A 55,265-nucleotide genomic window follows, 5' to 3' on the forward strand; every position below is an offset into this window, starting at 1 on the left:
CGGGCGGCCGCCGGCGGCTGCGGGGCGGCGGCCTGGACCGTGCCCTGGGTGGCCGGCTGCGGCGCGGCGGGTGTGGCCGCGGCCACCGCCACCTCGGGCGCCGAGCCGAACAGGCTGACCGGCCCGGCGAAGGCCACCGCCTGCGGCAGGCGCCGCTCCAGCTCGGCCATGCGCACGAACTGGTCGGGGGTCATGGTCTCCAGCGTCAGGTGCCGCTGCGCCACCTGGCGCAGCCGCTCCGGCTCGTTCAGCATCGCCCATTCGGCGCGCAGCACCTGGGTCCGCTCCCGCGCCTGCTCGATGCGGCGGTTCAGGTCGCGCATCTCGCGGTCGAGCTGCGTCGCGGCTTCCTCGGCACGGTAGACGTGCCAGCCGACCAGGCTGAAGGCAGCGATGGCGACCACGGTCAGGGGGCGGAACATCAGGCCTCCTCCAGCTTCTCAAGGGCCCGCAGGCGGGCGGATCGGGCGCGCGGGTTGGCCGATGTCTCGGCATCCCCCGGGCGCTGGGCGTTGTTCGTGACGAGGCGGAACCCCGCGCGCGTGACAGGCGCGTGCATGGCGGCCGGCGTGTGGCGCGAGGCGCCGGGGGCGCGGCCGGCGGCGGCCTGCATGAAGCGCTTCACCAGCCGGTCCTCCAGCGAGTGGAAGGCCACCACCACCAGCCGCCCGCCGGGGGCCAGCAGCTTCGCGGCGGCGGCGAGGCCGCGCTCCACCTCGCCCAGCTCGTCATTCACCTTCAGGCGCAGCGCCTGGAAGGAGCGGGTGGCGCTGTCCATGCCGGAGGGGTCGCGCGGCATCACGGAATGGATCACCTGCACCAGCCGCCCCGTCGTCTCGATCGGCGCCTCGCGCCGGGCGGCGACGATGGCGCGGGCGATGCGGCGGGAATGCCGCTCCTCGCCCAGCTCCCACAGCACGGTGGCGAGCTCGGCCTCCGGCAGGCGGTTCACCAGGTCGGCGGCGGAGGGGCCGGCCTTCTCCATCCGCATGTCGAGCGGGCCGTCGAAGCGGAAGGAGAAGCCGCGCTCCGCCTGGTCGATCTGGAAGGAGGAGACGCCGAGGTCGAGCACCACGCCGTCGACCGCCGGCACCGAAGCCTCGGCCAGCAGCGTGCCCATGTCGCCGAAGCGGCCCTCATGCAGGTGCAGCCGGCCAGCGAAGGCATCGCGCAGCGCGGCGCCGCGGGCGATGGCATCCGGGTCGCGGTCGATGGCGTGCAGGGTGCAGGGCGCCGCCTCCAGGATGGCGCGGGCATAGCCGCCGCCGCCGAAGGTGCCATCGACATAGATCCCGCCCTCGCGCGGGGCGAGCGCGGCCAGCACCTCGGCCAGCATGACGGGGACATGGCCGCTCATGCCGCGCCCCGCGGCGTGGCGGGCAGGGTCATGCCCTTCGCGGAGGCGTTCTGCCGCGCCGCGAGATTGCGCTGCCGCCCGGCGGCGGGCTCCCACATCTGGAAGATGCGGCCCAGGCCGATGAAGGCGATGGAGTCGCTCAGCCCGGCATGGGCGATCAGCTCCTCGGGCAGCATGATGCGGCCTTCGCCATCCGGGCGCATGGGATAGGAATCGGCGAAGAGGGTGGCGGCGAGGTCGTCATGCTCGTCGGAAAACACTTCGAGCTGTTCCAGCTTGCCCGTCTCGGCCTCGAAGGCGGGCATCGGCCAGGCCTCCAGGCAGGAATGCTTGTGGGAAGGGCGCAGCACCAGCTCGTCGCTCCCCAGCCGGGTGAGCTCCGCACGAAAGGGCGCAGGCACGGAAACCCGTCCCTTGCGGTCCAGCCGATTGGTGTGTGTCCCCATGAACCGGGTCATCTGGCCGCCCTGTCCCCCTGCGGCGGTGATAAAGTCCCGGCCGGAAAGCGGCCGGCGAGGCCCCCCGACCCCGCCGGCTCACCCGACCATCCCCTTCACGACTCCCTCGCCCCCCCGAGCTACGGATCGTTCATGGGATAAGTTGGGATATCATGGGTTCAGTTTGGGCAGCAAGGGTAAAACCCCCGCCAAAGCCCATCCCGAACACAGGGAAAACATTGTCTTATCCAGCGCACCTTCGGCGCTGTGTTACGACTGTTCGGATTGTGAGTCGGATTGGGGAGTGTGCGTCAGATGGCCTGTAAGCCGGGTTCTGTCCGGGCAGGCGGCAAGCCACCTGCCCGGGGCGACCATTCCTCTGGGACATGCCTTGCGGCATGCCTCTCGCGGCCAACCCGGGTGGCGGGGCGGGAACGCCCCTGCGGCCGAGTCCCTCGCGGGACTCCCGCCGGCCACCCCTATTCGGCCTTGCTCCCGGTGGGGTTTACCGTGCCGCCCCTGTTGCCAGGGGCGCGGTGCGCTCTTACCGCACCGTTTCACCCTTACCAGCGCGGCAAGCCGGGCTGGCGGTCTGATTTCTGTGGCACTTTCCCTGAGGTCGCCCTCGCCGGCCGTTGACCGGCACCGTATTCCCGTGGAGCCCGGACTTTCCTCCAGCCCCGGAACCTGCCCGGAGCCAGCGGCCGCCCGGCCATCTGACGCGGCGGTCCTGTGCGCCGGCGGCGCCGGGAAGTCAATGCGCCGCGGGTGCCCGGCGCCGGGGCCGGCTCAGACCGGCGGATACAGCGCCGCCACGGCTTCCAGCCGCCGCAGGGTGCCGGCATCGGCCCGGCCATCGACGGTTTCCTGCCGCCAGCGGCGCTGGAAGGCGGCCAGCGCCAGCTCCGGCCGGGCCGGGTCCACGGGGTAGCCGATGCGGGCCAGCAGCGGCAGCGCCCGCGCCACGCCGCCCGGCGCCGGTGCCGTTTCCGCCCCGGTGATGCCGCGCGGCCACAGGCCGACGCCGTTGGCGGCCAGCCCTTCCCAGTCGAACAACTCGCCCGGGTCCTGCTTCCGGTCGGGCGCGATGTCGCTGTGGCCGACCACGTTGCAGGGCGGAATCGGGTGGCGCGCCAGGATGTCGAGGCAAAGCTCGGCCACCGCCGCCATCTGCAGCGCGGGGAAGGGGCGGTAGCCCCATTCATGGCCGGGATTGGCGATCTCGATGCCGATGCTGCGGCCGTTCAGCGTGTCATGGCCCCGCCAGAAGGAGATGCCGGCATGCCAGGCGCGCCGCCCCTCCGGCACCAGCCGCCAGATCAGCCCGTCCTCCTCCACGAGATAGTGGCAGGAGACGCGGGGCAGCGGCGGCGGCGGGGCGGGGTCGCAGAGCCGGTCGAGCGCGGCGGCGGCGCTGGCCATGCCGGTGTAGTGCAGCACCAGCATGTCCACCGGCACGCCCTCGGGGCGCGAGTCGTGGTTGGGGCTGGCGCGGTCCCGGCAGGGCAGGGCGGTATCCAGGGAGGCTCCCGGGAGGGTCTGCCCGGCCGCTGCCGCCCCCCTCAAAGATTGCGCTCCCGCTTGATGCGGTCCCAGGCGGCGTTGATCTCGGCCACCTTGTCGGAGGCGCGGCGCACCTGCTCGGGCGGCACGCCGCGCGCGGCCAGGCTGTCCGGGTGGTATTCGCGCATCAGCTTGCGCCAGGCCTGGCGCACCTGGTCGTCCGTGGCGGCCGGCGGCACGCCGAGCACGGCATAGGGGTCCGGCCCGCGCGGCCGCACCAGGGCCGACTGCCCGGCCTGGGCACGCGCCTCGCTGGCATCGTCCAGCCGGAAGCTCTGCCGCACCTTCGCCAGGAACACCGCCTCGCTGCGCGTCATTGGCCCGTCGGCGCGGGCGATGTGGTGCAGCGCGGTCAGCACCTCCTCCAGCATCACCCTGTTGTCGGCGAAGGCCTCGCCCATGCGGTTGGCGAAGGGCTCGTAGCCGCCCGGCTCCTCGCGCGCCTTGTCGAACAGCAGCCCTACCTCCCGCTGGCTCTCGGGCGGGATGCGGAAGGCGCGCTTGAAGGCGTCGATCTCCTCGCGCTTCACCGCGCCATCCACCTTGGCCAGCTTGGCCGACAGCACGATGACGCCGATCGAGAAGAGCTGATCGCGGTTGGTGATGCGGGCGATGGCCTCGGGCCGGGTGTCCAGCTCCGGCAGGCGCGTCGCCCCCTCGTCGGCCGCATGGCCGAGCGCCGCCCCGACCACCGCGCCGAACGGCCCGCCCATGGCGAAGCCCGTCACGCCGCCGAGGATCTTGCCCCACAAACTCAAGGCCCGCCAGCCTCCCGCCTTTGTGCTGTCAGCCTCTCCCTACCATGCCCGGGGGCAGCCTGCCATTGCCTCCGGTGGCGTCTCGGCCCTTGCATGGCGCGCCGCCGGGCGCCACACGGAGGCGGCGAGAATCGGAGAGCACGGGATGACCGCAGCGGGCTGGCAGTTCTGGGTCGATCGGGGCGGCACCTTCACCGATATCGTGGCACGCGATCCTGCAGGGGCGCTGTCCACGCGGAAGTTGCTGTCCGAGAATCCGGGCCGCTACCGCGACGCGGCCGTGGCCGGCATCCGCGCCTGCCTCGGCCTGCCCGAAGGCGCGCCGATTCCGCCCGGCACCATCGAGGCGGTGAAGATGGGCACCACGGTGGCCACCAACGCCCTGCTGGAGCGCAAGGGCGAGCGGGTGCTGCTGCTGGTCAACCGCGGCTTCGCCGACGCGCTGCGGATCGGCAACCAGGCCCGGCCGCGGCTGTTCGACCTCGACATCCGCCTGCCCGAGCTGCTGCACGAGCGCGCCGTGGAGATCGGCGGCCGCATCGCCGCCGACGGCACCGAGATCGAGCCGCTCGACGAGGGCGCCGCCCGCGCCGCGCTGGAGGCCGGCTTCGCCGACGGCATCCGCGCCGTGGCCATCGTGCTGATGCATGCCTGGCTGGCGCCGGAGCATGAGCGGCGGCTCGGCGCCATCGCGCGGGCGGTGGGCTACACCCAGGTCAGCCTCAGCCACGAGGCCTCGCCCCTGCCGCGCATCGTGCCGCGCGGGGACACCACGGTGGTGGACGCCTACCTCTCCCCCATCCTGCGCCGCTATGTGGAGCAGGTGGCGGAGCAGCTCCCCGGCGTGCCGCTCTACTTCATGCAGTCCTCCGGCGGGCTGACGCTCGCGGAAAAATTCCAGGGCAAGGACGCCATCCTGTCCGGCCCGGCCGGCGGCATCGTCGGCGCCGCCCGCACCGCCGGCATGGCGGGCTTCGAGAAGATCATCGGCTTCGACATGGGCGGCACCTCGACCGACGTGGCGCTCTATGCCGGCCAGTTCGAGCGCGCCTTCGAGACGGTGGTGGCGGGCGTGCGGATGCGCGCGCCGATGATGGCCATCAACACCGTGGCGGCGGGCGGCGGCTCCATCCTCTCCTTCGACGGCGCCCGCTTCCGCGTGGGGCCGGAGAGCGCCGGCGCCGTGCCCGGCCCCGCCTGCTACCGGCGCGGCGGCCCGCTGACGGTGACGGACGCCAACGTCATGGCGGGCAAGATCCAGCCCGCCCACTTCCCGCCGATTTTCGGCCCGAACGGGGACGAGCCGCTGGATGCCGCGGTGGTGCGCGAGAAGTTCGCGGCCATGGCCGCCGAGATCGCCGCCGCCACCGGCCAGCCGCGGCAGGACCCGCGCGCCGTGGCCGAAGGGTTCCTCCGCATCGCCATCGCCAACATGGCGCAGGCCATCAAGCAGGTCTCCATCCAGAAGGGGCACGACCCCGCCGGCCACGCCCTGCAATGCTTCGGCGGCGCCGGCGGGCAGCATGCCTGCCTGGTGGCGGACGAGCTGGGCATGGAGACGGTGTTCATCCACCCCTTCGCCGGCGTGCTCTCCGCCTATGGCATGGGGCTGGCCGACCAGGGGGTGATCCAGGAGGCCGCCATCGAGGCGCCGCTCTCGCCCGAGGGGATGGAAGCGCTGGCGGAGCGCATCGCCGGGCTGGAGGCCGAGGGCCGCGCCGCCTTGGAAGCCCAGGGCGCCGAGCCCGCCCGGCTGCGCGCCGAGCCGCGCCTGCACCTGCGCTACGCCGGCACGGACAGCTTCCTGCCGGTGCCCTTCGGCGACCACGCGGCCGTGCTTGAAGCCTTCACCGAGGCGCATCGCCGCCGTTTCGGCTTCGCCACGCCCGAGCGGCCGGTGCTGGTGGAGGCCTGCGTGGTGGAGGTCATCGCCCCCGGCGAGGCGGTGGAGGAGCCCCGCCTGCCGCCCCGCGCTGCGGGCGAGGCGCCGGCGGCGGTGGACACCGTGCCGCTTTTCACCGGCGGCACCGAGCACGCGGCCCCGGTGCTGGACCGCGAGGCGCTCCGCGCGGGCGACCGCATCGCCGGCCCGGCGCTGATCCGCGAGCGCACCGCGACCACCGTGGTCGAGCCCGGCTGGACCGCCGAGGTGACGCCGCTCGACCACATGATCCTCCGCCGCACCACGCCGCGGCCGAAGGCGGAGACGGCCGAGGCCGGGGCGGGCGCCGCCGCGCGGCCGGACCCGGTGCTGCTGGAGCTGTTCAACAACCTGTTCATGAGCATCGCCGAGCAGACCGGCACGGTGCTGCAGAACACCTCGCTCAGCGTGAACATCAAGGAGCGGCTGGACTTCTCCTGCGCCATCTTCGACGCCGAGGGGCGCCTCGTGGCCAACGCGCCGCACGTGCCGGTGCATCTCGGCGCCATGGGGCAGAGCGTCCGCACCGTCATCGACAGCCGCGGCGCCACGCTGAAGCCCGGCGACGTGGTGGCGCTGAACAACCCCTACAATGGCGGCACCCACCTGCCGGACATCACCGTCATCACCCCAGTCTTCGACGAGGCGGGGAGGGAGATCCTGTTCTTCGTCGGCAGCCGTGGCCACCACGCCGATATCGGCGGCCTCACCCCCGGCTCCACGCCCCCCGATTCCCGCACGCTGGAGGAGGAGGGGGTGGTCATCGACGACTTCCTGCTCGTCGATGGCGGCGCCTTCCAGGAGGCGCCCTTCCGCGCCCTGCTTGCGGGCGCGAAGTACCCGGCGCGCAGCCCGGACGTGAACGTGGCCGACATCAAGGCCCAGGTGGCGGCCAACGAGACGGGCGTGCAGGAGCTGCGCCGGGCGGTCTCGCAATTCGGCCTGCCCACCGTGCGCGCCTATATGCGCCACGTGATGGACAATGCCGAGGAGGCGGTGCGGCAGGTGCTGGACCGGCTGCAGGACGGCGAATTCGCCTACACCATGGACGATGGCGCGCCGCTGCGTGTCGCCGTGCGGGTGGACCGCGCCGCGCGCCGCGCCACCATCGACTTCACCGGCACCGCGCCGCAGCGCCCCGGCAACTTCAACGCCCCCGAGGCGGTGACGCGCGCCGTGGTGCTCTACTGCTTCCGCTGCCTGGTGGGCGAGGACATCCCGCTCAACGATGGCTGCCTGGTGCCGCTGGAGATCGTGGTGCCGCGCGGCTCCTTCCTCTCGCCCGAGCCGGGTGCCGCGGTGGTGGCCGGCAACACGGAGGTCAGCCAGAACACCGCCAACGCGCTGCTCGCCGCGCTCGACGCCTGCGCCTGCGCCCAGGCGACGATGAACAACCTGCTCTTCGGCGACGACCGCTACCAGTACTACGAGACGGTGTGCGGCGGCACCGGCGCGGGGGAGGGGTTCGACGGCGCCTCGGCCGTGCAGACCCACATGACCAACACCCGCATGACCGACCCCGAGATCCTGGAGCTGCGCTACCCGGTGCGGCTGGAGGAGTTCGCCATCCGCCGCGGCTCGGGCGGGCGGGGGCGCTGGCGCGGCGGCGATGGCGCGCGGCGGCGCATCCGCTTCCTGCGGCCGATGCAGGCCATCATCGTCGCCAGCCGGCGCGAGGTGCCGCCGCACGGGCTGCATGGCGGCGCCGACGGCGCGCCCGGCCGGCAATGGGTGGAGCGGCTGGACGGCACGGTGCAGCCCCTCGGCGGGCGGGACCGCGCCGAGCTCGCCGAGGGCGAGGTGCTGGGGCTGGAGACGCCCGGCGGCGGCGGCTGGGGCGCGGCGGGGGAGGCCCGGTCCGGCTGATGCCACGGCCCGCGCCATCCGCCCCGCCCGGGCGCGGCCGCTGGCTGGCCCTGGGCGCGCTGGCGCTGCTGCCGCTGCTGGTGCTGGCCGGCCTGTGGTTCGGCCCGCGCCTGACGGACTGGAACGAGCACCGCGACCGGCTGGCCATCCTCGCCGCCGGCCGGCTCGGCCAGCCGGTGACGCTGGCCGGCCCGGTGCGGCTGGCGCTGCTGCCGCAGCCCATGCTGGAGGCGGGCGGCGTCACCATCGGCGGGCCGGATGGCGAGATCTCGATCGAGGCGCGGGCGCTGCGGCTGCGGCTGGATTGGGCCGCCCTGCTGCGGCTGGAGCTGGAGCCGCGCGAGGTGGCGGTGGTCGGCGCCGAGATCCGCCTGCCCTGGCCGCCGGCGCCCGGCCAGCCCTTCCGCCCGCCACCCTGGCTCACCGGGTTGCAGGGCCGCATCCAGGATTCCCGCATCATCCTTGGCCAGGTGGCGCTGGAGCAGGTGGAGGCCGATCTCGCCGCCGGCGGCCCGGCCGATGCGCTGCGCATCGACGGCCAGTTCCGCTGGCGGCAGACCGAGGTGGCCTTCGAGACCACGCTCGGCCGCCCGGGCTGGGATGGCATCGCGCCGCTGGCGCTGACGCTGAGCGGCGCCCGCGCCTCCGTCTCCGCCAGCGGCGTGCTGCTGCCGGAGGGTGGCTTCGAGGGCAGCCTGCAGGGCGGCGGCAGCGACCTCGCGGCGCTGCTGCCGGCGCCGCCGGGCAGCTTCCGGCTGCGCGGCCGGCTCAGCGTCACGGCCGAGCTGCTGGCGGCGGAGGATCTGAGCCTCGACATCGCCGGCAGCCCGGCGCGCGGCGCCGCCACGCTGCGCGTCAGCCCCGTGCCGCGCCTCGACATCGCGCTGCAGACCGGCCGGGTGGAACTGGACCCGTGGGTGGCGGCGCTGCGCGGCGCCGGCGGGCCGCCCCTGCCATTCGGCCTGGACCTGACGGCGGAGGCCGCCCAGCTGCGCGGCGTGACGCTGCGCCGGCTGCGCGGCGCCCTCTCCCTGGATGGCGAGCGCCTGACGCTGACCAATATCGGCGCCCTGCTGCCGGGCGACACCGAGATCGAGCTGGACGGCGCCACCACCGGCCGGCCCGGCGCCGGCCGGCTGGAGGCGGCGCTGCGCTTCCGGGGCGAGGGGCTGCGCGCCACCCTCGCCGCCCTCGGCCTGCCGCTGGAGGGCACCGATCCCTCCCACCTGCGCCGTGGCGAGGGCAGGCTGCGCCTGACGCTGGACGAGAACCAGGCGGCCATTCCTGAATTCACCGCCACGCTGGACGGCAACCGGGTCTCCGGCGCCGGGGTGCTGCGCTTCGGCCCGCGGCCGGCGCTGGGACTCGGGCTGAATTTCGAGAAGCTGGCGCTGGATGGCTGGCTGCCATCCGGCATCGGCTGGCCTGCCATCCAGGCGCGCCTGGCCGGCATCGACGCCAATCTGCGCCTCTCCGCCGAGCAGGCCGAATGGCGCGGCCTGACCTTCCAGGGCCTCTCCGCCGACGCCGCGCTGGAGAATGGCCGCCTCACCGCGCGCCGCCTCGCCGCCCGCCTGGCGGAGAGCGAGCTGGCCCTCTCCGGCGTTGCGCAGCTCGGCCCGGCACCGCGGCTGACCGACCTGGCGCTGGAAGTGAGCGCTCCCGTCGCGGCGCCGCTGCTGGCGCTGCTGCCCGGCGGCTGGCCGGACCACATGCCGATCGCGGGGGCGCCACTCTCACTGCGGCTCTCCGGCAGCGGCCCCGCCGGCGCGCTGGCGCTGCGCGGCGGGCTGGAGCTGGGCGACCTGCGGGCGGAGCTGAACGGCACGCTGGACCTCGCCCTGCCGCGCTACGCCGGCGCGCTGACGCTGCGCCACCCGGGCGCGCCCCGCCTGCTGGCGGAGCTGGCCAGCCTCGCCCTGCCTGGCTGGCTGGATGAGGGCTCGCTCTCGCTCATCGCCAATGTCGCGCTCTCGCCGCAGGAGCTGACGGCGGAGAATTTCGACCTGGTCGCCGCCGGGCTGCGGCTGAGCGGGCAGCTCAGCCTGGCGCAGGGCGCGCGCCAGCCACGCCTGACCGGGCGCGTCTCGGCCGAGCGGCTGCTGCTGCCGGGCCTCGACTGGCGCTCGCGCGAGCCGATGGTGCTGGAAGGGCTCCAGCTGCTGGATGCCGAGCTGGCGCTGGCGGCGCAGCGCGTGGAGCCGGTGGGGCTGCCGGTGCTGGAGCAGGCTTCCGCCACGCTGCGCCTGCAGGATGGCACCCTCGCGCTGGAGGGCCTCCGTGGCCAGCTTGCCGGCGGGCGCCTCTCCGGCGCGCTGCGGCTGGACGGTGCCGCCAGCCCGCCCACCCTGGCCGTGCAGGGCAATGTCTCGGGTGTCGCCCTGACCGGCCCGCTCACCGGCCTGCCGCTCGACCTCTCGGCCGGGCGGGTGGAGGGGGAGGTGCGGCTGCGCGCCACGGGCCACAGCCCCGCCGCCCTGCTCGCCACGCTGGAAGGCCAAGCGCGGTTCTCGGTGCGCGACGGCATCCTCGCCGGCGCCGACCTGCGCGGGGCCCTGGCCGCCGCCGAGCGTGCCGATTCCGGCACCGCCGAGGCCGGGCTGCGGGCCGCGCTGGGCGATGGCGCGACCGCCTTCGAGGCGTTCGACCTCGCCGCGCGCATCCAGTCCGGGCGCGCGGTGCTGGAGCAGGGGCGCATGGCGATGGCCGAGACGGCTGGCGCCACCCTGGCCGGCGAGGTGGACCTGGCACGGGCCGGCATGGACCTGATGCTGGCGCTGCGCGACGCGGAGGGGCCGGAATTCGGCCTGCGCCTGACCGGGCCGCTGCCCCTGCCGCGCCGTGTTCCGGAGCTGGCGCCCTGGCTGCGCTGGCGGGCGGAGCGCTGAGCGCCCCGGCTCAGCCGGGCGCGTCGATGCGGCGGTAGCGCGCCTCCGCGAACTCGAAGGCGCCGAAGGCGGCCAGGCCCAGCGCCACCACCCCGAACAGCACGCGGCCGAAGGGCTGCGCCTGCAGGGCCAGCAGGGCGCTGCCCAGGCCGCGCACCTCCTGCGGGTCGGACTGCCAGGCGGCCACCACCAGGAACAGCCCGATGATGAGGAACACCACCCCGCGCGCCGCGAAGCCGAGCCGGCCGAGCGGCACCACCCAGCGGGAGGCCTCGGCCGGGCAGCGCAGATGGCGGGTGAAGGAGGCGCGCCAGCCGCGCGCCAGCATCGCCACGCCCACCCCCATGACGATCAGCCCGATCGCCGCCACCAGCACCTCGCCCGCCGGCTTGGCCAGCAGCCAGCGCGTCCAGTCCTGCGCCGACTGGTCGTCGCCGCCGCCGCCGCCGCCGCGGCCGAGCAGGAGGCCGAAGGCGGAGATGCCGAGGCCGGTATAGGCGACCGCCGAGATCAGGGCGCCGCCGCGGATGGCCAGCGCCTTGGCGCCGTGGCCATGGTTGTCGGCATCGAGCAGCCCCTGCAGGGCCCGCCACAGGGCGAAGCCGAACAGGCCGAGCCCCACCACGCCCAGCAGGACGCCGCCGAAGGGGTGCAGCAGCAGCTCCCGCAGCGCCCCCTTCGAGCCTGTGGCCTGGCCGCCGGGCCCGACGGCCGCCAGCAGCGCCAGCGAGCCGATAATCAGGCTGACCGCGCCGCGCGCGGCGTAGCCGAGCCGCGCGAACATCTCGAGCGCATGGCGATGGGATGGCACGGGCAGGGCCTCCGGTGCGAGTGCGGGACCTCTGTAACGCCGCGACTCAGCTTTCCGATGCAGGCAGCGCCGAACTCTCTTCCGGCGGGTGTCGCCGCGCCGGCGGCAGACGTGCCAGCAGGAACAGCATGACCCCCATGGCGGGCAGCGCCGCGAAGGTGGTGAGCAGGAAGAAATCCGCCCAGCCCAGCCATTCGGCGAGGGAGCCGGAACTGGCGCCCAGCGTGCGCAGCGGCACCGCCGCCAGGGAGGAGAGCAGCGCGTATTGCGTGGCGGTGAAGGCGCGGCTGGTGAGGCTGGAGAGGTAGGTGACGAAGGCGGCGTCGGCCAGGCCGTCGGTGAAGTTCTCGACGCCCACCTGGGCCCAGAGCATGGGCATGTCGTGCCCGGCATGGGCGAGCGCCACGTACATCAGGTTGGAGAGCATCTGCGTCAGGCCGGTCAGCACCAGGGCGCGGGCGGTGCCGATGCGCACCACCAGCCAGCCCCCCGCCAGCGCGCCGAGCAGCGTGGCGAACAGGCCGAACACGCTGGAGACCGCCGCCACCTCGGTGCGGGAGAAGCCGAGGTCGCGGTAGAAGGGCGCCGTCATCACCCCCGCCAGCGCCTCGCCCAGCTTGAACAGGGCGATGAACAGCAGGATCCAGAGCCAGTAGGGGCGGCGGACGAAATCGGCGAAGGGGTCCGCCACCGCGGCGCGCAGCCGCGCCGACCAGCCCAGCGCCGAGGCGGGCGGCGCCGCCGGCTCCGGCCCGCGCCACACCGCGACGAAGCCGATGCCCACCAGCGCCGCGCAATAGGCGAAGGCCGCCGTCCAGCCGGCGAACTCGGCCACCGTCAGCGCGCCGGCGTTGGAGGCCAGCAGCGCGCCGCGATAGCCCCAGACATAGTAGGCGAGGCCAAGGCCCTGCTGCCGCTCCTCCAGGAACTCGATGCGGTAGGCATCCACCACGATGTCCTGGCTGGCGGAGAGGAAGGCCACCAGCACCGCGACCGCCACCGTGATCTCCGGCGCCACGGCCGGGTTGGTGAAGCCGAGCGCCAGGATGGCAAGCGCCAGCACCGGCTGGATGCTGGCCAGCCAGCCGCGCCGCCGGCCCCAGCGGCGGAAGAAGGGCGGCGCCGCATGGTCGATCAGCGGCGCCCAGAGGAATTTCAGCGAGTAGGAGAGGCCGATCAGCGCCGTCAGCCCGATGGCGGTGAGCGGAATGTTGGCTTCCGACATCCACTGCCGCAGCACGAAGGCGGTGAGCGGCAGCGGAACCCCGGCGGAGAAGCCAAGGGCCAGCATGATGAGGAATCGGCGGTCGCTGGCGATCGCGGGGAGGGGAAGGCGCATGGGCGCCCACCCTGCCATGCGCGGGGCGGCTTTTGAACCGCCGCCGCGCCGCCTCAGGCGGTGCCCGGCTCCGGGCGATGGCGCAGGGCACGGCGCAGCGCCTCGGCCAGGGCGCCGCGCGCATAGGGCTTGCGCAGCACCGCCGTGGCCGCCGCGGCATGGACGGACAGCTCGGCGTCGCTGCCATAGCCGGTGATGAAGATGATGGGCACCTGCCGCGCCCGCAGCACCTCGGCGAGCGGGAAGACCACCTCGCCGGCCAGGTTCACGTCCAGCAACGCGGCGCTCAGCCGCGGCGTGCCGGCTGCCAGGGCCAGCGCCTCCTGCAGGGTGTGCGCCGGGCCTACCGGCGTGCAGCCCATCTCCTGCAGCAGCACCGCCGCCTCCAGTGCCAGCATCGACTCATCCTCCACCACCAGCACGCTGGGCGGAGAGGAGGGGTCGTCGATCAGCGGCAGCAGCGCCGTGGCGGCCTCGGCCGGGGTGGCCAGGATCGGCGCGGCGGTGCGCCAGGCGGGGCCGTCCGGCGCGCTGACATGCCGGGCCGGCAGGGTGAGGGAGGCGCGCAGCCCATCCTCGCCCCAGACCAGGCGCAGCAGGCCGCCCAGCTGCCGCTCGGCCAGTTGCCGCACCAGCCGGAGCCCGAAGCCGGGGCGCGGTGGCGGCAGGTCGGGCGGCGCGGTGTCGGCCTGCGGCACGCCGCTCTCCTCCCACAACAGGCGCAGCCCGCCATCCTGGCCGGTGAAGGCCCAGCTCAGCGAGAGGCGTCCCTCCGGGTGGCTCAGCGCGCCATGCCGCACCGCATTGGCGGACATCTCATGCAGCAGCATGGACAGCGGCTGCACGGCGATCGCGGCGATGCGGGCCGGCGGGCCGTCGATGCGGACGGCGCCCTGGTGCGCGGCCAGCTCGCCCTCCGCCACCGCGCGCAGCTCGGCCCCCAGCCAGGCATGGCTGGCCAGCAGCGCGTGCGCCCGCGCCATGGCGGCGACACGCCCCTCCACCGAGGTGGCGAAGCGCTCCGGCGGCACGTCGCGCGGTGCCAGCCGCACCAGGGAAAGGGCCACGGCCAGCGCGTTCTTGGCGCGGTGGTCCACCTCGCGCACCAGCAGCGCCTGGTTGGCCTCGGCCTCCCGCTTGGCACGGGCGCGCAGGCGCAGCGCCTCGCCGGCGCGGATCAGGCTGGCCCGCGCCATGGCCACCTCCCGCACCGTGGCGGAGGCACGGGCCGGGGGCGGTGCCTCCGCCAGGGCGACGGCGGCGGCGTCGATGCCCAGCCCCTCGATCTCCCGCCCCAGTATGCGGCCGAGCCACAGCGCGGCCAGCGCGGCCAGGAGGGCGGCGCACAGCCCGCCCACGCTGGCGAGGCCGAGCGCCCGCCAGAGCGGGCCGTCCACCTGCAGGCGCGGCGCCGCGTAGACCACCATCCAGGGCATGGTGCCGGTGCGGCGGACCGCGGCGTAGACCGGCACCTTGTCGTAGGAATGGGTGCGGACCAGCCCGCCCCGGCCCTGGCCGGCCTGCAGGAAGGCGCGGATCTCCGGCGTGGCGGGCTGCGCGAGCCACACCTCCTGCTCCAGCGAGCGCGCGACGACGATGCCGGAGCGGTCCACCACGGAGGCGATCCAGCCCGGCGGCGGCGACTGGTCCTGCAGGATGCGGGCGATGCCCTCGGGGCGGAGATTGGCCGCCAGCACGGCGATGGTGCGCCCCTCCCGCCGCACCGGCAGGGCCACGGCCACCACCCAGTTGCGCGCCAGGGCCGGCCAGTAGAGGTCCGAGACATAGGGCTCGTCCCCCTGCAGCACGGCGCGCATGAAGGCGGGGGCCTCCTGCCCGGCGGCCTCCGGGCGGGGCGGGAAGCGCATCGGCCGGCCGGCCGGCAGCACAGCGCCGGGGACCACCAGCGTGTTCAGCACCTGGCGGGCTGTCCCGACCGAGTAGAGGCTGACATTCAGCAGCGCCGCCGTGCGGCGCGCCACCAGCGCCGAGGCCTGGGCGTGGAACGAGGCCAGCGCCTGCTCCGCCGCCTCCTGCTGCAGGGCGCGGTCGAGGTCGGGCGAGGTGGAAAGCACCTCCAGCGCCGCGATGGTGACGCGCAGCTCGCGGTCGACCGCGAGCTGCAACGCGTTGGCGGTGTCTGCCATGGCGCGCAGCATGTCGCCGCGCTGCTCCTGCGCCGTCCACACCGCGAGGCCGGCCGAGAGTGCCACCAGCGGCAGCGCCGTGGCGAGCACCAGCCGCAGGATGTGGACGCGGAAGCGGGCAGGTCTTCGGGGTTTCGGCGCGGTCCTGTCCTGCAGCTTTCCAGTGCTCATGCCATGCCAATCTCTGAGGCTGCCTGCCCCCAGATGACCGCGCAGGACAATTCAGGCAGGCGTGACCGGCCTAGCCGAAACCCCTGCGGCGCGCGAAGCACATTGCGTTGTTCAGGCCACGCCCCCCGCAGTATCGCCCGCTTCGTGACGAAAACTTACGAAGCGGGCGATGTCGGCAAACGGCCTCAGGCCATGTTCACCATGATGGTCTTCTTGTGCGTGAAGTGCTCGAGCATGGATTCGAGGCTCGCCTCCTTGCCGAGGCCCGAGGCCTTCACGCCGCCATAGGAAAGGTTCGGCTGCACGACGAGGTTCTGGTTCACCTGCACCAGCCCCGCCTCGATGCGGTGGGCGAAGCCGAGCGCGATCTTGAGGTTGTTGGTCCAGACGCTCGCGGCGAGGCCGAACTCGGTGTCGTTGGCCGCCTCCAGCACCGCCTCCGCGTCGTCGAAGGGAAACACGACGGTGACGGGGCCGAAGATCTCCTCGCGCACCAGGCGGCTCTCCTTGTCGAGCCCGGTGAAGATGTGCGGCTGGATGAACAGCCCCTTCTTCAGCGCGGGATCGGCGGGCATCGCCGAGCAGGCGCGGCCCTCGGCGCCGGCGGTGGCCTTCCCCTCCTCGATGAAGCCCTGCACCTTCTCGAACTGGCCGGGCGAGATGATGGTGCCGATGTCGGTCTTCTCGTCCAGCGGGTCGCCCATCACCATGGCATCGACGCGCTTGGCCATCTCGGCCACGAACTTCTCGTAGATCGGGCGCTCGACGAAGATGCGGCTGGCCGCCGTGCAGCTCTGCCCCTGGCGGGTGAAGCGCATGGAGGTCAGCGCGCCCTGCACGGTCTTTTCGAAATCGCAATCGGCGAAGACGATCATCGGCGACTTGCCGCCGAGTTCGAGCGTGACGGGGATGAGCTTCTCCGCCGCCGCGCGGTAGATGATCTTGCCGGTCTCGACCGAGCCGGTGAAGGTCACCTTCTTCACGAGCTTATGTTCGACGAGCGGCGCGCCGCATTCCGGCCCCTGGCCGCTCAGGATGTTGAACACGCCCGCCGGCAGCACGCGGTTCATCAGCTCGACGATGCGCAGCACCGCGAGCGGCGCCTCCTCCGCCGACTTGACGACGATGCTGTTGCCGGCGACCAGCGCGGGCGCCGCCTTCAGCGCCATCAGCATCATCGGGATGTTCCACGGGATGATGGCGCCCACCACGCCGAGCGGCTCGCGCACCGTGATGTTCAGCACCTCCGGCGCGAAGGGCACCGTCTCGCCCTTGATCTCGCCGCCGAGGCCGCCGAAGAACTCGAAGATGTCGGCCACGTTGTTGGCCTCGACGCGGCTCTCCGTGCGCAGCGCCTTGCCGGTCTCGAGCGCCACCAGCCGCGACAGCTCCTCGACATGCTCGCGGATCAGCTGCGCCGCCTTGTGCACCAGCGCGCCGCGCTTGCGGGCGGGCACCTTGGCCCATTCCTTCTGCGCGCGCGCCGCCTCGGCCACCGCGGCCTCGACATCCGCGGCATCCCCGTCCGCCGCCTCGGCCACCGTCCCGCCGGTGGCGGGGTTCACCACCGCGAAGGTGCGGCCCGAGCGGGCCGGGGTGTAGCGGCCGCCGATGAAATGCACGCCCGAGAGCGCCTTCGCCAGGGCGAAGGGGTCCAGGCAGGGGGCCTCCGGGGCGGGGTTCGGGCGGTCGAGCATGGCTTTCCTCCTGGTTCGGCCGGAACGGCCCGGCCGCGGAAACGGTTTGGCCGCGGACGATGCGCCGGGCCACGCGCCAGGGCAACCCATGCCGGCAACCCACCCCGGCAACCCATCCCGGCAACCCGTCAAGTTGACCCGGCGCCCTGCCTCGTGGTGTGCGTCTTGTGGCGGGCGCGGGGCGGGGGCAGCATCCGCCCCCATGAGCCTTGCATCGCCCACCCTGGCCGAGACCATCCGCCTGCGCCTGGCCGACGACATCACCGCCGGCCGCCTGCCGCCCGGCAGCGAGATCGACGAGGGCGCGCTGGCCGGGCGCTTCGGCGCCTCCCGCACCCCGGTGCGCGAGGCGCTGCGCGAGCTGGCGGCGCAGGGCATGGTGGAGATCACGCCGCGCCGGGGCGCCCGGGTGGCGCGGGTCTCGCTGGAGCGGCTGGGCGAACTGTTCGAGCTGCTGGCCGAGACGGAGGCGATGTGCGCCCGCTTCGCCACCTGGCGGATGACGGCCACCGAGCGCTTCGCCCTCCAGGCGCTCCAGGCCGGCTTCCACCCCTGCCCGGAGGAGCGGCCCGGGGCGCTGGCGGCCTATGATGCCTACAACCAGGGCTTCCACGAGCTGATCTACCGCGGCACCCACAACGGCGTGCTGGCCGAGCACGCGGCGGGGCTGCGGCAGCGCCTGGCCCCCTATCGCCGCGCCCAGTACCGGGGCGACCGGCGCATCGAGCAATCCTATGCCGAGCACCAGGCGGTGCTGGAGCGTATGCTGCGCGGGGCAGGGGACGAGGCGGCGCAGCTGATGCGGGCGCACATGCTTTCCGCCAGCGCCGCGCTGGCGCGCTTCATGCAGGGTGATCTCCGGGAAATTGTGGGCGAAGCGAACTGATCCGCGGAGTTTTGCATACAAAAGTTCATGCGGAACGGGGCGCCGCATAATTTCCGGTTCCCGTGCCGCCTGGCCTGCGCTCTACTGGCTGGCCTGGGGCTGCGGGTAGCACGCCCCGCTATGCGGGAGGAAGTTCCATGGCGCTGTCCATCACCCTTGGCGCGCGCACCTGGATCGAGCGGCTCTGGTCCGGGATCGCTGATCGCGGCCGGCCCTATGCCGACGTGCCCGGCGCCGCCACCCCGCCGCTGGACCGCGCGCGGCTGCTGGCCATGGCGCTGCTCTCCGAGCGGGGCGAGGCCTCCGGCGCGGCCGTGGCGCGCGAGCTGCTGCAGGTGCTGGGCACGCTGGAGGCGGGCGACCGCGCCGCCTTCCGCCATTTCCTCGCCGGCAACTTCCTGCCCGACCAGGAGAGCCTGCGCGCCGCCGCTGAGGCCTACCTGGCCGAGCCCTCGGCCGAGCGGGCCATGGCGCTGTTCGAATGCGCCGAGCCGCCCCGCCAGGAGCTGCTGCGGCGGATGAACATGGCGCCCGGCGGCACCGCCGCGCTGGTGGCGCTGCGCACCGAGCTGCTGGCCGGGCTGAAGCGCGAGCCGGCGCTGAAGCCGCTGGATTCCGACCTGCGCCACCTCTTCACCTCCTGGTTCAACCGCGGCTTCCTGGAGCTGCGCCGGATCGACTGGGACACCCCCGCCGCCATCCTGGAGAAGCTGATCCGCTACGAGGCGGTGCACGAGATCCAGGGCTGGGAGGACCTCCGCCGCCGCCTCGCGCCGGACCGGCGCTGCTTCGGCTTCTTCCACCGCGCCCTGCCGGGCGAGCCGCTGATCTTCGTCGAGGTGGCGCTGGTGAAGGGGCTGGCCGGCGCCATCCAGCCGCTGCTGGCGCTCAGCCGCGACCCGGCGCCGCAGCCGCCCGCCGGGTTCGACACCGCCATCTTCTACTCCATCTCCAACTGCCAGGAGGGGCTGCGCGGCATCTCCTTCGGCAACTTCCTGATCAAGCAGGTGGTGGAGGAGCTGAAGGCCGACCTGCCGGGGCTGAAGCACTTCTCCACCCTCTCGCCCGTGCCGGGCTTCCGCCGCTGGCTGAAGCGCCGGCTGGACCGCGATGGCCAGGCCCTCACCCCGGAGGAGCGGGGCGCGCTGGCCGCCCTGCTGCCGCCCGCGCAGGAGGAGAGCGTGGCCGAGGCCGGGCCCCTCTCCACCGCCGCGCTGCTGGAGCAGGTGGCCGAGGGCGAGTGGTGGCGCGACCCGGCGCGCGAGGCGGCGCTGCGCGGCCCGCTGATGCGGCTGGCCGCCGAGTACCTGACCCGCCCCAACACCGGCATGGGCAACATCGACCCGGTGGCGCGCTTCCACCTCGGCAATGGCGCGCGGCTGGAGCGCATCAACTGGCTGGGCAACACCGCGCCGCGTGGCCTGGAGGAATCGCACGGGGTGATGGTGAACTACCTCTACGACCCCGACAGCATCGAGGCCAACCACGAGGCCTTCACCCGCTCCGGCACGGTGGCGCGCTCGGCGGCGGTGGAGGCCATGCTGGCCCAGCCGCGCCTGCCGGCGCCGGCAACCGGCGGCGCCCGCGCCCGGCTGCCGCGCGTGCTGGGCGGCAGCGGCCGGGCGCCGGAGCGCGGCGCGCCCGCCCCGCCCCCGCGCGAGAACGCCGCCTCCTGACCCGCGGGGCCATGGCCCCGGCGGGCGGGACAGGCGGCGGGGGAGGGTTCCACCGCCCGCCCGTTCTGCCCTAAAGCCCCGGGCCAGGCGGCAGCGCGGCGCCGGGGGCACCGAACAGGAAGGCGGCCCCGCGCCGCGCCGCCTTTCCGCAACGCACAGGCGCCAAGAAGCCACCGGCAGCCCATCGGCCCCGTCCAGCCGCAGGAACGATCCAAGACCATGTCACCCGCTCTCGCCTCCACGATGGGGCTTGTCGTGATGTTCATCCTGGGCACGGCGCTGCCCATCAACATGGGCGCGCTGGCCTTCGCCCTGGCCTTCCTCATCGGTGTCTTCGCGGTCGGCATGACGGCCAGCCAGATCCTGGCCGGCTTCCCGGGCGACCTGTTCGTCACCCTGGTGGGCATTACCTACCTCTTCGCCATCGCGCAGAAGAACGGCACCATCGACCTGCTGGTGCACTGGGCGGTGCGGGCGGTGGGCGGGCGCATCGCCGCCATTCCCTGGGTGATGTTCGGCGTCGCCGCCATCCTCACCGCCATCGGCGCGGTCAGTCCGGCGGCGGTGGCGATCATCGCGCCCATCGCGCTCCGCTTCGCCCGCCACTACAACATCGACCCGCTGATGATGGGCCTGCTGGTGGTGCATGGCGCGCAGGGCGGCGGCTTCTCACCCATCTCGATCTATGGCGGCATCACCAACCAGATCGTCGAGCGCGCCGGGCTGCCGGGCGACGAGATGGTGCTGTTCCTGGCCAGCCTGCTGTTCAACCTGGCGGTCGCCGTGGCGGTGTACTTCGTCTTCGGCGGTGCCCGGCTGATCGGCCGGCGCGACGGCGTGGCGCATGACGAGTTCGAGGAAGGCGGCCGCCCCTCGCTGCCGGTGCGTGGCCATGGCGGCACCCCCGCCGCGCCGAAGGGCGGGGAGCCGCACGCCGTGCCCGCCCTCGACGCCCAGCGCGGCCTGACGCTGCTGGGGCTGCTCGTGCTCGGCGTCGGCTCGCTCGCCTTCGGGCTGAACGTCGGCCTGATGGCCATCACCGTGGCCGTGGCGCTGGCCCTGGTGGCGCCCGAATCCCAGAAGGGCACGGTGGACAAGGTGAGCTGGTCCACCGTGCTGCTGATCGCCGGCGTCATCACCTATGTCGGCGTGCTGCAGAAATCGGGCGCGGTCGATCTGGTGAGCGGCAGCGTCGTGGCCCTCGGCGCGCCGCTGCTGGGGGCGCTGCTGCTCTGCTACATCGGCGGCGTGGTCTCGGCCTTCGCCTCCTCCACCGGCGTGCTGGGGGCCATCATCCCGCTCGCCGTGCCCTTCCTGGCGGGGGGCGAGGTCGGGGCGGTCGGCATGATCGCCGCGCTGGCCATCTCGGCCACCATTGTCGATGTCAGCCCCTTCTCGACCAATGGCGCGCTGGTGCTGGCCAACGCGCCGGAGGGCGAGCGGGAGAAGCTGTTCCGCCGCTTCCTCGTCTACAGCGGCCTCGTCGTGGTGGCGGGGCCGCTGCTGGCCTGGGCGGTGCTGATCGTGCCCGGCTGGCTGTGAGAGGCATGCCGGAAGCGGCTTGGGTGGGCTGGCCCTCCGCCGCCGCTTCTGGCTTGATGGGGCGTGGCCGGAAAGCCGGCCGACGCCGCCCGACCCGTGGTAAGTGTTGACAGCAAACGGAAGACAGAAGCGATGACTGAGCCGACCGGCCCGCTGAAGGGCCTGCGCGTGGTGGACCTGACCCGGGTGCTGGCGGGCCCCACCTGCACGCAGATGCTGGGCGACCTGGGTGCCGAGGTGATCAAGATCGAGCGCCCCGAGGCGGGCGACGACACCCGCGGCTTCGCCCCGCCCTATGTGCCGAACACGCGGGAGAGCGCCTATTTCGTCGGCGTCAACCGCAACAAGCAGTCGGTGACGGTGGACATCGCCCGCCCCGAGGGCCAGGCCATCGTCCACAAGCTGCTGGAGACGGCCGACATCCTGGTCGAGAACTTCAAGGTCGGCGCGCTCGCCAAGTACGGCCTCGGCTGGGAGCAGCTGAAGGAAAAGTATCCGGGGCTGATCTACTGCTCGATCACGGGCTTCGGCCAGACCGGCCCCTATGCGCCGCGCCCGGGCTACGACGCGCTGATCCAGGCGATGGGCGGCGTCATGTCGCTCACCGGCGAGCCGGAGGGCGAGCCGCAGAAGGTGGGCATCCCGGTGGCCGACCTGTTCGCCGGCCTCTACGGCACCATCGGCGTGCTCGCGGCGCTGCGCCACAAGCAGGCGACAGGGCAGGGCCAGCAGATCGACATCGGCATGCTGGACACGCATGTGGCCTGGCTCGCCAACCAGGGCATGAACTACCTGGCCACCGGCGAGAACCCGCCGCGCCTCGGCAACCAGCACCCCAACATCGTGCCCTACCAGGTCTTCCCCACCGCCGATGGCTACATGGTGCTCTCCATCGGCAACGACCCGACCTTCGAGCGCTTCTGCAAGAACTTCGCGCTGGAGCACCTGCTGGCCGACGAGCGCTACGCCACCAACGCCGCCCGCGTCGGCAACCGCGCGCTGGTGACCGAGACGCTGACGGCGGTGACGAAGACCCGCCCCACCAAGGAGTGGATCGAGAAGCTGGAGGCGCTGAAGATCGGCTGCGGCCCGATCAACACGCTGAAGGATGTCTTCGCCGACCCGCATGTGGTGGCGCGCAACATGGTGGTGGAGATGCCGCACGCCTCGGGCGAGAGCGTGAAGGTCATCGCCAACCCGGTGAAGCTCTCGGCCACCCCGCCCGACTACCGCTCCGCCGCGCCGGTGCTGGGGCAGCACACGGAGAGCGTGCTCTCCGGCCTCGGCTACTCGGAGGCGGAGATCGCGGCGATGCGCCAGGGAGGCATCGTCTGAGCTTTATCGTCTGAACAGGCGGGGCGGGGGAGGGCGGCGGCGCCTCCTCCCGCTCCGGGCCGCAAGCGGGAGCCGGGCAACCAAAAGCGCCGGCCTGACGTTCCGCCCTCGCAAGGCCGCCCGCCGACACGCGGGCGGCTCCCGAGGAGATACCGATGACGATGATGTCCCGCCGCGCCAGCCTGCTGCTGCCGATGGGCCTGGCCGGTCTGGTGGCCGCCTGCGCCACCGAGCCGATGCCGCTGCCCCCCGCCGACCCGACCGGCAAGGCCGATCCGCAGATGCGTGCGCTGCTGGAGAGCCTGCAGGCGCTGAATCCCAAGCCGATCGAGACGCTGAGCGCCGAGGAAGCGCGCCGCCAGCCCGGCATGGCCGACGCGGTGAAGCACCGGCTGCGCGCCCAGGGCCTGCCCGTCGCGCCGCGCCCGCTGCCGGTGGTGCGCGACCTGGAGATCCCGGGCAATGCCGGGCCGCTCATGGCCCGCCTCTACAGCCCCGTGGAGCCGCCGCGCGCCGGCCAGCCGCCGCGCGCCCTGCTGCCGCTGATCGTCTACTACCATGGCGGCGGCTTCGTCATCGCCGACCTCGACACCTACGACGCTTCGGCCCGCGCCCTGGCGGCCGAGGCGCAGGCCGTGGTGCTCTCGGTGCACTACCGCCAGGCGCCGGAGAACAAGTTCCCCTCCGCGCATGACGACGCCTACACCTCCTACATCTGGGCGGTGCAGAACGCGGCGCAGCTTGGCGCCGACCTCTCCCGCGTGGCCGTGGTGGGCGAGAGCGCCGGCGGCAACCTGGCGATCACCACCGCCATGTCGGCCCGCGAGGCGCGCGCGCCGCTGCCGGTGGCGATGGGCCTGATCTACCCGGTGGCCGGCACCGACATGACCACGCCCTCCTACCGCGAGAACGCCATGGCCAAGCCGCTGAACGCGGCGATGATGCGCTGGTTCGTCGAGAAGTACACCAGCGGCCCGGCCGAGCTGCAGGACCCGCGGCTGAATGTCTATGGCCGGGCCGAGCTGCGCGGCCTGCCCAAGGCCGTCATCGTCACCGCCGAGATCGACCCGCTGCGCAGCGACGGCATGATGCTGGCCGACAAGCTGCGCGCGGCGGGCGTGCAGGTGGTGGCGCAGGACTACCCGGGCGTGACGCACGAGTTCTTCGGCGCCGACCCGCAGCTGCTGGCCCGTGCCGGCGAGGCGCAGCGCTTCATGGCGGGCGAGCTGCGCTCCGCCTTCGCCCTGCCGGCACCCACCATCGTGCCGCCGCAGCCGCCGCGCCGCCCCGTGCCGCGCGGCTGAGGCACGGCGCCTGACCTGGCTGCGGAGGGCGGCTCCCGGCCAGGGGGCCGCCCTCCGCGCATCCGGCGCTTCCCATCCGGCCGGAAGCGCCAATACTGACCGGCTGACAGGAAGGAGATTCCGCCATGGAACTGCGCGAACTCGGCCGCTCCGGCCTGCGCGTCTCGCCCCTCTGCCTCGGCGGCAACGTCTTCGGCTGGACGGCGAACGAGGCGGACAGCTTCCGCCTGCTCGACCGCTTCGTGGAAGCGGGCGGCAATTTCATCGACACCGCCGATGTCTATTCCGTCTGGGCGCCAGGCCACCAGGGCGGCGAGTCGGAGAGGGTGATCGGCAACTGGCTGGCCCAGGGCGGCGGGCGGCGGGAGAAGGTGGTGATCGCCACCAAGGTGGGCATGGAGCTGGCGCCGGACCGCAAGGGGCTGGCCGCCGCCTATATCCGCCGCGCCGTGGAGGATTCGCTGCGCCGCCTGCGCGTCGAGCGGATCGACCTCTACCAGGCGCACAAGGACGACCCGGAGACGCCGCTGGAGGAGACGCTCGGCGCCTTCGCGGAACTGATCCGGGAGGGCAAGGTGCGCGCCATCGGCGCCTCCAACCACGAGGCGCCGCGGCTGCGGGAGGCGCTGGAGACCAGCGCCCGCCTCGGCCTGCCGCGCTACGAGAGCCTGCAGCCGCACTACAACCTCGCCGAGCGGATGCGCTACGAGGCGGCGCTGGAGGCGGTCTGCCAGGAGGAAGGGCTGGGGGTGATTCCCTATTTCTCCCTCGCGGCCGGCTTCCTCACCGGCAAGTACCGCTCGGAGGCCGATCTCGGGCAGAGCCCGCGCGGCCAGGGTGTCGCCAAGTATCTGGACGAGCGCGGCCTCGGCATCCTGGCGGCGCTGGACGCGGTGGCGGCGCGGCACGGCGCCACGCCCGCGCGGGTGGCGCTGGCCTGGATGATGGCGCGCCCCGGCATCACCGCGCCGATCGCCAGCGCGACGAAGCCGGAACAACTGGAGGAGCTGCTGGCGGCGACGGCGCTCCGGCTCGACCAGGAGGACATGGAGCACCTGGACCGCGCCTCCGTGGGCTGAGGCCGCCCTTGCCTTGCTGACAGAAAGAAGATGAGGGGGCCCGGGGGAGAATTCCTTCTCCCCCGGCCTTTCAGCGCTCGCGCAGCCTGCGCGCGGCATCCACCGCGAAATAGGTCAGCACGCCATCGGCGCCGGCGCGCCTGAAGGCCAGGAGGCTCTCCAGCATCGCCTTCTCGTGGTCCAGCCAGCCATTGCGCACGGCGGCCATGATCATCGCGTACTCGCCGCTCACCTGATAGGCGTAGGTCGGCACGGCGAAGCGGTCCTTCACCCGGCGGACGATGTCGAGATAGGGCATGCCGGGCTTGACCATCACCATGTCCGCGCCCTCGGCCAGGTCGAGCGCCACCTCGCGCAGCGCCTCGTCGGAATTGGCGGGGTCCATCTGGTAGGTCTTCTTGTCGCCCTTCAGCGCGCCGCCCGAGCCCACCGCGTCGCGGAACGGGCCGTAGAAGGCGGAGGCGTACTTGGCGGCGTAGGACATGATGCGGGTGTGGATCAGCCCGCGCCCGTCGAGCGCGGCGCGGATGGCGCCGACGCGGCCATCCATCATGTCGGAGGGCGCGATGACGTCGATGCCCGCCTCCGCCTGGTTCACCGCCTGGGCGGCGAGGATGGCGAGGGATTCGTCATTGGCCACGTAGCCGTCGCGGATCACGCCGTCATGGCCATGGTCGGTGTAGGGGTCGAGCGCCACGTCGCCCACCAGGCCGAGATCAGGGAACTCCCGCTTCAGCAGGCGGGAGGCGCGGCACATCAGGTTTTCGGGGTTGGTGGCCTCGGTGCCCTCGGCGTCCTTCCGCTCCGGCGGCGTCATCGGAAAGAGGGCGATGGCGGGGATGCCGAGCTCCACCGCCGGTGCCACGTGCTGCGCCAGCCGGTCGATCGTCACCCGCTGCACGCCGGGCATGGAGCCCACATCGGAGATGCCGCCGCTGCCCTCCATGACGAAGATCGGCCAGATCAGGTCGTCCACCGAGAGGCGGTGCTCGGCCACCAGCCGGCGGGTCCAGGCATCGTGCCGGTTGCGGCGGGGGCGGATGGCGGGGAAGGCCCCCAGGGGAGAGGTCATGCTGTTGCTCCGGCGGCGGCCAGGGCCTGGCCGAGATCGGCCAGGATGTCGTCGATATGCTCGATGCCGATCGAGAGGCGCACATAGCCGGGCGTGACGCCGGCCGCCGCCTGCTCCTCGGCCGAGAGCTGGCTGTGCGTGGTGGTGGCGGGGTGGATGGCGAGGCTGCGCGCGTCGCCGATATTCGCCACGTGGTAGAACATCCGCAGCGCCTCGATGAAGCGGCGGCCCGCCTCGGCGCCGCCCTTCAGCTCGAAGCCGAGCAGGCTGCCGAGGCCGCCCTTCAGATGCGCCGCCGCCCGCTGCCGCGCCGCGCCGCCGGCCACGGAGGGATGGATCACCTTCGCCACCGCCGGGTGCGCGGCGAGGAAGGCCGCCACGCGCAGCGCGTTGGCGCAGTGCCGCTCCATCCGCAGCGGCAGCGTCTCGAGCCCCTGGAGGAAGAGGAAGGCGTTCATCGGCGCCATCGCCGCGCCGATGTCGCGCAGCAGGCAGGTGCGCATCCGCAGGATGTAGGCGACGGGGCCCATCGGCTTCGCGGCCTCGGTCCAGACGGCGCCGTGGTAGCTGGGGTCGGGCTGGTTCAGGGTGGGGAAGCGCGCCGGGTGGGCCGCCCAGTCGAAATTGCCGCCATCGACGACGATGCCGCCGATGCTGCTGCCATGCCCGCCGATCCACTTGGTGGTGGAGTGCATGACGATGGCCGCGCCATGCTCCAGCGGCCGGCAGAGGATCGGCGCCGCCGTGTTGTCCATGATCAGCGGGATGCCCATGCCCCGCCCGAGCGCCGCCACCTCGGCGATGGGGAAGACCTCCAGCTTCGGGTTGGGCAGCGTCTCGGCGTACCAGGCGCGGGTGCGGTCGTCGGAGGCGGCGGCGAAGGCCTGCGGGTCGGCCGGGTCGACGAAGCGGACCTCGATGCCGAACTGCTTCAGCGTGTTGGCGAAGAGGTTCCAGGTGCCGCCATAGATGGCGGTGGAGGAGACGATGTTGTCCCCCGCCGCGCAGAGGTTCATCACGCAGAAGCTGCTGGCCGCCTGGCCCGAGCCCAGCGCCAGCGCCGCCACGCCCCCCTCCAGCGCCGCCATGCGCCGCTCCAGCACGTCGAGCGTCGGGTTCATGATGCGGCTGTAGATGTTGCCGCCCTCCTCCAGCGCGAAGAGCCGGGCGGCGTGGCCGGTGTCCTGGAACTGGAAGCTGGTGGTCTGGTGGATCGGCACCGCCACGGAGCCGGTGCTGGGGTCCGCCCGCCAGCCGGCATGCAGGGCGAGGGTCTCGGGGTTACTGGTGCTGGCCATACTGCGCCTCCCGCTTTTCGTGGGGGCTGTGGTGCCACGGGGCGGGGGCGGGGGGGAAGGGGCGATGCGCGCGGCCCTGGCCCGCCGGCCGCATGGCCACCCGCGCCTTGCGCCGATTTCATGCCCGGCGGCGGCGCGGTGGTGGCAGCCTCGGCCGCATGCGCCGCCTGTTCCTCTCCCTGTTGCTGCCGCTCCTCGCCCTGGCACCGCCCGCCGCCCGGGCCGTGGAGCTGCGGCCCGTCACGCTGCCCGGGCCGGAGGGCACCCCGCTGCGCGCCCTGCTGGCCCTGCCGCCGGCCGGCGCCCCGCTCGGCGTTCCGGTCGTGGCGCTGCATGGCTGCGGCGGTATCGGCGCCGCCGGGGCGGCCCTGCGCGCGCCGGCGCGGGAGCGGGACTGGGCGGCGCGGCTGGTGGAAGCCGGCCACCCCGTTCTGTTCCCCGACAGCTTCGGCAGCCGCGGCCTCGGCCCGGCCTGCGGCCGGCCGGAGCACCCGGCGCGGCCGGACCCGGTGCGCGCGGCCGATGCCCTGGCCGCCGCCGCCTGGGCGCAGGCCCAGAGCTGGGCGGCGCCCGGTGGGGTGCTGCTGCTCGGCTGGTCGCATGGCGGCAGCACGGTGCTGGCGGCGGTCGGGCGGGAGGAGCCGGGGCTGGTGCGGGCGGCGGTGGCCTTCTACCCCGGCTGCCTCGCCGCCCGCCGTGCCGGCACCATGGCCGCCATTCCCCTCCTGCTGCTGCTGGGCGAGGCGGATGACTGGACGCCCGCGCGCTTCTGCCAGGGCTGGGCCGCGGCGCAGCCGCCGGGCCGGGTGGAGGCGGTGCTCTACCCCGGCGCCGGCCATGGCTTCGACGCACCGGGCGAGGCGCCGCCGCGCGCCCTGGAACTGCCCGACGGCCGGCGGGTGACGGCCGGCGCCCACCCCGCTGCGCGGTCGCTCGCCATGCCAAGAGCGCTGGCCTTCCTCGCCGCACATGCCGGCCCTGCATCCAGGCCCTAGGGCTTTGCATTTCCCGCCGCCGCGAGGCGTGGTAACGGGGGCGCCATGAATCCGGCCGACACCCCCATCGCCCTCGGCGCCGACCATGCCGGCGTCGCCCTGAAGGACAGCCTGCGGGCCGCGCTGGAGGCGGCCGGCCACCCCGTGCTCGACTTCGGCACCCATGGCAGCGAGAGCTGCGACTACGCCGATTTCGCCCATCCCGTCTCCGAGGCGGTGGCGGGCGGCCAGGCGCGCTTCGGCGTGCTGGTCTGCGGCACCGGCATCGGCATGGCGATCGCCGCCAACCGCCACCCCGCCATCCGCGCCGTGGTGGTGCACAACACCACCGAGGCGCGGCTGACCCGCGCCCACAACGATGCCAACATCGCCTGCTTCGGCGCCCGCACCGTGGGGCCGGAGGTGGTGCTGGACGCGCTCTCCGCCTTCCTGACCACCCCCTATGAAGGGGGCCGTCACGACCGTCGCATCGCCAAGATCACGCCGCGCATCCTCGCCGCCGGCACCGCCCAGGAGGCCTGAACCGATGAACGAGCTGTCCCCCGCGCACCTCGCCGGCCGCTTCTTCGGCGCCCCGCTGGCCGAGGCCGATGCCGACATCGCCGCGCTGATCGGCCGTGAGCTGACCCGCCAGCAGGACGGCATCGAGCTGATCGCCTCCGAGAACATCGTCTCCCGCGCCGTGCTGGAGGCCCAGGGCTCGATCCTGACCAACAAGTACGCCGAGGGCCTGCCCGGCAAGCGCTACTACGGTGGCTGCGAGGTGGTGGACGAGATCGAGACCATCGCCATCGAGCGCGCCAAGCAGCTCTTCGGCTGCGGCTTCGCCAACGTCCAGCCGCACAGCGGCGCCCAGGCCAACCAGGCGGTGTTCTTCGCCCTGATGCAGCCGGGCGACACCTTCATGGGCCTCGACCTCGCCGCCGGCGGGCACCTGACGCATGGCTCGCCCGCCAACCAGTCCGGCAAGTGGTTCAAGGTGGCGCCCTACACGGTGGAGCGCGAGAGCGGCCGCATCGACATGGAGGAGGTGGCGCGCATCGCGCGCGAGAGCCGCCCCAAGGTGATCGTCGCCGGCGGCTCCGCCTATTCCCGCGCCTGGGATTTCGCCCGCTTCCGCGCCATCGCCGACGAGGTGGGCGCCACCTTCATGGTGGACATGGCGCATTTCGCGGGCCTCGTGGCCGGCGGCGCGCATGACAGCCCGTTCCCGCACGCCCATGTGGTGACCACCACCACCCACAAGACGCTGCGCGGCCCGCGTGGCGGCATGATCCTGACCAATGACGAGGCGCTGGCCAAGAAGTTCAACAGCGCCGTCTTCCCCGGCCTGCAGGGCGGCCCGCTGGAGCATGTGATCGCCGCCAAGGCCGTGGCCTTCGGCGAGGCGCTGCGCCCCGAGTTCCGCGCCTATGCCAGGGCCGTCGTCGCCAACGCGAAGGCGCTGGCGGATGAGCTGGTGGCCCAGGGCGCCGGCATCGTCACCGGCGGCACGGACAACCACCTGATGCTGGTCGACCTCCGCCCGCTGAACCTGACCGGCAAGGCGGCCGAGGCGGCGCTGGGCCGCGCCCACCTGACCTGCAACAAGAACGCCATCCCCTTCGACCCGGCCAAGCCCTTCGTCACCTCGGGCATCCGCCTCGGCACGCCGGCCGGCACCACGCGTGGCCTGGGCGAGGCGGAGTTCCGCGAGATCGGGCGGATGATCGGCCGCGTGCTGCTCGGCCTCTCCCGCGCCAACGACCCGGAAGGCAATGCCGCGGTCGAGGCCGAAATCGGTGCCGAGGTGCTGGCGCTCTGCCAGCGCTTCCCGATCTACCGCTGAGCGGCCGGGGCAGGGGGGCGGGAGATGCGCTGTCCGTTCTGCGGCAGCGAGGACACGCAGGTGAAGGACAGCCGCCCCGCCGATGACGGGGCGGCGATCCGCCGCCGGCGGTCCTGCCCGTCCTGCGGCGCCCGCTTCACCACCTTCGAGCGGGTGACCCTGCGCGAGCTGACGGTGGTGAAGTCCGACCAGCGCCGCGTGCCCTTCGACCGCGACAAGCTCGCCCGCTCCATCCGCATCGCGCTGCGCAAGCGGCCGGTGGACGAGGACCGGGTGGAGCGCATCGTCAACGGCATCCAGCGCCGGCTGGAGGCCGAGGGCGAGAGCGAGATCAGCTCCCGCGCCATCGGCGAGATGGTGATGGAAACGCTCAAGGAACTCGACCAGGTGGCCTATGTGCGCTTCGCCTCGGTCTATCGCAATTTCGGCGAGGCCGCGGATTTCCAGGCCTTTCTCGGCTCGCTCGACCGCAACGGCTGACAGACCCATGGTGATCCTCTTCCATCCCGCGGCCCGTGCCGCCGGGAACGCCGCCGCCGTTCTGGCCACGCTGCGCGAGGCCCTGCCGGGCGACCGGGCGGCGCTGGCGGTGATGGCCGCCGCCGCCTTCGCCCAGGGGCCGGCGGCGCTGATGCCGGCCCGGCTGCGCGCCCGCGCCGATGCCGGCCGCTTCGCGGCCCTCTTCGCCGCCCATGGCCCGCTGCTGCTGGCCGAGGCGGAGGGCCGCCCGCTCGGCTGCATCCTGGCCGAGCCGGCGCAGCCCGGCGAGCCGGCGCGCATCACCGGGCTGTGGGTGGCGCCCGGGGCGGCCGGCCAGGGCATCGGCTCCGCCCTGCTCGCCGCCATGGAGCGGCATCTGGCCGCGGCCGGGGCGGAGAGCCTGCGGGTGCGGGTGCCGAGCGGGCATCTGCGCGCCCTCGGCCTGTTCCGCCGCCGCGGCTACGCCATGCAGGCGGCCGGGCAGCGCACCGAGCCGGTGCTGCAGGTGCCGCTGCCGCACACCGTGCTGGCCAAGCCCCTGGCCGGCGCCACGGCGGGCGGCGCGCTGCCCTGCGCCGCGGCATGAGCACGGGCGCCGGCCAGGACCCGGGCCAGGCGGCGGAGGCGGCCGACGAGGCGCATCTGCGCGAGGCGCTGGCGCTGGCCGCCCGTGGCCTCGGCAACACCTGGCCCAACCCGGCGGTGGGCTGCGTCATCGTGCGCGATGGCGCCGTGGTCGGGCGCGGCTGGACCGCTCCCGGCGGCCCCGCGCAGGCCGAGACGGAGGCGCTGAAGCGCGCCAGGGCGGCGGCGCGCGGCGCCACCGCCTATGTCACGCTGGAGCCCTGCTGCCACTGGGGCCGCACGCCGCCCTGCGCCGATGCGCTGGTGGCCGCCGGCGTGGCCCGCGTGGTGGTGGCCATGCGCGACCCCGACCCGCGGGTGGACGGCGCCGGGCTGGCGCGGCTGCGCGCCGCCGGCATCGCCGTCTCGGTGGGGCTGCTGGAGGCGGAGGCGCGGGCGCTGAACGCCGGCTTCCTCAAGCGCCTGACGCGGAACCTGCCGCTGGTCACGCTGAAGCTGGCCACCACGCTGGATGGCCGCATCGCCACCCGCACCGGCGAGAGCCAGTGGATCACCGGCCCCGAGGCGCGGCGCATGGCGCACGCCCTGCGCGGCCGGCACGACGCCGTGCTGGTGGGCAGCGGCACCGCCCTGGCCGACGACCCGGATCTCTCCTGCCGCATCCCCGGCTATGCCGCCGTGCCGACGGTGCGCGTGGTGGCCGATGCCCGGCTGCGCCTGCCGCCCACGGCGCGCATGCTGCGGGAGGGGCAGGGGCCGGTCTGGGTCGCCACCCGCCCCGGCCACCCGGATGCGCTGCTGGAGCCGCTGCGCGCCGCCGGCGCCGAGATCGTCGAGGTGCCGGAGGCCGAGGGCGCGCACGGGGTTCCCCTGGGGCTCGACCCCGCCGCGCTGCTGCGGGCGCTCGCCGCGCGGGGCCTGACGCGGGTGCTGGCCGAGGGCGGCGCGGCGCTCGGCGCCGGGCTGCTGCGCGCCGGGCTGGTAGACCGGCTGGCCTGGTTCCATGCCCCTGGCATCATCGGCGCCGATGGCAGGGCCGCGCTGGACGCTTTGCCGCTGGAGGTTTTGTCGGCCATGCCCAGATATCGCCGCACCGCCCTGGCGCTGCCGGGGGCGGACCTGCTCAGCGAGTATGCCAGCGAGACCCATTCCAGCCAGATCGGGGCCGACTGAATGTTCACCGGGATCATCACCGCCCAGGGCCAGGTGGCCGAGGTCACGCCGATCGGCGGGGGGCAGGACATGCGCCTCGTCATCGCCGCGCCCGAGGGCTGGCTGGAGGGGGCCGCGCTCGGCGCCTCCATCGCCTGCTCCGGCTGCTGCCTCACCGTCATCGCGCGCGACGAGCGGCGCTTCACCGTCGAGGTCTCGGCCGAGACGCTGGGCAAGACCACGCTCGGCCAGTGGCGGCAGGGCGGCACCATCAACCTGGAGCGCGCCCTGAAGATGGGCGACGAGATGGGCGGCCATGTCGTCTCCGGCCATGTGGACGGGGTGGGGGAGGTGGTTTCCGCCACGCCCGAGAACGGCTCGCTGCGCCTGGTGGTGAAGCTGCCCGAGGCTCTGGCCCGCTTCGTGGCGCCGAAGGGCTCGGTCACCATCGAGGGCGTCTCGCTCACCGTGAACGACGTCGAGGGCAGCCGCTTCGGCGTGAACCTGATCCCGCACACGGCGCAGGTGACGACGCTCGGCGGCTTGCGGCCCGGCGCGCCGGTGAATATCGAGATCGACATGCTGGCGCGCTATGTCGCCCGCCTGCGTGAGTTCGAGGCGGGCGATGCCCGGCGGGGGGAGACCAAGGCATGAATATTCTGACCCAGCGCACCTCCTTCTCGGAGTTCCTCAGCCCCACCGAGGAGCTGCTGGAGGAGGCCCGGCGCGGCCGCATGTTCATCCTCGTCGATGACGAGGACCGCGAGAACGAGGGCGACCTCGTCATCCCCGCCCAGTTCGCCACGCCGGACGCCATCAACTTCATGGCCCGCCACGCGCGCGGGCTGATCTGCCTGGCCATGACCAAGGCGCGGGTGGAGCAGCTCGGCCTGCCGCTGATGGCGCAGAGCAACGGCACCCGCCACCAGACCGCCTTCACCGTCTCGATCGAGGCGCGGGACGGCGTGACCACCGGCATCTCGGCGGCCGACCGTGCGCGCACCGTGGCGGTGGCCATCAACCCCGAGGCACGGCGGGAGGAGATCGTCACCCCCGGCCATGTCTTCCCGCTGGTGGCGCGCGAGGGCGGCACGCTGGTGCGCGCCGGCCACACCGAGGCGGCGGTCGACTTCGCCCGCCTCGCCGGGCTGAACCCCGCCGGCGTGATCTGCGAGATCATGAACGAGGACGGCACCATGGCCCGGATGCCGGACTTGGTGGCCTTCGCCCAGCACCACGGGCTGAAGCTCGGCACCATCGCCGACCTGATCGGCCACCGCCGCCGCACGGAGCGGCTGGTGCGCCGCGTCGAGGAAGGCCGCCATGCCGGGGCGCCGGGCGGCGAGTGGCGCTCCGTCGTCTATGCCAACACGCTGGAATACGGCGAGCATGTCGCGCTGGTGAAGGGCGACCTGGCCCGGCCCGGCCCGGTGCCGGTGCGGATGCATGCGGTGAACCTTTTTGCCGACATCGTCGGCACCAACGGCGCGGCCGAGCTGCACCACGCCATGGAGGCCATCGCGCGCGAGGGCCGCGGCGTCGTCGTGCTGATCCGCGACGTGAAGCCCACCGCCCTCTCCGAGCGGGTCCGCGCCGGGCGCGACCGCAGCGAGCAGCCGGAGCTGCGCGACTACGGCATCGGCGCGCAGATCCTGGCCGATCTCGGCGTGCGCGAGATGATCCTGCTGACCAACCACCCCAAGGCGATCGTCGGGCTGGAGGGCTACGGCCTGACCGTGGCCGAGACCCGGCCGATCGAGCACCAGTGAGCACCTGAATACATGAGCACCATCGACGCGCCGGAGCGCGCCACCCCCGCCATCCCTGGCCCGCCGCCGCGCATCCTGCTGATCCAGGCGCCGTATTACGAGGCCGTGGTCTCCGGCATGCGGCACGGCGCCGAGCGCGTGCTGGCCGAGGCGGGGGCGACGCTGGAGGTGGTGGACGTGGCCGGCGCCTTCGAGCTGCCCGCCGCGCTGCGCCTGGCGCTGAAGGCGGCGCCGCAGGGCGGGGCCGGTAGCGGGGCCAGGGGCGGTGACGGGGGCTGGGACGGCTTCCTTCTGCATGGCTGCGTGGTGAAGGGCGAGACCGACCACTACCAGTTCATCTGCGAGGCGGTCTGCCAGGGCGTCATGGACATCAGCGGCGAGACCGGCGTGCCGCTGGGCTTCGGCCTGCTGACGGTGGAGACCCTGTCCCAGGCCGTGGCCCGTTCCTCCAACGACCGCCACAACAAGGGTGCCGAGGCGGCGCATGCGCTGCTGGCGCAGGTGGCGCTCGCGCGCCGCTGGAACGTGAAGTGGGGCGCGAAGTGAGCGGCTCCGGCAAGGGTGCCCCCAAGGGCGGCCCGCAGGGCAAGCGCCCGGCGCCGCCGCAGGGCCGCCCGCGCACCGGCTCGCGCGTCGCCGCCATCCAGGCGCTGTTCCAGAGCGAGCAGACCGGCGAGGCGGCCGAGACGGTGCTCGACCAGTTCGTCCGCCACCGCATCGGCCCCGATGCCGGCGGCTTCGAGGATGGCCGCGTGCCGCTGGCGGACGTTCCGCTCTTCGCCGAGCTGGTGCGCGGCGTGGCGCGCCAGGGCGATTTGCTGGACGAGATCGTCGGCGGTCATCTGGCGGGCGACTGGACGGTGGTGCGGCTCGACCCGGTGCTGCGCGCCCTGCTGCGCGCCGCGGCCTTCGAGCTGTCCTCCGGCACGCAGCCGCCGGCCCGCGTGGTGATCAACGAATACATGGACATCGCGCACGGCTTCTTCAGCGGCGAGGAGCCGCGCTTCGCCAATGGCGTGCTGGACGCCATGGCCCGCTCGCTGCGCGCCCCCGAGTTCCAGCGCTGAGCCGGGCGGGGGAGGCGCCGCCTCCCCGCCGGGGCGGAGAGCCTTCCCCATGACCCTGTTCCCATGACCCTGCCGCCGGAATTCTCGCTGATCGCCCGGCATTTCCGCCCGCTCGCCGGCCCCGGCGCGCTGGAGCTGGAGGACGACGCCGCGCTGCTGGCGCCGCCCGCGGGTCGGGAGCTGGTGCTGGCGGCGGACGCCATGGTGGCGGGCGTCCACTTCCTGCCGGACGACCCGCCGGAGACCATCGGCCGCAAGCTGCTGCGCACCAACCTCTCCGACCTCGCCGCCATGGGCGCGGCGCCGCTCGGCTACCTGATGACCACCGGCCTGCCGCGCGGCCTGCCGGAGGGCTGGCTCGGCGCCTTCGCCGCCGGGCTGGCGGCGGACCAGCGCGAATTCGGCCTCTCCCTGCTGGGGGGCGACACCGTCTCCACCCCCGGCCCGATCCATCTCTCCCTCACCATCCTCGGCCATGTGGCGCCCGGCGCGGCGCTGCGCCGGGCGGGGGCGCGGCCGGGCGACGAGATCTGGGTCTCGGGCAGCATCGGCGACGGCACGCTGGGCCTCGGCGTGCTGCAGGGCGAGTTCCCGGCCGATGCGGCGGGCTTCCTGGCCGAGCGCTACCGGCTGCCGCGCCCGCGCCTGGGGCTGGGGCAGGCGCTGGCGGGCCTCGCCCGCGCGGCGATGGATGTGTCGGACGGGCTGGCGCAGGATCTCGGCCATCTCTGCCGCGCCGGCGGCTGCGGCGCCGTGCTGCGCGCGGCGGATGTGCCGCTCTCGCCGGCGGCGCGGGCGCTGCTGCGCGGGGCGCCGGCGCTGCTCCCGCGCATCCTGACCGGCGGCGACGATTACGAGCTGCTCTTCGCCGCGGCACCCGGGGATGCGGAGGCGATCCGCGCCCAGGCCGCCGCCTGCGGCGTGGCTGTGTCGCGCATCGGGCATTTCGCGCCGGGCGAGGCCGTGGTTACGGTGGTGGATGGAGCCGGGGCGCGCCTTGACCTCGGCCAGGGGGGATGGAGCCACTTCTGATGGCAGGAACGGAACCGGCGGACGCCGTGGGGAACGCCCGGGCGGACGCCGAGATGCGCAGGACGGTCTGGCTGATGTTCGCCTGCCAGGCGCTGATGAACGCCTCCGTGGTGGGGCAGGTGGCGATGTCGGCGCTGATCGGCCACAGCCTGGCCAGCGACAAGGCGCTGGCCACCCTGCCCATGGCGTTGCAGATGGCCTCCACCATGGCCGCCTCCATCCCGGCGGGGCTGGTCTTCGCCCGGCTGGGGCGGAAGGCGGGCTTCGTGCTGGGGGCCCTCGGCGCCTGCCTCGGCAGCCTGACCTTCGCGCTCGGCGTCTGGCAGGGCGATTTCCTGCTCTACTGCCTCGGCGCCATCCCGGCGGGCCTCGGCTTCGGCATCTCGCAGCACTACCGCTTCGCCGCAGCCGAGGTGGCGACGCCCGCCTACCGCCCGCGCGCCATCTCGCTGGTGATGGCGGGCGGCGTGCTCTCCGCCATCTTCGGGCCGGAGCTGGTGAAGCACAGCCGCGACATGCTGGCGCCCTTCCTGTTCCTCGGCACCTACCTGATCCTGGCGCTGCTGCCGCTGGTCTGCCTGGCGCTGCTCTCCCGCGCGAAGCTGCCGCCGGCCCCGCCGCGGCCCAAGGTGGCGACGCCGATCGGCGAGATCCTGGCCCGCCCGGCCTTCCTCACCGCCGCCATCACCGGCGCCGTGGCCTATGGCACGATGAACCTGGTGATGACCTCGACGCCGCTGGAGATGATGCTCTGCGGCTTCGGCGTCGGTGCCAGCGCCACGGTCATCCAGCTGCACGCCGTCTCGATGTTCGCGCCCGGATTCGTCACGGGGCGGCTGATCGCCCGCTTCGGCGTGCGGCGGATCATCGCGGCGGGGGCGCTGCTGAACCTGTTCTGCGTCGCCGTGGCGCTGTCGGGGCGGGAGTTCGGCCATTTCAGCGTGGCGCTGATGCTGCTGGGGCTGGGCTGGAACTTCATGTTCGTCGGCGCCACCAGCCTGCTGGCCGAGGCGCACCGGCCGGAGGAGCGGGTGCGTGCCCAGGCGGCCAACGACTTCATCGTCTTCGGCACGGTGGCGTGCACCGCCTTCGCCTCCGGCGCCATCCATGCCCAGGCGGGCTGGATGGTGCTGAACCTGGCGCTGCTGCCCGCCGTCGGCCTGGCGCTGCTGCTGGTGCTGCTGCAGGCCCGCCGCCCGAGCGCCGCCTGAGCAGGGCGGCCGGCGGCGCAAAAAAAGCCCGGGAGGCTTCCCGGGCTTTTTTCATGCCATGGCGGCGGGGAAGGGGGAGGGCCTAGAGCAGATCGCGAGCAGGCTGCTTCGCCTGACCGCGTGAAGATGCTCGCGAAAACAATGAGCTAGAGCCTTTTCCGTGAGCCAGTACGAACGGAAAAGGCTCTAGCGCCCCGGCCCGCCGCCCGGCGCCGTCTCCGAGCCGAGGCCACCGGCGCCGACGCGCCCGATATTGCCGAACAGCGCCTGCAGCACCGTGCGCTCCGTGCCCGGCACGGGGGTGGTGCGGCCCACCATGTCCACGCTGCGCATGTCGTCCTGGCCCACCTCGCGGATGTCGCGCAGCGTGCCGCCCTCGTCGAAGCGCATGGCGATGACGCGGCGGTCCTCGACGGTGAAGTGGCTGGCCGGGCGCATCCGCGTCACCGAGCTGATGTAGTACCACATGTTCCGGTCGAAGGTGCCGGTGGCGGTGGGGGAGCCGAGCAGGGCCTGCACATCGGCCTGGGTCTGCACGCCCGGGGTGAGCTGCGCCAGCAGCTCCGGGTCGGCGCGGTTGCCGCGCTGCACCGGCGGCGCCTCGAAGACCGAGCAGCCGGCGGCGGGCAGGGCCAGGATGAGCGCGAGCAGCGCGGCGCGGGCCTTGCCGGCCGGCCGCGGGCGGAACATGCTGCGGGTGGTGTCGCTGCTGGTCACGTCGCTGTTCACGGGGCGCCCCAATTCCTCTCGGCCTTCGCCCCGCGCGGCACCCGCCGGCGGGCCGGTCGGATTGACCAATGCGGGGTTGCGGTCCATCTGCACGGTCGATTGCCACCGCCCCGCATCGGGGTCAACCGGCCTGTGCCGCCCGGGGAACCGACCCGGGGTTTCGCCCAGGGTTTCGAAGGAGCCTGTCCCGACCATGGCCTTGTTCGGCCTGTTCCGCCGCAAGCCGCATGAGCGGCAGGGATTCGAGCTGTACGGCGCCGCCGTGCGGGCGGCGCGCCACCCCGTCTTCTTCGCGCATTATGGCGTGCCGGACACGCTGGATGGCCGGTTCGACCTGATCGGCCTGCAGGTGGCGCTGCTGATCCGCCGCCTGCACCGCGACGCCGACCGGCGCGGCGCCGTGCTGGCCCAGGCGGTGTTCGACGCCATGTTCGCCGACATGGACTTCAACCTGCGCGAGATGGGGGTGGGCGACATGTCCATCGCCAAGCGGGTGAAGAACATGTGGGAGGCCTTCCACGGCCGCGCCCGCGCCTATGAGGCGCCGCTGGAGGCGCGCGACACGGCGGCGCTGGCCGCCGCCCTGGCGCGCAATGTGTGGCGCGGCGTGGTGGCGGAGGACGCGCCGGCGCCGCGCGCGCTGGCCGCCCTGGCCCTGGCCACCGACGACGCCCTGGCCGCGCAGGGGCTGGATGCCCTGCTGCGGGGCCAGGTCACCTTCCCCCCGCCCCGGGACGAGATCCCGCAGTGAACGCAGGAGGCCGCATGACCGACCAGCCCCTGGAATTCTCCCGCACCCTGCCCTGGGTCGCGGTCGGCCCCGAAGGGCGCCGCCAGACGGTGCGTGCCACCGAGGCGGAGTGCGCCGCGCTGGCGCGCCGCTTCGGCATCCCCGCCGTCAATGCCCTGGGCGCCGAGCTGGAGCTGCGGGTGGAGGGTGGTGGCGCCATCCGCGCGCGGGGGCGGCTGCGGGCCTCCGTGGTGCAATCCTGCGTCGTCACGCTGGAGCCGGTGACGCAGGCGCTGGATGAGGCGGTGGATTTGCGCTTCCTGCCCTCCGGCAAGGAGCCGTCGGACGAGGACCCGGACGGGCCGGACGAGATTCCCACCGAGCGCGGCGTGATGGAACTGGGCGAGGCGCTGGCGGAGCAGCTCTCCCTGGCGCTCGACCCCTATCCGCGTGCCCCGGGCGCCACCCTGCCGGCCCTGGATGCGGCGGAGGAGGCGGACGAGCCGGCGCCGAAGCGGCCCAACCCCTTCGCCGTGCTCAAGGGCGGCAAGCCTTGAGCGTGGCGCGAGAGGGTTGCGTTTCAACCCTCTCAAAGCCTGCGTAACAACGGCGTATCAAGACTGGCGGCGGCATTGGCCCGCCTGTATGGAGAGCTCCATGCGCCGGAGAGACCTGCCCGCCTTGCTGCTCGCCGCGGCAATGCCCCTGCCTGCCTTGTCCTCGCCCGCCCTGGCGGCCGCCCCCGCCGCCCGCCCCCGTGCCGAGGCGGAGGCGATGCTGCGGCTCGCGGCCCGGCTGCGGCTGCTGTCGGTCGATGGCCTCTCGCCCCGGCTCTACGACATCCCGCCCGATGCCCGCCTCGGCGCCGACCCGCAGGGCCATGCCGCCGCCCTCTATGCCGCCGCCGGCGCGGCGCTGGCCGACCTGGTGCAGGGCCGCGTGACCGAGCAGCCCGGGCGGCCGGATCTCCGCCGAGACCTTTCCCCGGCCCGGCTGGCGCAGTGGCAGGCGCAGCTGCTGCGCAGCCCGGAGCCGGCCGAGGTGATCGAGCAGGCGGCGCTGAGCCACCCCGACATGCCGGCGCTGCGCCTGGCCCTGCAAGCCGTCCGCGCGCGCGTCGAGGCCGGCGGCTGGCCGCTGGTGCCGCCCGGCGGAACGCTGGACCCCGGCATGGCCGACCCGGTGCGAATCCCCGCCCTGCGCGCCCGCCTCGCCGCCGACGACACCACCTTGGCCGCCGCCCCGGATGCCGGCGAGCTGTTCGACACGGCGCTCGAGGAGGCGGTGCGCCGCTGGCAGGCCGCGCATGGGCTGGACGTGGATGGCCGCGTCGGCCCCGCCACGCTGCGGCTGATGAATCGCCCGGCCGAGGCCTGGCTCGGCCAGGTGCGGGTGGCGATGGACATGCGCCGCGGCGCCGCCGCCCCGCCCGCCGGCCGGCGCATCGAGGTGAACATCCCCGAATTCCGCCTCTGGGTGATGGAGGGGGCGCGCACCCTGCTGGAGATGCCGGTCATCGTCGGCAAGGCGGCGCGGGCCACGCCGCCGCTGGCGGTGAAGATGACGGCGGTGCAGTTCAACCCGCCCTGGGGCGTGCCCGAGCGCAACGCGCGCGAGGATTTGCTGCCGCGCTTCCGCCGCGACCCGCGCGCCATGATGGAGAAGGGCTTCCGCCTGTTCACCGTGGTCGGCGGCGAGCGGGTGGAGGTGGACCCGATGACGGTGGACTGGGCGAGCGTGAACCCGCAGCGCTTCCCCTACATCGTGCGGCAGGATGCGAGCGATGTGAGCGCGCTCGGCCGGCTGAAATTCGTCATGCCCAATGGCGACGACATCTACCTGCACGACACGCCGGACCGCCACCTGTTCAGCCGCGGCGACCGCGCCCTCTCCTCGGGCTGCATCCGCCTCAGCCAGCCCATGGAGCTGCTGGCGCTGGTGCTGGAGAACGCCCCCGGCTGGAACCGCGAGCGCGCCCAGGCGGCGCTCGACAGCCGGCAGACCAGCTTCGTCGGCCTCGCCCGCACCCTGCCGGTGCGGCTGGCCTACACAACGGTGACGGTGGAGGACGGGCTGGTGCGCGTCCGCCCCGACATCTACGGGCTGGATGCCGCCTATCTGCGGCTGCTGGACCAGCGCCGCCCGGCGCCCGGCGCGGCACCCGGCGCGGCCCCCGTGCCGCTGGCCCAGAACACGGCTTCCAGCACGGCCGGAGCGCCCTCCGCCATCCCCGCTCCGGCGCGCCCGGCGCCGGAACAGCCCCGCCCCGCCCGCGCCGAGGCCCCTGGCCCCGCCGAGGCGACAAAGGTTGCGAGCCCCTGATGCTGTTCGGACGACACAAGCCGCAAAGCTGCCCCTGCTGCGACCCCGCCCTGGCCGGGCGGCGCGAGGTGATCACCGCCGGCCTCGGCCTGCTGGCCTGCGCGGCGCTGCCACGCGCCGCGCGGGCCGCCCCGCCGCTCGCCCCGGTGCGCAGCCTGCGGGTGGAGCGCAGCTACACGGAGGACCGCTTCGAGGGCGTGTACTTCCGCGATGGCCGCTACGACCGCGAGGCGCTGCACAAGCTGGACTGGGTGTTCCGCGACCTCTCCGCCGCCGAGGTGACGCCGATGGACCCAAGGCTGTTCGACGTGCTGCACGCCGTGGCCGAGCAGCTCGAGGCCTCGGAGGCCTTCGTCATCTCCAGCGGCTACCGCACGCCGGAGCGCAACGGCCAGCTCCGCACCCGCCGCGTCTCGACGGTGAGCCTGCACATGTCCGGCATGGCGGCCGATTTCCGCCTGCCGGGGCGCGACGCCTATGGCGTGGCGCGCGCCGCCGCGCAGATGCAGGTGGGCGGCGTCGGCCTCTACCGCCGCGAAGGCTTCGTCCACCTCGATTGCGGCCCGCCGCGCCGCTGGTAGCGGCGCCCCCGGCTCAGCTGCGCCCGGCTCAGGCGCGCCAAGCTCAGATATTCCCGGCTCAGGCGCCGGCCAGCTCCACCAGCGCCGCCGCCAGCACCCGTGTTCCCCGGGCGAGCTGCTCCGGCGAGGAATACTCCGACGGGTGATGGCTCACGCCATCCCGGCAGGGCACGAAGATCATCCCCGAGGGGCAGAGCGGCACCAGGAACTGCGCGTCGTGGAAGGCGCCGGAGGGCATGCGCAGGGATTTCAGCCCCTGCGCCGCCGCCGCGCGCTCCACCGCCTCCGGCACCTCGGGCCGGAAGGTGACGGGCAGGGCGTGGAAGGTCTCGGTGACGGTGGCGGTGCAGCCGCGCAGCGCGGCCTGGATGACGCCGGGAATGGCATCGCCCCGCTTCAGCAGCACATCCTTGTCCGGGTGGCGCAGGTCGATGCTGAAGCGCGCCAGGTTCGCCACCGTGTTGGAGGCGTTGGGGAACACCTCCACCCGGCCCACGGTGAAGCGCAGCACATCCGCCGGGTCGTGCGTCAGCGCGTTCAGGGCGGCGATGGCGCGCAGCATGTCCTGCACCGCATCCTTCCGCTGGCCGAGGGGCGTGGTGCCGGCATGGTCGGTGCGGCCATGGATCTCCACGGTGAACCAGCGGCTGCCCTGGATGCCGGTGACGATGCCAATGTCCAGCCCACCCGCCTCCAGCCGCGGCCCCTGCTCGATATGCGCCTCCACATAGGCGTGCGGGCGCGGCGTGCCGAAGGGGCGGCGGGGCAGGTCGGCCTCGGCCGCCAGATGCTCCTCCAGCGCGGCGCGGAAGGTGGTGCCCGCCGCGTCGGTCACCGAATCCCAGCTGTCGGCGGGGCGGAAGCCGCTCCAGGCCATGCTGCCCATGCAGCCGGGGGCGAAGCGGCCGCCCTCCTCGTTGGTCCAGGCCACCACCTCGATCGGCCGGCGGGTGGCGATGCCGGCCTCGCGGATGGCCTGCACCGCCTCCAGCCCCGCCAGCACGCCCCAGATGCCGTCGAACCGCCCGCCATTGGGCTGGCTGTCCATGTGGCTGCCGGTCAGCACGGGGGCGGCCTCCGGGTCGGTGCCCTCGTGGCGGAGGAACAGGTTGGCCAGCCCGTCGGTCGCCACGGTCAGGCCAAGCTCGCGTGCCCAGCCGATCAGCAGCCGGCGCGCCTCGCGGTCGAGCGGCGAGAGGCAGGGGCGGTTCACCCCGTCGCCGGGGATGGCGCCGAGCTGCGCCATGCGCATCAGGCGGTCCCATTGCCGCGCCTCGTCCACCGCCGCGATCAGGTTGGGGGGTGCGGCCATTGTGCTGTGCTCCTGAGAACCAGCCGTCATGGATAGGGGAAAGGCCGGGGAGGGGGAATTCCCCCCCGGCCTCCCTCCTGCCGCCGTCAGCCGACCAGCTTGAGGCCGATGATGCCGCCCGCGATCAGGGCGATGCAGAGCAGGCGCGCGGCCGTGGCGGGCTCGCCGAACAGGGCGATGCCGAGCAGCGCCGTGCCCACCGTGCCGATGCCGGTCCAGACCGCGTAGGCGGTGCCGAGCGGCAGGCCGCGCAGGGCGAGGCCGAGCAGGCCCAGGCTGGCGGCCATGCTCGTCACCGTCAGCACGGTGGGCACCAGCCGCGTGAAGCCGTGGGTGTATTTCAGCCCCACCGCCCAGCCGATTTCCAGAAGGCCCGCCAGGGCAAGGTAGATCCAGGACATGAGGGAACGCCCCCCTTTCCAAGGTGGCGGGGTCGTCCCTGCCGTGGTCGATGCGAGGGGAGGTCGTCCTCCCGCCCCTCATCTAGGCGATCCCGGCCGGTCTTGCACCGGCCGGGCGCCGGCTCACCCGGCCGTGTTGTTCCCGCCGGGCGCCGCGGCCGCCGGGGAGGATGGCTCGGCGCGCAGGAAGTCGAGGTCGCAGCCCTCGTCGGCCTGCAGCACCTGCTCCGTGTAGAGCCGCGCATAGCCGCGCTTCGCCGTGGCGGCGGTAGCGGGCTGGGTGGCGCGGCGGCGCTCCAGCTCGGCCGCGTCCACCAGCAGGTCGATCCGCCGCTCCTTCACCGAGAGGCGGATGCGGTCGCCATCCCGCACCAGCCCGAGCGGCCCGCCCGAGGCGGCGTCCGGCGAGACGTGCAGCACGATGGTGCCATAGGCGGTGCCGGACATGCGGGCATCGGAGATGCGCACCATGTCCTTCACCCCGGCCCGCGCCAGCTTGGACGGGATGGGCAGGTAGCCCGCCTCCGGCATGCCGGAGGGCGAGAGCGGGCCGGCATTCTGCAGCACCAGGAAGTCGTCCGCCGCCACGTCGAGATCGGGGCTGTCGATGCGCGCGGCGAGGTCCTCCAGCGAGGTGAAGACGACGGCGCGGCCCTCTTGCTCGAACAGCGCCGGGTCGGCCGCCGCCCGCTTGAGGATGGCGCCGCGCGGCGCCAGGCTGCCGAACAGCGCGACCAGCCCGCCCTGCGGCTGCAGCGGCTCCTCCCGCGCGCGCACCACGGTGCGGTCCACATAGCCCGGCTCGGCATCCAGCCGCTCGCCCAGCGTCTGGCCGGTGACGGTCATCACGTCGAGATGCAGCATCGGCCGCAGCTCGCGCAGCACGGCGCCGATGCCGCCCGCCGCGTAGAGATCCTCCATGTAGAAGGGGCCGGTGGGCTTGAGGTCCACCAGCACCGGCGTCTCGTCGGACAGCACGTTGAGCCGGTTGAGGTCCACCTTGATGCCGGCGCGGCCGGCGATGGCGGCGAGGTGGATGATGGCGTTGGTCGAGCCGCCGATCGCCAGCAGCACGCGCAGCGCGTTCTCCACCGACTTCTCGGTGACGATCGCCGAGGGGCGCAGCTTGCGGGTGGCCAGCATCATCGCGGCGGTGCCGGAGGCCTCGGCGGCGCGGATGCGGTCGGCGTGCACGGCGGGGATGGCGGCGGTGCCGGGCAGCATCATGCCCAGCGCCTCGGCCAGCGACGCCATGGTGGAGGCGGTGCCCATCACCGCGCAGGTGCCGGCGGTGGTGGCCAGGTTGCCCTCGATCTCCTCCACCGTCTCCTGGTCGATCTCGCCGGCGCGGAACTTGGCCCAGAAGCGGCGGCAATCGGTGCAGGCGCCGAGCCGCTCGCCGCGCCAGCGGCCGGTGGACATCGGCCCCGTCACCACCTGGATCGCCGGCACATCGGCCGAGATGGCGCCCATCAGCTGCGCCGGCACGGTCTTGTCGCAGCCGCCCACCAGCACCACCGCGTCCATCGGCTGGCCGCTCACCATCTCCTCCGTGTCCATCGCCATCAGGTTGCGGAAGACGAGGGCGGTCGGGTTCAGGAAGGGCTCGCCGAGCGAGATGGTCGGGAACTCGCGCGGCAGGCCGCCGGCGGCCAGCACGCCGCGCTTCACCGCCTCCACAAGCTCCGGCACGCCGCGGTGGCAGTTGTTGAACTCCGAATAGGTGGCGGCGATGCCCACCACCGGCTTCTTCAGCAGGCTGGAGGACAGGCCCATGGAGCGGGCCATGGACAGGCGCAGATAGCGCGCGAAATCCATGTCGCCATAGTTGGTCAGGCCACGGGTCAGGCCGACGGGCTCGGGCTTCTCGGTCATGGGCAGGGGTTTCCTCCGGAGATCTTCGGTGTTCAGGCCAGCAGCGTGGGGTGCTGGCCGAGATAGGCTTCGCGCGCCGGGCGGAAATGCGCGACGCAGAGCGCCAGCAGCGCCGCGCGGTCGCCGGCGCGCAGGGCGCCGAGCATGGCGGCGTGCTCGTCGCGCGCCCATTCCATGCTCGCCTGGCTGCGCAGGTTGGCGTAGCGGATCACCTGCGCCCGCTGGCCCAGCTCCTCGATGGTCTCGGCCAGGAACAGGTTGCCGCAATGGGCGTAGAGCGCGCGGTGGAAGGCGAGATCGGCGCGGAACACGGCGCGCGTGTCGCCCTCGGCGACGGCGGCGGCATGCTGCTGCTGCAGGGCATGCAGCGGCGCCAGCGCGTCTCCGGCCAGCGGCAGCGGGATCAATGCGGCGGCCTGGGTCTCCAGCATCTCGCGCAGGGCATAGAGCTGCCGCACCTCCTCCGGGCTGTAGGCCTTCACCAGCGCGCCGCGATGCGGGATGCGCTCGATCAGCCGCATCCGCTCCAGCTCGGCCAGGGCCTGGCGCACCGTGTGGCGCGTGGCGCGGAAGCGCTCGGCCAGCTCCTCCTCGATCAGCCGCTCGCGCGGGTGGAGGCGGCCGAAGACGATATCCTCCTCCAGCGCCGCGGCGATGGCGGCGGGCAGGGGCAGGGCGGCATCGTCTCGGGCGGCATCGGCCATGGCGCGGCTTCCGTGGAGCGGGGCGAGGACAGCTTAATCGGCGACGGGATTGTCGACAATGCCGTTGACTCATCTGTCGCCGCCGGGAAGAGTGCGGCGCAGAAGAAAACCCCCTGGAGGACGTTCCATGCGCAAATCCGCTTCGCAGGGCGGCTTGCCGCGCCGTGGCCTCGGCGCCATGGCCCTGGCCGCCACCGCCCTGGCCGCCGGCTTCCGCCCCGCCCACGCCGCCGCCTATCCGGACCGCGCCATCTCGGTCGTGGTGCCCTTCGCGCCGGGCGGCGCCACCGACCTCGCCGGCCGCCTGCTGGCCGACCGCATCGGCCCGCTGCTGGGCGGGGATGGCCGCGCCCTGGTGGAGAACCGGCCCGGCGCCGGCTCCAGCCTGGGCGCCGACTATGTCCGCCGCGCCAAGCCCGATGGCTACACGCTGCTGGTCGGCTCCGCCTCCACCCTGGCGGTGGCGCCGGCGGCGCAGCCCAACATCGCCAAGTACCATCCGGTGGAGGATTTCACGCCGATCGCCATCATCGGCACCAGCGCCATGGGGCTGGTGGTGCCCGCCGCCTCGGGCATCAAGAGCGTGCCGCAGCTGATCGCGCGGCTGAAGGAGAAGCAGGGCGCGGACGGCTTCGCCAGCTCCGGCGTCGGCGGCGTGTCGCACCTGGCGTCGGAGCTGTTCGTCAAGCTGGCCTCGGCGCCCGCCAACCACATCCCCTATCGCGGCGGCAGCTCGGTGGCCGAGGCGCTGCTCAAGCAGGAGGTGATCTTCGCCATCGACCAGATCGCCTCCATCGTCGGCCAGATCCGCGACGGCGCGCTGACCCTGCTGGCGGTGACCACCGAGACGCGCGACGCCAACTTCCCCGATGTGCCGACCCTGGCCGAGGCGGGGGTGCCGGGCTACGCGCTCTCCACCTGGACGGCGATGGTGGGGCCGAAGGGCCTGCCGCCGGAGGTGGCGGCGGCGCTGAACAAGGCGGTGAACGCGGCGCTGAGCGAGCCCGCGCTGCGCGAGCGCCTCTCCAGCAGCGGCACCGACCCGCGCAACGACAGCACGCTGGAAAGCGCGGCCGCCTTCCTGGGGCAGGAGTTCAACCGCTTCAAGGCGGTGGTGGAGCGCACCGGCCTGAAGCTGGACTGACGGCGGCTGGTCTGACGGCGGCTGGTCCGACGGCGCGGCGCGGCCCTTCCCGCCGGAAGGGCCGCACGGGCGGCATGGCTCAGGCCGGCACCGCCGCCTCGGCTTCGCTCTCCGCCGGGGCGGGCGGCAGGGCGGCGAGGGCGGTGCGCATCGCCTGTTCCGCGTCCGGCCAGCCGGTCTCGATGTCGTCGCCGGCCAGGGTCAGGCTTTCCGGCGAGAGCAGGGCGCGCAGATGCTGCTCCCGCCAAGCCTTGGGCTGGTCGCGCTTGGCCAGGCCATAGGCCAGGGCGCGCACCACCCGCATCACCATGGCGCGCTCCGAGATGGTCTGGGCGGCGCTGGTGGCGGCCTCGGACTCCACCGTCGCGGGGGCCAGGGCCAGCAGGCGCTCCGCCAGCGCCGGCACGGCGGGGTAGGCGAGGTTGATGTGGAGCTGGTGCGTTTCGGCATAATAGGCCGCTGCGCGGTGGGTCAGCTCGCGGTCCGCCAGCTCGGCCGGGTCGCGCAGCAGGAACAGCGCCGGCGGCGTCTCCAGCACCGGCGCGGGCGGCAGCGCCTCGCGCGCCGCGCCGGCGGGCGTCGCCGGCGGCTGCGCGCCGGGCAGGCCGGGCTTCGGCGGCGGCCGGCGGCGCTGCACCTCCATCTGCTCCAGCATGGTGCGCATCATCTCGCGCACCTCGTCGAGGTAGAGGGCGTCCGGCGAGGCATCGGCCAGCAGCCTCGACAGCCATTCCGGAATGTGGCGCGAGACGAGGCCCGCATAGTCCATCAGCCGCACCTGCGCCTGGGTGGCGGTGCGGTAGCGCAGGAATTCGCGATAGGCCTCCGGCTGCACCGGGTAGTCGGCCGGCAGCTCGACCAGGACGATGACGCTGCGCGCCGCGAAGGGAATGCCGAAGCTGGGCGCCTCGCGCCGCCAGGCATTGCCGCGGGCCACGGCATACATCTCGTTCTGGTGCACGACGGCGCCGAGGCTCTCGTGCAGCATCACGCCTTCCTTGCGCGGCAGGTCCGCATCGTAGGCGTAGTGCAGCACGATGCCGTCCGGACCCTTCACGGCCTCGTAGTGCTCGAGCTGCGCCAGCCGCTCGGCCAGGCTCACCACCCGCAGCGGCTGCGTCAGCCGGGCGATGCCGGGCTTGATGATGACCTCGGTGCCGGCGGGAAAGCGGAAGAAACGGTGGCCGATGGTCTCGATCAGCCAGTGGGCCGGGCTGCGCGGGTGGCCGTTGTAGGGGTCGAGCGCCGTGTTCTGCTCCGGCGCGTTGCCGAATAGCACGACCTCCGTCCATTCCTGGTCGAGCGGGCGGCCCTCGGCGGCGGCGCTTTCGGTGACGTGGATGACCTCGCGCATCTGCCCGTCCGTCCCCGGGCGCAGCAGGCGGCCATAGACGCCGCCGAACTTGCCGATCATCACTTCCTGCACCACGCCCTTGCGGGCCGAGCGGTAGCGCATGCCGTTCTGGTTGGAGGGCAGGGAGGCCACCTTGGCACCCATGCCGAAATTGCGGTCGAGCCCGGTTTCCTTGCGGATCGAGGCGGCGATGTCGCACATCCGGTAGAGTTCCGGGCCGGTGAGGCCGGTGCCGCTGTTCCACACCGCCAGCTTCGGCGTGCCCTCGACCGGCACCGTGGAGAACTCGACACGCCGCTCGCCCTCGGGGGCAGAGCCCGCGGCCTCCAGCGCATTCTGGAGCAGCTCGCGGATCATCATGCTCTTCGGGCAGCGCTCGATCATCGAGGCCACAAGGAAGTCTTCGTCCTTGACGCGCAGCTTCGTGACGGTGGTGCTCATCGTGGCAGTCTCCCCTGCAGCGGCTCGCTGGTGGCATGGCCCAGGCCAGGTTCCGCGCTTGCCTCCTGGCGGGACCACACGGCATGTTGTGCATAGCAGCAGACGGCGCAGCCTCGCCAGGGACAGTTCAAAGCATGCCGGCCGCACTCGCGAGACTAGAACGGGACATCCGGCAGCAATTATCGCTGGTGGACTACCCCGCCCGCCCCTGGATGCGGCCTGCCGCGGCGGATGTGCTCGACGTCGCCATCATCGGCGCCGGACAGACCGGATTGGCAACGGCCTTCGGGCTGCGCCGCCAGAAGGTGGACAAGCTGGTCCTGTTCGACCGTGCACCGCCAGGCGGCACCGGTGTCTGGATCACATTTGCGCGAATGCGCACCCTGCGCACGCCCAAGCACGTCACGGGCCCCGATCTCGGCCTGCCGGCACTGACCCCGCGCGCCTATTTCACCGCCCGCGACGGCGAGGCCGCCTGGGACAGCCTGCACAAGATCGGCCGCGAGGACTGGCAGGACTATCTCGACTGGTACGCCCGCGTGCTGGAACTGCCGGTGCGGCACGAGCACACGCTGCTGGAGATCGGCCAGGAGGCGGAGACGGGGCTGCTGACGCTGCGCTTCGCCACGCCCGGGGGCGAGGTGGTGCGGCGTGCCCGCAAGCTGGTGCTGGCCACCGGCATGGATGGCGCGGGGGCCTGGCAGATCCCGCCGCCCTTCGGCGCCCTGCCGCCGGGGCGGGTGCTGCACACCGCCCAGGCGATCGACTTCGCGGCGCTGGCCGGCAAGCAGCTGCTGGTGATCGGCGCCGGCGCCTCCGCCTTCGACAACCTGGCCACGGCCCTGGAGGCCGGCGCGGCCGAGGCCACCATGCTGGTGCGCCGCCCGCGCATGCCGCGCGTCAACCCGTTCCGCTGGATGGAGCAGGCCGGCTATCTCGGCCAGTACCATGCGCTGCCGGACCTGCTGAAATGGCGCTTCACCCGGCACATCTTCAAGCTGAACCAGCCGCCGCCGCAGGAGAGCTGGGACCGCGTGGCCGCCGACCCGCGCTTCCGGCTGGTCATGGGCGCGCCGGTCGAGTCTGCCCGCATGGAGGGCGGTGCTGTGGTGCTGGAGACGCCGCGCGGCGCCTTCGGCGCCGACGCGGTCATCCTCGGCACCGGCTTCACCTTCGATCTCGGGCTGCGGCCGGAGCTGGCGCCCTTCGCGCGCCACATCCGCCTCTGGCGCGACGCCTTCACCCCGCCAGCGGGCGAGGAGAGCGCCCTCTGCGGTGCCTCCCCCTACCTCTCGCCGGATTTCGCCTTCCAGGAAAAGCAGCCCGGCGCCGCGCCGCTGCTGCGCCATATCCACTGCATGACCTATGCGGCGACCCTCTCCATGGGTCTCTCGGGCGCCAGCATCAGCGGCATGAAGTATGGCGTGCCGCGGCTGGTGGACGGGCTCTGCCGCGCGCTCTGGCTGGAGGATGCCGAGGCGCATCTCGCCGCCCTGCGCGCCTTCGACCTGCCGGAGCTGACCGCCCCCATCCCGCAGGAACACGAAAATCCGGAGGAGCGCCGGGCCGGCGCCGCGGAGTGAGCATGAGCAGATCCAGCGCCCTCTCCACCCACATCCTCGACACCGCCTCCGGCCGCCCGGCCGAGGGGGTGCGGGTGCAGCTCTGGCGGATGCAGCCCGTGCCCGCGCTCCTGGCGGAGGAGCGCACCGATGCCGATGGCCGCGCCGGCGGTGCCCTGCTGCAGGCGGAGCGCTTCCGGCCCGGCCGCTACGAGTTGCGCTTCTTCGTGGGCGACTACTTCGCCGCGCGCGGCATGGCTGGCGGGCCGGAGGAGCGCTACCTCGACGTGGTGGCGGTCAGCGTCGGGCTGCGCGAGGGGCAGGGGCACTACCATGTGCCGCTGCTCTGCACGCCCTGGTCCTACACCACCTATCGCGGCTCGTAGGGCGAGGGATCGTCCAGCTCGGGCGGCGGCTGCGCCTCCGGGTCGCGGGCGATCAGCCCGGCATCGTTCTCCGCGAAGCGGCCGACGCGCGCCGGCACCGGCCAGCAGGCGAGGTCCCCGGCCGGGCTGGGGCGCAGCAGGGCCAGCGGGTCGCCCTCCGCCTCGCCCAGCCAGGCGGGCCAGTCGGCGCGCGGCAGGATCACCGGCATGCGGTGGTGCACCAGCGCCTGCTTGGCATTCGCCGCCGTGGTGATGATGCTGAAGGTGCGCAGCCATGTGCCGTCCGGCTGCTGCCACCCCTCCCACAGCCCGGCCAGCGCCATCGGCTCGCCGCTCGCCAGTGCCACGGCGTAGGGCTGCTTGCGCGTGCCCTCCTGCCGCCACTCGTAGAAGCCGTCGGCGGGCACGAGGCAGCGGCGGCGGGCGAAGGCCTCACGGAAGGAGGGCTTTTCCGTGATGCCTTCGCTGCGGGCGTTCATCAGCTTCGCGGCGCCGGAGGCGTCCTTGGCCCAGCGCGGCACCAGCCCCCAGCGCAGCGGGCCTAGATGCCGCGCGCCGCTCTCCGGGTGGCGGCGCACGACCAGCGAATCCTGCGTCGGCGCCACGTTCCAGGAAGGAGGGTGGTTGGGGAGCGGCGGCGCCGTCTCGAAATACTCCGCCAGGCGCTGTGGCTCGCGCTGCAGGAAGTAGCGGCCGCACATGATGGGTCTCCCTTCGGCCATCCAGCATAGCGGCCCGGGCGGCCGGCCGCGAGGTGGCGGCCGCGCCGCGCCGAGACAGGGCGGGGCTCACGGCAAGGTAATTTCGAAAACAAATCGATGTTCGGTAGAGCCAGGGCCCGGCCCGAAAAAAAAACACAGGCCGGATCCGCTCAAGCTGGGAGCCGGTCAGGAACTCCCCGATGCGGATCAAGGAAGGGAGTTCCGCCTATGAGCTTCGGCAGATTCTTCACCTCGGACTGGATGCACTACACCCGGCCCGCGCTGGACTGGTTCAATTCGAAGCTGGTCTATGGCACCCGCGGCGACGACACCATCGGCCGCGACGGCAACGGCCTGCTCGTCTTCGGCCTGGCCGGGGATGACCAGATCACGGTGGATGGCCGCGCCAACCCGGATGGCGCCGGCAACAAGGTGCTGGGCGGCTCCGGCCGGGACAGCATCATCGCCTCGGGCAACAAGAACCTGCTGCTGGGCGAGACGGGCAACGACAGCATCACCGCCACCGGCAACGACAACACGGCCTTCGGCGGGGCGGGCGACGACGTCATCGCCATGACCGGCCAGAACGCCAGCGGCAACGCCGCCCATGGCGGCAGCGGCAACGACACGCTCTCCGCCTTCGGCTACGACAACCGGCTGTACGGCGGCGCAGGCGAGGACGTGCTGAGCAGCCGCAGCTTCAGCGTCGGGCAGGGCATCCAGGTGGGCGACGGCACGGTGATGAGCGGCGGCTCCGGCGCCGACCGCTTCGTGCTGAACAACACCAGCGCGCTCTCCGTGCTGGACAATGGCGACGACGTCGTCTCCGCCGGCGACACCTTCCGCGGCGTGATCGACGTGATCACCGACTACCGGGCCGGCGAGGTGATCGAGACCGGCGCCACCACGCGCGTGAGCGGCCCGGTGGCGCTGGACGAACTGCAGACCATTCCGCCCGGCAATTTGGGCGCCGTGCTGGCGGCCGGCGAATACGCCCTGTTCCATGGCGCGCTGACCGAGGCCGGCGTGTTCTCCGTGGCGGCGGCGGGGCCGGACCTGCTGATGATCTACGAAACCGCCAACAGCGCCGACCCCACCGCCAGCGGCGCGGTGGTGCTGCGCGACTATGCCTCCGATAGCGTGCTGATCGCCTGAAGGGCCGGCGTGCCGGGCGGGCCTGCGCGGCCCGCCCGGGTCAGGATCAGTCCACGATGAACAGCGTGGCGCCCGTCTCGGTGACGGAGCGGTGCGCCGCGTCGCCGAAATCGGACACCATGTAGCTCATGCCGGCCTTCAGCTCCGTGCGCCGGCCGTCCTTCAGCTCGCTGACCAGGGTGCCCGCGACCACGTGGATGATATGGCCACGGTCGCACCAGTGGTCGGCCACGTAGCCGGGCGAATACTCCACCAGCCGCACGCGGATGTCGCCGAGGGTGAAGGTGCGCCACAGCGCGTGGCCGGATTCGCCCGCGTGCCGGGTCGGCTCCACCGCCGACCAGTCGATGGCGGTGAAGGGCAGGGGCGGGATCTTCACGGGTGCCGCCTTCAGCCGCGCGGCAGCAGCTGCTCGGCCAGCGCCGCGAAGAAGCTGGCGCCGACCGGCAGGACCGCGTCGTTGAAGTCGTATTTCGGGTGGTGCAGCCCGGCATCGCCGGCCGAGCGGCCGCCGCCCAGCATCAGGTAGGAGCCGGACTTGGCGTTCAGCATGAAGGCGAAGTCCTCGCCGCCCATGGTCGGCTTGGGCAGCTCATGCGTGTTGGCCTCGCCCACCACGGCAGCGGCGGCGCGGGCGGCGAGCTGCGTCGCCTCGGCCTCGTTGATGGTGGAGGGGTACATGCGGAAGAAGCGCACCTCCGCCTGCGCGCCGAAGGCGGTGGCGATGCCGGAGGCGATCTCCGTCACCTTCTTCTCCAGGATGTCGCCCACCTCGGGGCGGAACCAGCGGGCGGTGCCGCGCAGGCTCACCGTCTCGGGGATGACGTTGAAGGCGTTGCCGCCCTCGATCTTGCCGATGGTGACGACGCCCGCCTCCACCGGCTCCACGTTGCGCGCCACGACGGATTGCAGCGCGGTGACGATCTGCGCCGCGATCACCACCGGGTCGTTGCCCATGTGCGGCATGGCGCCATGCGCGCCCTTGCCGGTGATGGTGATCTCGATATCGGCCACCGCCGCCATCACCGGGCCGGTGCGCCAGTGCATCTCGCCCGCCGGCAGGTTCGGCCAGTTGTGGATGGCGAAGACGCGGTCCATCGGGAAGCGCTCGAACAGCCCTTCCTTCACCATCACCTCGGCGCCGCCGCCCATCTCCTCGGCGGGCTGGAAGATGACATAGACGGTGCCGGCGAAGTTGCGCGTCTCGGCCAGGTACTTCGCCGCGCCGAGCAGCATGGTGGTGTGGCCGTCATGGCCGCAGGCGTGCATCTTGCCCGGCACGGTGGAGGTGTAGGGGACGCCGCTCTCCTCCAGGATCGGCAGCGCGTCCATGTCGGCGCGCAGGCCGATGGCGCCGCCCGGCGCATTGCCGCGGATGACGCCGACCACGCCCGTCTTGGCGATGCCGGTGATCACCTCGTCCACGCCGAACTCCCGCAGCTTCTCCGCCACGATGCCGCTGGTGCGCACCTCCTCGAAGGCCAGCTCCGGGTGGCGGTGGAAATCCTGCCGCCAGGCGGTCATCTCGTCGTGGAAGTCGGCGATGCGGTTGATCACGGGCATGGGGCGGGTTCCGTCCGGTCGGTGTGGTCGCGAAGGCGTGCAGCTTTGCGGCGAGTGCCGCCGCCCCGCAAGGGGAGGGGGGTTCCCCGGAGCGCCGGCGGGACCATCTGAGGGCGGATGCTCCGCCGGGTCGTGATCCTCCTGCTGCTGCTGTCGCTGCTGGCGCCGGCGGGCCTCTATGTCTCGGGCCTGTGGCGCCCGCCGCCGCGCTGGGACCCCTGGGCCGTGCTCGACATCCGCGACACCCCCAATTTCGTGACGCCCTGGAAGCTGGCCCGGCTGGAGCGCGAGCCCGCGGCCTGCTTCGCCGCGCTGGAGCAGTCGGGGCTGGCGATGGCGCGCCTGCCGGACCGTGCCTCGGACTCAGGCTGCCCGCTGGAGAACACGGTGCGGCTGGAGGGCGGCCGTGCCGCGCTCAGCCCGGCGGGGCCGGTGGTGACCTGCCCGCTGGCGGTGGCCTGGGCGATGTTCGAGCGGCACGCGCTGCAGCCGGCGGCGCGGGCGCATTTCGGCCAGGGCGTGCGCGCCGTGCGGCAGCTCGGCACCTACAATTGCCGCAACGTCTATCACCGCGCCGAAGGCCGCCGCAGCCAGCACGCCACGGCCAACGCCATCGACATCGCCGGCTTCACCCTGGCCGATGGCCGCGCCATCACCCTGCTGCGCGACTGGGAGGGGGCGGGGCCGGAGGCCGCCTTCCTGCGGGATGCGCGGGACGGCGCCTGCCGCTTCTTCAAGGCGGTGCTGGGGCCGGACTACAACGCGCCGCACCGCGACCATTTCCACCTCGACCGGGGGCGGTGGTCGCGCTGCTCCTGAGGCCCGAACGGCTACGGTATCATGATACCACAGCTTTTTTCCTTGACCTCCCTGGGCGTTGCGCCGATAACCCGCCCCATCTTTCCAGGACTAAGCAAAGCAGATCATGCTCACCACGCAGACCCGCTCGCTGAAGCCGGCGGAGGTCAAGAAGGGCTGGGTGCTGATCGATGCGGACGGGCTCGTGCTCGGCCGTCTCGCGGCCCTCGTTGCCAATCAC

50 protein-coding genes and 1 other RNA gene (1 of these 51 running past the window's edge) are annotated in these 55,265 nt (G+C 73.4%); 30 read left to right on the forward strand and 21 right to left on the reverse strand.

Features of this window, described 5'->3' with window-relative positions; translation table 11 throughout:
- The 6 genes from ftsL to ACFOY6_RS10480 form a co-directional block, all read right to left on the reverse strand.
- Nucleotides 1–422, reverse strand: a 422-nt coding sequence (gene ftsL, locus ACFOY6_RS10455; protein WP_456316933.1) for a cell division protein FtsL, incomplete at its 3' end; no start/stop codon positions are given.
- Nucleotides 422–1,357: a 16S rRNA (cytosine(1402)-N(4))-methyltransferase RsmH gene (gene rsmH / locus ACFOY6_RS10460; protein ID WP_379633470.1), complete on the reverse strand. Its 936-nt coding sequence runs from the start codon at nucleotides 1,355–1,357 to the stop codon at nucleotides 422–424. The genes rsmH and ftsL, both read right to left, overlap by 1 nt.
- A complete protein-coding gene (mraZ, locus tag ACFOY6_RS10465; protein ID WP_109516074.1) occupies nucleotides 1,354–1,815 on the reverse strand; it encodes a division/cell wall cluster transcriptional repressor MraZ in 462 nt (153 codons plus the stop codon). Before mraZ ends, rsmH begins: the two co-directional genes overlap by 4 nt.
- A gap of 286 nt (nucleotides 1,816–2,101) precedes the next feature.
- An RNA gene (gene rnpB / locus ACFOY6_RS10470) (RNase P RNA component class A) lies at nucleotides 2,102–2,514 on the reverse strand.
- Nucleotides 2,515–2,583: 69 nt separating this feature from the next.
- Nucleotides 2,584–3,360 (reverse strand): N-acetylmuramoyl-L-alanine amidase, encoded by a 777-nt coding sequence (locus ACFOY6_RS10475; RefSeq protein WP_379650578.1) that lies wholly within the window; start codon nucleotides 3,358–3,360, stop codon nucleotides 2,584–2,586.
- Nucleotides 3,357–4,115: a TerB family tellurite resistance protein gene (locus ACFOY6_RS10480; RefSeq protein ID WP_379650580.1), complete on the reverse strand. Its 759-nt coding sequence runs from the start codon at nucleotides 4,113–4,115 to the stop codon at nucleotides 3,357–3,359. Before ACFOY6_RS10480 ends, ACFOY6_RS10475 begins: the two co-directional genes overlap by 4 nt.
- A gap of 145 nt (nucleotides 4,116–4,260) precedes the next feature.
- Between ACFOY6_RS10480 and ACFOY6_RS10485 the strand changes: the two genes are divergently transcribed.
- The gene (locus tag ACFOY6_RS10485; protein WP_379650582.1) at nucleotides 4,261–7,902 is read left to right on the forward strand and encodes a hydantoinase B/oxoprolinase family protein; all 3,642 of its coding nucleotides are present in this window, start codon (nucleotides 4,261–4,263) and stop codon (nucleotides 7,900–7,902) included.
- Nucleotides 7,902–10,790: an AsmA family protein gene (locus tag ACFOY6_RS10490; RefSeq protein WP_379650584.1), complete on the forward strand. Its 2,889-nt coding sequence runs from the start codon at nucleotides 7,902–7,904 to the stop codon at nucleotides 10,788–10,790. The genes ACFOY6_RS10485 and ACFOY6_RS10490 overlap by 1 nt, the downstream gene beginning before the upstream one ends.
- A 10-nt stretch (nucleotides 10,791–10,800) precedes the next feature.
- Here the strand turns inward: ACFOY6_RS10490 and ACFOY6_RS10495 are convergent, their stop codons facing one another.
- From ACFOY6_RS10495 to ACFOY6_RS10510, 4 genes are all read right to left on the reverse strand, one after another.
- Complete coding sequence (locus ACFOY6_RS10495) at nucleotides 10,801–11,601, reverse strand: DUF1206 domain-containing protein (RefSeq protein WP_379650586.1); 801 nt, start codon at nucleotides 11,599–11,601, stop codon at nucleotides 10,801–10,803.
- Nucleotides 11,602–11,647: 46 nt separating this feature from the next.
- A complete protein-coding gene (locus tag ACFOY6_RS10500) occupies nucleotides 11,648–12,940 on the reverse strand; it encodes an AmpG family muropeptide MFS transporter (RefSeq protein ID WP_379650588.1) in 1,293 nt (430 codons plus the stop codon).
- 53 nt (nucleotides 12,941–12,993) lie between these two features.
- Entirely contained in the window at nucleotides 12,994–15,258 is a 2,265-nt protein-coding gene (locus ACFOY6_RS10505) for an HWE histidine kinase domain-containing protein (RefSeq protein ID WP_379650590.1), read from the reverse strand.
- Between the two features lie 185 nt (nucleotides 15,259–15,443).
- Complete coding sequence (locus tag ACFOY6_RS10510) at nucleotides 15,444–16,955, reverse strand: aldehyde dehydrogenase family protein (protein ID WP_109516067.1); 1,512 nt, start codon at nucleotides 16,953–16,955, stop codon at nucleotides 15,444–15,446.
- 202 nt (nucleotides 16,956–17,157) lie between these two features.
- Here ACFOY6_RS10510 and ACFOY6_RS10515 point away from each other — a divergent pair, with 202 nt between their 5' ends.
- The 6 genes from ACFOY6_RS10515 (at nucleotide 17,158) to ACFOY6_RS10540 (ending at nucleotide 24,777) form a co-directional block, all read left to right on the forward strand.
- Nucleotides 17,158–17,841, forward strand: coding sequence for a GntR family transcriptional regulator (locus tag ACFOY6_RS10515; RefSeq protein WP_109516066.1), 684 nt, complete (start codon nucleotides 17,158–17,160; stop codon nucleotides 17,839–17,841).
- A 137-nt stretch (nucleotides 17,842–17,978) separates the two neighbouring features.
- Complete coding sequence (locus ACFOY6_RS10520; RefSeq protein WP_379650592.1) at nucleotides 17,979–19,517, forward strand: malonyl-CoA decarboxylase; 1,539 nt, start codon at nucleotides 17,979–17,981, stop codon at nucleotides 19,515–19,517.
- A gap of 219 nt (nucleotides 19,518–19,736) precedes the next feature.
- Nucleotides 19,737–21,059, forward strand: a complete 1,323-nt coding sequence (locus ACFOY6_RS10525; protein WP_109516064.1) for an SLC13 family permease — start codon at nucleotides 19,737–19,739, stop codon at nucleotides 21,057–21,059.
- Between the two features lie 132 nt (nucleotides 21,060–21,191).
- The gene (locus ACFOY6_RS10530; protein ID WP_379650595.1) at nucleotides 21,192–22,394 is read left to right on the forward strand and encodes a CaiB/BaiF CoA transferase family protein; all 1,203 of its coding nucleotides are present in this window, start codon (nucleotides 21,192–21,194) and stop codon (nucleotides 22,392–22,394) included.
- Nucleotides 22,395–22,549: 155 nt separating this feature from the next.
- Complete coding sequence (locus tag ACFOY6_RS10535) at nucleotides 22,550–23,698, forward strand: alpha/beta hydrolase (RefSeq protein ID WP_109516062.1); 1,149 nt, start codon at nucleotides 22,550–22,552, stop codon at nucleotides 23,696–23,698.
- A 125-nt stretch (nucleotides 23,699–23,823) separates the two neighbouring features.
- Nucleotides 23,824–24,777, forward strand: a complete 954-nt coding sequence (locus ACFOY6_RS10540) for an aldo/keto reductase (RefSeq protein WP_379633498.1) — start codon at nucleotides 23,824–23,826, stop codon at nucleotides 24,775–24,777.
- 70 nt (nucleotides 24,778–24,847) lie between these two features.
- Here the strand turns inward: ACFOY6_RS10540 and hemB are convergent, their stop codons facing one another.
- Nucleotides 24,848–25,849 (reverse strand): porphobilinogen synthase, encoded by a 1,002-nt coding sequence (gene hemB / locus ACFOY6_RS10545; protein WP_379633499.1) that lies wholly within the window; start codon nucleotides 25,847–25,849, stop codon nucleotides 24,848–24,850.
- Nucleotides 25,846–27,147 carry an O-acetylhomoserine aminocarboxypropyltransferase/cysteine synthase family protein gene (locus ACFOY6_RS10550; RefSeq protein ID WP_379650597.1) on the reverse strand — a complete coding sequence of 434 codons (1,302 nt, stop codon included), beginning with the start codon at nucleotides 27,145–27,147 and terminating at the stop codon, nucleotides 25,846–25,848. Before ACFOY6_RS10550 ends, hemB begins: the two co-directional genes overlap by 4 nt.
- A gap of 158 nt (nucleotides 27,148–27,305) precedes the next feature.
- Between ACFOY6_RS10550 and ACFOY6_RS10555 the strand changes: the two genes are divergently transcribed.
- The 12 genes from ACFOY6_RS10555 to ACFOY6_RS10610 all read left to right on the forward strand — a co-directional run bounded on the left by ACFOY6_RS10555 (nucleotide 27,306) and on the right by ACFOY6_RS10610 (nucleotide 37,266).
- Entirely contained in the window at nucleotides 27,306–28,142 is an 837-nt protein-coding gene (locus ACFOY6_RS10555; RefSeq protein WP_379650599.1) for a dienelactone hydrolase family protein, read from the forward strand.
- A gap of 45 nt (nucleotides 28,143–28,187) precedes the next feature.
- A complete protein-coding gene (gene rpiB / locus ACFOY6_RS10560; RefSeq protein WP_109516058.1) occupies nucleotides 28,188–28,664 on the forward strand; it encodes a ribose 5-phosphate isomerase B in 477 nt (158 codons plus the stop codon).
- Nucleotides 28,665–28,668: 4 nt separating this feature from the next.
- Nucleotides 28,669–29,970, forward strand: coding sequence for a serine hydroxymethyltransferase (gene glyA, locus ACFOY6_RS10565; protein ID WP_379633503.1), 1,302 nt, complete (start codon nucleotides 28,669–28,671; stop codon nucleotides 29,968–29,970).
- Between the two features lie 24 nt (nucleotides 29,971–29,994).
- On the forward strand, nucleotides 29,995–30,450 hold the full coding sequence (nrdR, locus tag ACFOY6_RS10570; RefSeq protein WP_109516056.1) for a transcriptional regulator NrdR: 456 nt from the start codon (nucleotides 29,995–29,997) through the stop codon (nucleotides 30,448–30,450).
- 7 nt (nucleotides 30,451–30,457) lie between these two features.
- Nucleotides 30,458–31,036 (forward strand): GNAT family N-acetyltransferase, encoded by a 579-nt coding sequence (locus tag ACFOY6_RS10575; RefSeq protein ID WP_379633505.1) that lies wholly within the window; start codon nucleotides 30,458–30,460, stop codon nucleotides 31,034–31,036.
- A complete protein-coding gene (gene ribD, locus ACFOY6_RS10580) occupies nucleotides 31,033–32,208 on the forward strand; it encodes a bifunctional diaminohydroxyphosphoribosylaminopyrimidine deaminase/5-amino-6-(5-phosphoribosylamino)uracil reductase RibD (protein WP_379650602.1) in 1,176 nt (391 codons plus the stop codon). The genes ACFOY6_RS10575 and ribD overlap by 4 nt, the downstream gene beginning before the upstream one ends.
- Nucleotides 32,209–32,841 carry a riboflavin synthase gene (locus tag ACFOY6_RS10585; RefSeq protein ID WP_379650604.1) on the forward strand — a complete coding sequence of 211 codons (633 nt, stop codon included), beginning with the start codon at nucleotides 32,209–32,211 and terminating at the stop codon, nucleotides 32,839–32,841.
- Nucleotides 32,838–33,956 carry a 3,4-dihydroxy-2-butanone-4-phosphate synthase gene (gene ribB / locus ACFOY6_RS10590; RefSeq protein ID WP_379650606.1) on the forward strand — a complete coding sequence of 373 codons (1,119 nt, stop codon included), beginning with the start codon at nucleotides 32,838–32,840 and terminating at the stop codon, nucleotides 33,954–33,956. Before ACFOY6_RS10585 ends, ribB begins: the two co-directional genes overlap by 4 nt.
- A gap of 12 nt (nucleotides 33,957–33,968) precedes the next feature.
- Entirely contained in the window at nucleotides 33,969–34,502 is a 534-nt protein-coding gene (gene ribH, locus ACFOY6_RS10595) for a 6,7-dimethyl-8-ribityllumazine synthase (RefSeq protein ID WP_109516051.1), read from the forward strand.
- On the forward strand, nucleotides 34,499–35,023 hold the full coding sequence (nusB, locus tag ACFOY6_RS10600) for a transcription antitermination factor NusB (protein WP_379635985.1): 525 nt from the start codon (nucleotides 34,499–34,501) through the stop codon (nucleotides 35,021–35,023). Before ribH ends, nusB begins: the two co-directional genes overlap by 4 nt.
- Before the next feature lie 63 nt (nucleotides 35,024–35,086).
- Entirely contained in the window at nucleotides 35,087–36,055 is a 969-nt protein-coding gene (thiL, locus tag ACFOY6_RS10605; RefSeq protein WP_379650608.1) for a thiamine-phosphate kinase, read from the forward strand.
- Nucleotides 36,055–37,266, forward strand: a complete 1,212-nt coding sequence (locus tag ACFOY6_RS10610) for an MFS transporter (protein WP_379650610.1) — start codon at nucleotides 36,055–36,057, stop codon at nucleotides 37,264–37,266. Before thiL ends, ACFOY6_RS10610 begins: the two co-directional genes overlap by 1 nt.
- A gap of 186 nt (nucleotides 37,267–37,452) precedes the next feature.
- Here ACFOY6_RS10610 and ACFOY6_RS10615 read toward each other — a convergent pair whose 3' ends face one another.
- Entirely contained in the window at nucleotides 37,453–37,995 is a 543-nt protein-coding gene (locus ACFOY6_RS10615) for an outer membrane protein assembly factor BamE (protein ID WP_245906167.1), read from the reverse strand.
- A 193-nt stretch (nucleotides 37,996–38,188) separates the two neighbouring features.
- Between ACFOY6_RS10615 and ACFOY6_RS10620 the strand changes: the two genes are divergently transcribed.
- The 4 genes from ACFOY6_RS10620 (at nucleotide 38,189) to ACFOY6_RS10635 (ending at nucleotide 41,628) form a co-directional block, all read left to right on the forward strand.
- On the forward strand, nucleotides 38,189–38,746 hold the full coding sequence (locus tag ACFOY6_RS10620; protein ID WP_379650613.1) for a ubiquinol-cytochrome C chaperone family protein: 558 nt from the start codon (nucleotides 38,189–38,191) through the stop codon (nucleotides 38,744–38,746).
- A 14-nt stretch (nucleotides 38,747–38,760) separates the two neighbouring features.
- Nucleotides 38,761–39,282 (forward strand): YceD family protein, encoded by a 522-nt coding sequence (locus tag ACFOY6_RS10625; protein WP_109516047.1) that lies wholly within the window; start codon nucleotides 38,761–38,763, stop codon nucleotides 39,280–39,282.
- A 100-nt stretch (nucleotides 39,283–39,382) separates the two neighbouring features.
- A complete protein-coding gene (locus ACFOY6_RS10630; RefSeq protein ID WP_245906165.1) occupies nucleotides 39,383–41,047 on the forward strand; it encodes a L,D-transpeptidase family protein in 1,665 nt (554 codons plus the stop codon).
- Complete coding sequence (locus tag ACFOY6_RS10635; protein ID WP_109516045.1) at nucleotides 41,047–41,628, forward strand: YcbK family protein; 582 nt, start codon at nucleotides 41,047–41,049, stop codon at nucleotides 41,626–41,628. The genes ACFOY6_RS10630 and ACFOY6_RS10635 overlap by 1 nt, the downstream gene beginning before the upstream one ends.
- A 58-nt stretch (nucleotides 41,629–41,686) precedes the next feature.
- On the opposite strand, the gene ACFOY6_RS10640 is transcribed toward ACFOY6_RS10635, so the two are convergent.
- The 4 genes from ACFOY6_RS10640 to ACFOY6_RS10655 all read right to left on the reverse strand — a co-directional run bounded on the left by ACFOY6_RS10640 (nucleotide 41,687) and on the right by ACFOY6_RS10655 (nucleotide 45,920).
- Nucleotides 41,687–42,940: a M20 family metallo-hydrolase gene (locus ACFOY6_RS10640; protein ID WP_379650615.1), complete on the reverse strand. Its 1,254-nt coding sequence runs from the start codon at nucleotides 42,938–42,940 to the stop codon at nucleotides 41,687–41,689.
- Between the two features lie 86 nt (nucleotides 42,941–43,026).
- Entirely contained in the window at nucleotides 43,027–43,341 is a 315-nt protein-coding gene (gene sugE, locus ACFOY6_RS10645) for a quaternary ammonium compound efflux SMR transporter SugE (RefSeq protein WP_379633522.1), read from the reverse strand.
- Nucleotides 43,342–43,464: 123 nt separating this feature from the next.
- Nucleotides 43,465–45,216, reverse strand: coding sequence for a dihydroxy-acid dehydratase (locus tag ACFOY6_RS10650; protein WP_379650617.1), 1,752 nt, complete (start codon nucleotides 45,214–45,216; stop codon nucleotides 43,465–43,467).
- Between the two features lie 32 nt (nucleotides 45,217–45,248).
- Nucleotides 45,249–45,920, reverse strand: a complete 672-nt coding sequence (locus ACFOY6_RS10655; protein ID WP_109516041.1) for a GntR family transcriptional regulator — start codon at nucleotides 45,918–45,920, stop codon at nucleotides 45,249–45,251.
- Nucleotides 45,921–46,047: 127 nt separating this feature from the next.
- On the opposite strand from ACFOY6_RS10655, the gene ACFOY6_RS10660 reads away from it, so the two are divergent.
- Nucleotides 46,048–47,064 (forward strand): Bug family tripartite tricarboxylate transporter substrate binding protein, encoded by a 1,017-nt coding sequence (locus ACFOY6_RS10660; protein WP_379650619.1) that lies wholly within the window; start codon nucleotides 46,048–46,050, stop codon nucleotides 47,062–47,064.
- Nucleotides 47,065–47,143: 79 nt separating this feature from the next.
- On the opposite strand, the gene ACFOY6_RS10665 is transcribed toward ACFOY6_RS10660, so the two are convergent.
- Entirely contained in the window at nucleotides 47,144–48,859 is a 1,716-nt protein-coding gene (locus ACFOY6_RS10665) for an ATP-binding protein (RefSeq protein WP_379650621.1), read from the reverse strand.
- 134 nt (nucleotides 48,860–48,993) lie between these two features.
- Between ACFOY6_RS10665 and ACFOY6_RS10670 the strand changes: the two genes are divergently transcribed.
- Complete coding sequence (locus ACFOY6_RS10670) at nucleotides 48,994–50,442, forward strand: SidA/IucD/PvdA family monooxygenase (protein ID WP_379650623.1); 1,449 nt, start codon at nucleotides 48,994–48,996, stop codon at nucleotides 50,440–50,442.
- Nucleotides 50,443–50,444: 2 nt separating this feature from the next.
- Nucleotides 50,445–50,807 carry a hydroxyisourate hydrolase gene (gene uraH / locus ACFOY6_RS10675; protein WP_379633534.1) on the forward strand — a complete coding sequence of 121 codons (363 nt, stop codon included), beginning with the start codon at nucleotides 50,445–50,447 and terminating at the stop codon, nucleotides 50,805–50,807.
- Here the strand turns inward: uraH and ACFOY6_RS10680 are convergent.
- On the reverse strand, nucleotides 50,792–51,508 hold the full coding sequence (locus tag ACFOY6_RS10680; protein ID WP_379650625.1) for an SOS response-associated peptidase: 717 nt from the start codon (nucleotides 51,506–51,508) through the stop codon (nucleotides 50,792–50,794). The two genes, uraH and ACFOY6_RS10680, sit on opposite strands and share 16 nt — an antisense overlap.
- A 228-nt stretch (nucleotides 51,509–51,736) precedes the next feature.
- Here ACFOY6_RS10680 and ACFOY6_RS10685 point away from each other — a divergent pair, with 228 nt between their 5' ends.
- On the forward strand, nucleotides 51,737–52,663 hold the full coding sequence (locus ACFOY6_RS10685) for a calcium-binding protein (RefSeq protein WP_109516035.1): 927 nt from the start codon (nucleotides 51,737–51,739) through the stop codon (nucleotides 52,661–52,663).
- A 46-nt stretch (nucleotides 52,664–52,709) separates the two neighbouring features.
- Here the strand turns inward: ACFOY6_RS10685 and ACFOY6_RS10690 are convergent, their stop codons facing one another.
- Nucleotides 52,710–53,042 (reverse strand): DHCW motif cupin fold protein, encoded by a 333-nt coding sequence (locus tag ACFOY6_RS10690; protein ID WP_109516034.1) that lies wholly within the window; start codon nucleotides 53,040–53,042, stop codon nucleotides 52,710–52,712.
- An 11-nt stretch (nucleotides 53,043–53,053) separates the two neighbouring features.
- On the reverse strand, nucleotides 53,054–54,226 hold the full coding sequence (locus ACFOY6_RS10695) for a M20 aminoacylase family protein (RefSeq protein WP_379650628.1): 1,173 nt from the start codon (nucleotides 54,224–54,226) through the stop codon (nucleotides 53,054–53,056).
- 117 nt (nucleotides 54,227–54,343) lie between these two features.
- Here ACFOY6_RS10695 and ACFOY6_RS10700 point away from each other — a divergent pair, with 117 nt between their 5' ends.
- Both ACFOY6_RS10700 and rplM read left to right on the forward strand, forming a co-directional pair.
- Nucleotides 54,344–55,045: an extensin-like domain-containing protein gene (locus tag ACFOY6_RS10700; RefSeq protein WP_109516032.1), complete on the forward strand. Its 702-nt coding sequence runs from the start codon at nucleotides 54,344–54,346 to the stop codon at nucleotides 55,043–55,045.
- Nucleotides 55,046–55,151: 106 nt separating this feature from the next.
- Nucleotides 55,152–55,265: the beginning of a 50S ribosomal protein L13 gene (rplM, locus tag ACFOY6_RS10705; protein WP_109516031.1), read on the forward strand. The gene runs 357 nt beyond the window's last position; the window shows 114 of its 471 coding nt (coding positions 1–114); it begins with the start codon at nucleotides 55,152–55,154; the stop codon falls past the right edge of the window.

This window comes from Teichococcus aestuarii (assembly GCF_042651065.1).
Taxonomy (GTDB): Bacteria; Pseudomonadota; Alphaproteobacteria; order Acetobacterales; family Acetobacteraceae; genus Pseudoroseomonas; species Pseudoroseomonas aestuarii.

Excerpts from the sequence above, each read along its gene's own strand:
- rsmH (WP_379633470.1), bottom strand. The coding sequence starts at position 1,357 with ATGAGCGGCCATGTCCCCGTCATGCTGGCCGAGGTGCTGGCCGCGCTC.
- mraZ (WP_109516074.1), bottom strand. The coding sequence starts at position 1,815 with ATGACCCGGTTCATGGGGACACACACCAATCGGCTGGACCGCAAGGGA.
- ACFOY6_RS10485 (WP_379650582.1), top strand. The coding sequence starts at position 4,261 with ATGACCGCAGCGGGCTGGCAGTTCTGGGTCGATCGGGGCGGCACCTTC.
- ACFOY6_RS10490 (WP_379650584.1), top strand. The coding sequence starts at position 7,902 with ATGCCACGGCCCGCGCCATCCGCCCCGCCCGGGCGCGGCCGCTGGCTG.
- ACFOY6_RS10500 (WP_379650588.1), bottom strand. The coding sequence starts at position 12,940 with ATGCGCCTTCCCCTCCCCGCGATCGCCAGCGACCGCCGATTCCTCATC.
- ACFOY6_RS10505 (WP_379650590.1), bottom strand. The coding sequence starts at position 15,258 with ATGAGCACTGGAAAGCTGCAGGACAGGACCGCGCCGAAACCCCGAAGA.
- ACFOY6_RS10510 (WP_109516067.1), bottom strand. The coding sequence starts at position 16,955 with ATGCTCGACCGCCCGAACCCCGCCCCGGAGGCCCCCTGCCTGGACCCC.
- ACFOY6_RS10515 (WP_109516066.1), top strand. The coding sequence starts at position 17,158 with ATGAGCCTTGCATCGCCCACCCTGGCCGAGACCATCCGCCTGCGCCTG.
- ACFOY6_RS10520 (WP_379650592.1), top strand. The coding sequence starts at position 17,979 with ATGGCGCTGTCCATCACCCTTGGCGCGCGCACCTGGATCGAGCGGCTC.
- ACFOY6_RS10525 (WP_109516064.1), top strand. The coding sequence starts at position 19,737 with ATGTCACCCGCTCTCGCCTCCACGATGGGGCTTGTCGTGATGTTCATC.
- ACFOY6_RS10530 (WP_379650595.1), top strand. The coding sequence starts at position 21,192 with ATGACTGAGCCGACCGGCCCGCTGAAGGGCCTGCGCGTGGTGGACCTG.
- ACFOY6_RS10535 (WP_109516062.1), top strand. The coding sequence starts at position 22,550 with ATGACGATGATGTCCCGCCGCGCCAGCCTGCTGCTGCCGATGGGCCTG.
- ACFOY6_RS10540 (WP_379633498.1), top strand. The coding sequence starts at position 23,824 with ATGGAACTGCGCGAACTCGGCCGCTCCGGCCTGCGCGTCTCGCCCCTC.
- hemB (WP_379633499.1), bottom strand. The coding sequence starts at position 25,849 with ATGACCTCTCCCCTGGGGGCCTTCCCCGCCATCCGCCCCCGCCGCAAC.
- ACFOY6_RS10550 (WP_379650597.1), bottom strand. The coding sequence starts at position 27,147 with ATGGCCAGCACCAGTAACCCCGAGACCCTCGCCCTGCATGCCGGCTGG.
- ACFOY6_RS10555 (WP_379650599.1), top strand. The coding sequence starts at position 27,306 with ATGCGCCGCCTGTTCCTCTCCCTGTTGCTGCCGCTCCTCGCCCTGGCA.
- rpiB (WP_109516058.1), top strand. The coding sequence starts at position 28,188 with ATGAATCCGGCCGACACCCCCATCGCCCTCGGCGCCGACCATGCCGGC.
- glyA (WP_379633503.1), top strand. The coding sequence starts at position 28,669 with ATGAACGAGCTGTCCCCCGCGCACCTCGCCGGCCGCTTCTTCGGCGCC.
- nrdR (WP_109516056.1), top strand. The coding sequence starts at position 29,995 with ATGCGCTGTCCGTTCTGCGGCAGCGAGGACACGCAGGTGAAGGACAGC.
- ACFOY6_RS10575 (WP_379633505.1), top strand. The coding sequence starts at position 30,458 with ATGGTGATCCTCTTCCATCCCGCGGCCCGTGCCGCCGGGAACGCCGCC.
- ribD (WP_379650602.1), top strand. The coding sequence starts at position 31,033 with ATGAGCACGGGCGCCGGCCAGGACCCGGGCCAGGCGGCGGAGGCGGCC.
- ACFOY6_RS10585 (WP_379650604.1), top strand. The coding sequence starts at position 32,209 with ATGTTCACCGGGATCATCACCGCCCAGGGCCAGGTGGCCGAGGTCACG.
- ribB (WP_379650606.1), top strand. The coding sequence starts at position 32,838 with ATGAATATTCTGACCCAGCGCACCTCCTTCTCGGAGTTCCTCAGCCCC.
- ribH (WP_109516051.1), top strand. The coding sequence starts at position 33,969 with ATGAGCACCATCGACGCGCCGGAGCGCGCCACCCCCGCCATCCCTGGC.
- thiL (WP_379650608.1), top strand. The coding sequence starts at position 35,087 with ATGACCCTGCCGCCGGAATTCTCGCTGATCGCCCGGCATTTCCGCCCG.
- ACFOY6_RS10610 (WP_379650610.1), top strand. The coding sequence starts at position 36,055 with ATGGCAGGAACGGAACCGGCGGACGCCGTGGGGAACGCCCGGGCGGAC.
- ACFOY6_RS10620 (WP_379650613.1), top strand. The coding sequence starts at position 38,189 with ATGGCCTTGTTCGGCCTGTTCCGCCGCAAGCCGCATGAGCGGCAGGGA.
- ACFOY6_RS10625 (WP_109516047.1), top strand. The coding sequence starts at position 38,761 with ATGACCGACCAGCCCCTGGAATTCTCCCGCACCCTGCCCTGGGTCGCG.
- ACFOY6_RS10630 (WP_245906165.1), top strand. The coding sequence starts at position 39,383 with ATGCGCCGGAGAGACCTGCCCGCCTTGCTGCTCGCCGCGGCAATGCCC.
- ACFOY6_RS10635 (WP_109516045.1), top strand. The coding sequence starts at position 41,047 with ATGCTGTTCGGACGACACAAGCCGCAAAGCTGCCCCTGCTGCGACCCC.
- ACFOY6_RS10640 (WP_379650615.1), bottom strand. The coding sequence starts at position 42,940 with ATGGCCGCACCCCCCAACCTGATCGCGGCGGTGGACGAGGCGCGGCAA.
- sugE (WP_379633522.1), bottom strand. The coding sequence starts at position 43,341 with ATGTCCTGGATCTACCTTGCCCTGGCGGGCCTTCTGGAAATCGGCTGG.
- ACFOY6_RS10650 (WP_379650617.1), bottom strand. The coding sequence starts at position 45,216 with ATGACCGAGAAGCCCGAGCCCGTCGGCCTGACCCGTGGCCTGACCAAC.
- ACFOY6_RS10655 (WP_109516041.1), bottom strand. The coding sequence starts at position 45,920 with ATGGCCGATGCCGCCCGAGACGATGCCGCCCTGCCCCTGCCCGCCGCC.
- ACFOY6_RS10660 (WP_379650619.1), top strand. The coding sequence starts at position 46,048 with ATGCGCAAATCCGCTTCGCAGGGCGGCTTGCCGCGCCGTGGCCTCGGC.
- ACFOY6_RS10665 (WP_379650621.1), bottom strand. The coding sequence starts at position 48,859 with ATGAGCACCACCGTCACGAAGCTGCGCGTCAAGGACGAAGACTTCCTT.
- ACFOY6_RS10670 (WP_379650623.1), top strand. The coding sequence starts at position 48,994 with ATGCCGGCCGCACTCGCGAGACTAGAACGGGACATCCGGCAGCAATTA.
- uraH (WP_379633534.1), top strand. The coding sequence starts at position 50,445 with ATGAGCAGATCCAGCGCCCTCTCCACCCACATCCTCGACACCGCCTCC.
- ACFOY6_RS10680 (WP_379650625.1), bottom strand. The coding sequence starts at position 51,508 with ATGTGCGGCCGCTACTTCCTGCAGCGCGAGCCACAGCGCCTGGCGGAG.
- ACFOY6_RS10685 (WP_109516035.1), top strand. The coding sequence starts at position 51,737 with ATGAGCTTCGGCAGATTCTTCACCTCGGACTGGATGCACTACACCCGG.
- ACFOY6_RS10695 (WP_379650628.1), bottom strand. The coding sequence starts at position 54,226 with ATGCCCGTGATCAACCGCATCGCCGACTTCCACGACGAGATGACCGCC.
- ACFOY6_RS10700 (WP_109516032.1), top strand. The coding sequence starts at position 54,344 with ATGCTCCGCCGGGTCGTGATCCTCCTGCTGCTGCTGTCGCTGCTGGCG.